The 41,110-nt window shown below is 55.1% G+C and carries 34 protein-coding genes and 1 pseudogene; 13 read left to right on the top strand and 22 right to left on the bottom strand.

The features are described 5' to 3' along the window. The first annotated feature begins 405 nt into the window (after positions 1–405). Together VEB01_RS03910 and VEB01_RS03905 are read left to right on the top strand one after the other, a co-directional pair. A complete protein-coding gene (locus tag VEB01_RS03910; protein ID WP_324873007.1) occupies positions 406–633 on the top strand; it encodes a hypothetical protein in 228 nt (75 codons plus the stop codon). Between the two features lie 178 nt (positions 634–811). Further along, on the top strand, positions 812–1,114 hold the full coding sequence (locus VEB01_RS03905; protein ID WP_324873005.1) for a hypothetical protein: 303 nt from the start codon (positions 812–814) through the stop codon (positions 1,112–1,114). 196 nt (positions 1,115–1,310) lie between these two features. Here VEB01_RS03905 and VEB01_RS03900 read toward each other — a convergent pair whose 3' ends face one another. The 4 genes from VEB01_RS03900 to rluC all read right to left on the bottom strand — a co-directional run bounded on the left by VEB01_RS03900 (position 1,311) and on the right by rluC (position 4,576). Then, positions 1,311–1,916, bottom strand: a complete 606-nt coding sequence (locus VEB01_RS03900; RefSeq protein ID WP_324873003.1) for an NUDIX domain-containing protein — start codon at positions 1,914–1,916, stop codon at positions 1,311–1,313. A 10-nt stretch (positions 1,917–1,926) separates the two neighbouring features. Then, positions 1,927–2,868 (bottom strand): signal peptide peptidase SppA, encoded by a 942-nt coding sequence (sppA, locus tag VEB01_RS03895; protein WP_324873001.1) that lies wholly within the window; start codon positions 2,866–2,868, stop codon positions 1,927–1,929. Positions 2,869–2,960: 92 nt separating this feature from the next. After that, entirely contained in the window at positions 2,961–3,629 is a 669-nt protein-coding gene (locus VEB01_RS03890; RefSeq protein ID WP_324872999.1) for an HAD-IA family hydrolase, read from the bottom strand. After that, positions 3,626–4,576 carry a 23S rRNA pseudouridine(955/2504/2580) synthase RluC gene (gene rluC, locus VEB01_RS03885; RefSeq protein WP_324872998.1) on the bottom strand — a complete coding sequence of 317 codons (951 nt, stop codon included), beginning with the start codon at positions 4,574–4,576 and terminating at the stop codon, positions 3,626–3,628. Before rluC ends, VEB01_RS03890 begins: the two co-directional genes overlap by 4 nt. 636 nt (positions 4,577–5,212) lie before the next feature. Between rluC and VEB01_RS03880 the strand changes: the two genes are divergently transcribed. Next, the gene (locus tag VEB01_RS03880) at positions 5,213–7,807 is read left to right on the top strand and encodes an Rne/Rng family ribonuclease (protein WP_324872997.1); all 2,595 of its coding nucleotides are present in this window, start codon (positions 5,213–5,215) and stop codon (positions 7,805–7,807) included. Positions 7,808–7,970: 163 nt separating this feature from the next. On the opposite strand, the gene recN is transcribed toward VEB01_RS03880, so the two are convergent. The 3 genes from recN to bfr are packed head-to-tail and all read right to left on the bottom strand — an operon-like array spanning position 7,971 to position 11,070. Further along, positions 7,971–9,659 (bottom strand): DNA repair protein RecN, encoded by a 1,689-nt coding sequence (recN, locus tag VEB01_RS03875; RefSeq protein WP_324872995.1) that lies wholly within the window; start codon positions 9,657–9,659, stop codon positions 7,971–7,973. Positions 9,660–9,661: 2 nt separating this feature from the next. Continuing rightward, positions 9,662–10,546, bottom strand: coding sequence for an NAD(+) kinase (locus VEB01_RS03870; protein ID WP_324872993.1), 885 nt, complete (start codon positions 10,544–10,546; stop codon positions 9,662–9,664). Between the two features lie 59 nt (positions 10,547–10,605). Beyond that, entirely contained in the window at positions 10,606–11,070 is a 465-nt protein-coding gene (bfr, locus tag VEB01_RS03865; protein WP_324872991.1) for a bacterioferritin, read from the bottom strand. 173 nt (positions 11,071–11,243) lie between these two features. Between bfr and hrcA the strand changes: the two genes are divergently transcribed. From hrcA to ggt, 6 genes are all read left to right on the top strand, one after another. Beyond that, positions 11,244–12,302 carry a heat-inducible transcriptional repressor HrcA gene (gene hrcA / locus VEB01_RS03860; protein WP_324872989.1) on the top strand — a complete coding sequence of 353 codons (1,059 nt, stop codon included), beginning with the start codon at positions 11,244–11,246 and terminating at the stop codon, positions 12,300–12,302. An 84-nt stretch (positions 12,303–12,386) separates the two neighbouring features. Next, positions 12,387–13,004 carry a nucleotide exchange factor GrpE gene (gene grpE, locus VEB01_RS03855; protein ID WP_324872987.1) on the top strand — a complete coding sequence of 206 codons (618 nt, stop codon included), beginning with the start codon at positions 12,387–12,389 and terminating at the stop codon, positions 13,002–13,004. A gap of 76 nt (positions 13,005–13,080) precedes the next feature. Beyond that, complete coding sequence (gene dnaK / locus VEB01_RS03850; protein WP_324872984.1) at positions 13,081–15,009, top strand: molecular chaperone DnaK; 1,929 nt, start codon at positions 13,081–13,083, stop codon at positions 15,007–15,009. Positions 15,010–15,231: 222 nt separating this feature from the next. Further along, positions 15,232–16,383 carry a molecular chaperone DnaJ gene (gene dnaJ, locus VEB01_RS03845; protein WP_324872983.1) on the top strand — a complete coding sequence of 384 codons (1,152 nt, stop codon included), beginning with the start codon at positions 15,232–15,234 and terminating at the stop codon, positions 16,381–16,383. Between the two features lie 77 nt (positions 16,384–16,460). After that, the gene (dapB, locus tag VEB01_RS03840; protein ID WP_324872981.1) at positions 16,461–17,267 is read left to right on the top strand and encodes a 4-hydroxy-tetrahydrodipicolinate reductase; all 807 of its coding nucleotides are present in this window, start codon (positions 16,461–16,463) and stop codon (positions 17,265–17,267) included. A 312-nt stretch (positions 17,268–17,579) separates the two neighbouring features. Beyond that, positions 17,580–19,202, top strand: coding sequence for a gamma-glutamyltransferase (ggt, locus tag VEB01_RS03835; protein WP_324872979.1), 1,623 nt, complete (start codon positions 17,580–17,582; stop codon positions 19,200–19,202). A gap of 19 nt (positions 19,203–19,221) precedes the next feature. On the opposite strand, the gene galU is transcribed toward ggt, so the two are convergent. From galU to VEB01_RS03760, 15 genes and pseudogenes are all read right to left on the bottom strand, one after another. Further along, positions 19,222–20,112: a UTP--glucose-1-phosphate uridylyltransferase GalU gene (galU, locus tag VEB01_RS03830; RefSeq protein ID WP_324872977.1), complete on the bottom strand. Its 891-nt coding sequence runs from the start codon at positions 20,110–20,112 to the stop codon at positions 19,222–19,224. A gap of 28 nt (positions 20,113–20,140) precedes the next feature. Further along, complete coding sequence (gene cysC, locus VEB01_RS03825; RefSeq protein ID WP_324873009.1) at positions 20,141–20,734, bottom strand: adenylyl-sulfate kinase; 594 nt, start codon at positions 20,732–20,734, stop codon at positions 20,141–20,143. 140 nt (positions 20,735–20,874) lie between these two features. Beyond that, positions 20,875–21,180: a ComEA family DNA-binding protein gene (locus tag VEB01_RS03820; RefSeq protein ID WP_324872975.1), complete on the bottom strand. Its 306-nt coding sequence runs from the start codon at positions 21,178–21,180 to the stop codon at positions 20,875–20,877. 129 nt (positions 21,181–21,309) lie between these two features. Continuing rightward, on the bottom strand, positions 21,310–22,467 hold the full coding sequence (gene lapB, locus VEB01_RS03815) for a lipopolysaccharide assembly protein LapB (RefSeq protein ID WP_324872973.1): 1,158 nt from the start codon (positions 22,465–22,467) through the stop codon (positions 21,310–21,312). Positions 22,468–22,792: 325 nt separating this feature from the next. Beyond that, positions 22,793–23,095: pseudogene (locus tag VEB01_RS03810) on the bottom strand (integration host factor subunit beta); the annotation flags it as partial. 41 nt (positions 23,096–23,136) lie between these two features. Continuing rightward, a complete protein-coding gene (gene rpsA / locus VEB01_RS03805) occupies positions 23,137–24,807 on the bottom strand; it encodes a 30S ribosomal protein S1 (RefSeq protein WP_324872971.1) in 1,671 nt (556 codons plus the stop codon). 109 nt (positions 24,808–24,916) lie between these two features. Next, a complete protein-coding gene (gene cmk, locus VEB01_RS03800; RefSeq protein ID WP_324872969.1) occupies positions 24,917–25,585 on the bottom strand; it encodes a (d)CMP kinase in 669 nt (222 codons plus the stop codon). Continuing rightward, positions 25,582–26,910: a 3-phosphoshikimate 1-carboxyvinyltransferase gene (aroA, locus tag VEB01_RS03795; RefSeq protein ID WP_324872967.1), complete on the bottom strand. Its 1,329-nt coding sequence runs from the start codon at positions 26,908–26,910 to the stop codon at positions 25,582–25,584. The genes cmk and aroA overlap by 4 nt, the downstream gene beginning before the upstream one ends. Before the next feature lie 7 nt (positions 26,911–26,917). After that, positions 26,918–27,787 carry a prephenate dehydrogenase gene (locus VEB01_RS03790; protein ID WP_324872965.1) on the bottom strand — a complete coding sequence of 290 codons (870 nt, stop codon included), beginning with the start codon at positions 27,785–27,787 and terminating at the stop codon, positions 26,918–26,920. Next, positions 27,784–28,899, bottom strand: coding sequence for a histidinol-phosphate transaminase (gene hisC, locus VEB01_RS03785; protein ID WP_324872962.1), 1,116 nt, complete (start codon positions 28,897–28,899; stop codon positions 27,784–27,786). The genes VEB01_RS03790 and hisC overlap by 4 nt, the downstream gene beginning before the upstream one ends. Positions 28,900–28,954: 55 nt before the next feature. Further along, positions 28,955–30,061, bottom strand: a complete 1,107-nt coding sequence (pheA, locus tag VEB01_RS03780; protein WP_324872960.1) for a prephenate dehydratase — start codon at positions 30,059–30,061, stop codon at positions 28,955–28,957. A gap of 9 nt (positions 30,062–30,070) precedes the next feature. Further along, positions 30,071–31,234, bottom strand: coding sequence for a phosphoglycerate dehydrogenase (locus tag VEB01_RS03775; RefSeq protein ID WP_324872958.1), 1,164 nt, complete (start codon positions 31,232–31,234; stop codon positions 30,071–30,073). Positions 31,235–31,238: 4 nt separating this feature from the next. After that, positions 31,239–32,321, bottom strand: coding sequence for a 3-phosphoserine/phosphohydroxythreonine transaminase (serC, locus tag VEB01_RS03770; RefSeq protein ID WP_324872956.1), 1,083 nt, complete (start codon positions 32,319–32,321; stop codon positions 31,239–31,241). After that, complete coding sequence (gene gyrA / locus VEB01_RS03765; protein ID WP_324872954.1) at positions 32,314–34,893, bottom strand: DNA gyrase subunit A; 2,580 nt, start codon at positions 34,891–34,893, stop codon at positions 32,314–32,316. Before gyrA ends, serC begins: the two co-directional genes overlap by 8 nt. Before the next feature lie 235 nt (positions 34,894–35,128). Continuing rightward, positions 35,129–36,784, bottom strand: a complete 1,656-nt coding sequence (locus tag VEB01_RS03760) for an ATP-binding protein (protein ID WP_324872952.1) — start codon at positions 36,782–36,784, stop codon at positions 35,129–35,131. A gap of 387 nt (positions 36,785–37,171) precedes the next feature. Here VEB01_RS03760 and VEB01_RS03755 point away from each other — a divergent pair, with 387 nt between their 5' ends. From VEB01_RS03755 to VEB01_RS03740, 4 genes are all read left to right on the top strand, one after another. Continuing rightward, positions 37,172–37,513 carry a hypothetical protein gene (locus tag VEB01_RS03755; protein ID WP_324872951.1) on the top strand — a complete coding sequence of 114 codons (342 nt, stop codon included), beginning with the start codon at positions 37,172–37,174 and terminating at the stop codon, positions 37,511–37,513. Further along, positions 37,513–39,201, top strand: coding sequence for a GAF domain-containing protein (locus tag VEB01_RS03750; protein WP_324872950.1), 1,689 nt, complete (start codon positions 37,513–37,515; stop codon positions 39,199–39,201). The genes VEB01_RS03755 and VEB01_RS03750 overlap by 1 nt, the downstream gene beginning before the upstream one ends. Beyond that, positions 39,176–39,814: a response regulator transcription factor gene (locus VEB01_RS03745; RefSeq protein ID WP_324872948.1), complete on the top strand. Its 639-nt coding sequence runs from the start codon at positions 39,176–39,178 to the stop codon at positions 39,812–39,814. Before VEB01_RS03750 ends, VEB01_RS03745 begins: the two co-directional genes overlap by 26 nt. Before the next feature lie 296 nt (positions 39,815–40,110). Next, the gene (locus tag VEB01_RS03740; protein WP_324872946.1) at positions 40,111–40,446 is read left to right on the top strand and encodes a DUF1840 domain-containing protein; all 336 of its coding nucleotides are present in this window, start codon (positions 40,111–40,113) and stop codon (positions 40,444–40,446) included. Positions 40,447–41,110 lie beyond the last annotated feature (664 nt).

Genomic DNA, 41,110 nt, shown 5'->3' with positions numbered 1-41,110 from the left:
GCGTTCCACGGCCGAGCGCGCCTCGGCCGTCAGTTTCACTGCGTATTTCTGGGTTCGCATGATCGTCTCCTGGCTTCCAGACAATCATCAGACCCAAGACATGACCAAACATTGCACTGCTACCGTGGCGAAGCACTAGTTCCCATCACAGTAAAGCCGGAAGAAATCTGACCATCGAATACCTGCAGAATAATTGCACTCAGCAGGACCGACTTACAGACAACCCACAACGGAAAAGAAAAGTAACCAAAAAATGATAGTCGCGCTGCCCGTGCTAATCAGCACATTCGCTCACTCCAATATGACGGCAGGGATCTCACTCAAACACCGAACTCGCGCCGCCATAAAGAAAGCTTGTCATCCGTCGACCTTAAAATAAATCTGAGCCACAGGCGCAAAAAACCGGTGACGAGCGAATCGCCCCTTTCGACAGTAATCGCAACCATTCATTTCCCGAATGGAGCCGATAATGAAATCTATGAGTTACCTTTCGATGGCAGCAACATCGCAAGCGGCAAAGTACCCATTGAACAAAGAATACCCTTTAGCGGAAATCTGCGCGATGTTCTCGACAAGGTAAACGCCATCATGTCTGCCAGCCGGAAGTCGATGGCGATTAGAAGGAGAGCGTAGCAAAAAGGTAGCATACCGCCGTTCGGCAGCGCCGGATCTACAACTGGCTCACGCGCCATACACCGGCATTCTGGTTATATACCAGACAATATGCGCGAGGAGTTGTCATTTAAAATAAAAGAAAGCAACTCTGCCCAAGATCAAGCTCACCTCCCGCGTAAAAACCGTGCGCGTATACATGGCGATCATTCAATGTTGCCTGAATGACACCGGCAAACGACTAAAACCCTTCGTGAAGGACAGAAAACTAAAGAAGGAAGACAAGCTGGCCAGCGATTACCGGCTGTGGACGCCGGTTGCCGATGCGAGCATCACCGAAATCCCGGACACGGGTTTCACTCTTTACATTGATATCAAGAGAAGCAGCGCTCTCCCAAATGACTGCGGAGTCGGCCACGCCAATGGAATTTATCCCTCGGAACTGGCAAAGCCTTTCAACCATCTTGCCACGCCCGCCAGAAGCAAATCGCGCTTCAAATAAGGTGCGGTCTCGCATCGTCGTCAGCGCCTGATCCCCCAAACAGTCCTTCAGGGAAACTCATCGCCGCAGCCTGGGGCCTATCCTCTCCTGCTTATCAAGCCCGAACCCGCCGACAACATCGCCTTGCAGATTGCCGAAGCGCTAACGAATCCTTAGTCAAAGAGGTAAAACCTGGGAGACTTTCACCAATGGGCTATTATTCTCGCACCGCTCTTAAGCGGCCCCGATTCAACGCCAGCCACTGAAGACCGATGATTGGAATAGCGGCTTCAATTCGGCCTTGATCAAGCCAATCGATCGCTTGGTCGAAGCTCACAACGCTAGCCAGAATATCCTCGTGTTCCTCACCAAGACCGTGTATGCCGCCTAAGCCGTGGGAATCCACGATTCCGCAATATAGCGTGATTTTTTCCGAGCACCCGCCGGGCGTCGGGAAAAACTCAGCGATGCGAATGAGTTCGTGAATCTCGCAACCGGCCTCCTCGCGGGCCTCGCGGTGAGCGACGTCCTCTGGACTTTCCCCTTCCTCGACGGCGCCGGCCACGATTTCTAGAAGCCACGGATCCCCACTCACCTGCATGGCTCCGACCCTGAACTGCTCGATAAGCACCACCCGGTCTGCTACGGGGTCATAGGGCATAACCGCAACGCTTTTGCCACGATGAAACAACTCCCTGTCCAAAGGCTCACTCCAGCCTCCACGAAACAAGGCATGCCTGAATCGGATGCGTGACAGGCTGAAGAAACCACGATAAATCGGCTCTTCCTCGATAACCTCGAACATCTTCCCGGTTGACTTCATAAAAAGCCACTTAATTCGGATATAGTCCGGCCGACACAGCGCCGCGCAACATATGGCCAAAGGTGGTACCGATGCGGTTCGTGACTCGATCCCATAGATTTTCCTCCGGTGTGTAATTGACCACGTCCTTGGCGCCGATTACCGCTTCCGCCACCGAACGGACATCGCCGAGTTCATCCACTAATCCAAGCTTAATGCCTTCCGCGCCCGTCCAGACCAGACCCGAGTACAGTTCGGGAGTATTCTCGTTCAGGCGCCCTGCCCGCCCCTGACGGACAGCCTCGATAAACTGCTGGTGGATTGTATTGAGCACCGTTTGCACGTGCTCTCTTGCCACTGGGTCGACCGGCGAAAAAGGATCGAGAATCGCCTTATGCTCGCCGGCCGTCATCACCCTGCGCTCTATGCCGAGTTTGTTAATCGCGTCCACGAATCCGAAGCTATCCATGATCACGCCGATCGATCCCACGATACTCGACTGGTTGACAAAGATCTTATCGGCGGCGGACGCGATGTAATAGCCGCCAGAAGTGCACATATCCGCGACCACCGCATAGATCGGAAGATCCGGCTTAAGTTTTTTGATCCGCCGAATCTCCTCATAAACATAAGCCGATTGAACGGGGCTACCGCCCGGCGTATTCATGCGCAAAATGATGCCTTTGGTGCCGGCCGCTTCAACGGCTGCCCTAAGGCCTTCGATTATGGTGTCGGCGTTAGCTTTTTCCCCGGCGGCTATCATGCCCGCCACATCGACGACGGCGGTATGACTCTTCCCCCCCATGTTCCGTTGTTCCGATAACGGCTGGGCGATCAACCAAAGTGCGACGCCCAAGTAGGCCAGCATAAATAGCTTGAAAAATATTCCCCAGCGCCGTGCCCGCCGCTGCTCCGTAACCGACGCCAACAGCACTTTTTCCAGAGTTTCGCGTTCCCATGCGGGTGAAGGCATCTGCTTCTCCGTTTCTTGCCCGGTTTCACTCACGTTTTGTTGGTCCATAGTGTTATCTCAGTCAGTTTCTCGCCGCTTGTCTTGTACTCAAACTAAATCAAATCAGTTTGTCGGTTTAGAACCTTCAGAAGGTCGGCGGTCCGGTCCAGGCACGCCAAAGAGTCAAACCCGGCCAGTTCGACCAAATCATTCGCACCGCATCCGACGCCGACTGCGGCGACTCCGGCATTATGAGCCATACGCAGATCGTGGAGCGAATCACCCACCATCAAGGTCCTTTCTTCGGTGATATCGAGCTCACGCATGAGTTGAAAGAGCATTTCCGGGTTCGGTTTGGATGCCGTCTCATCCGCGCAGCGAGTAGCGTGAAAAAATAAGCCCGTTCCGGTCGCGGCGAGGGCATGATCCAGACCACTGCGGGTTTTCCCCGTAGCGACGGCAAGGCGGTAACCTTGATCCCTCAATTCCGCCAACATATCGAACACCCCTCTGAACAGACCGTCGGCACCAATCGTTTTCCTGCCGTAATAGCGGCGATAGCTTTCAGCCAAGCGGAATGCCATTTCGGAAGGGTATTCGGGAAACAAAGTCTCCATCGCCTCCTTCAGCCCGAGACCTATAACGGATTTGGCCGCGTGATTAGACGGCATGGACAAACCGCAGTCATGCGCTGCTAGCTGCAAGCACTCCACAATCCATCCGACCGAATCGAACAGAGTGCCATCCCAGTCGAATACCAAAAGATCGAATCGGTTGTTCATCGCGACAAAATGTCGAGGAACTCGGAAAGGTCCTGATCAAGCGGAGCTTTAGCTTCTGTTGACTTGCCCGTGCGCGGATGGCGGAAAGCGGTTTCCAGAGCATGAAGAAATAGGCGCTTCAAACCGAGCTGACGAAACTCCCGATTAATCTTCTCGTCGCCGTAGCGCTCGTCGCCGACGATCGGATGCCCCATGGCTTGGGCATGAACTCGAATTTGATGGGTACGGCCGGTGACGGGGCGGGCCTCAACCAGAGTCGAATTGGCATAGCGGTCCTTCCTTCTGAATTCCGTGACTGCCGGCTTGCCCTCACGCGCCACCCTAACCATCCGTTCGCCGCTCTGCAGGACGTTTTTTTTCAGCGGCGCATCCATTATCCATCGGGTTCTGGCCCATGGGCCCGCAAGCAAGGCCAGATAAACCTTCTTTACTTCGTCGTTGCGAAATTGTTCGTGCAGAATTCGTAAGGCGCTACGCTTTTTGGCGATCAGCAAACAACCGGAGGTATCTCGATCCAAACGGTGCACGAGCTCCAAAAACCGCGCTTCCGGACGGATTTCCCGCAAGCCTTCAATGACGCCGAAACTCAAACCGCTACCACCGTGCACCGCCATCCCTGCTGGTTTGTTGAGTACCAAGAGATCGTCGTCTTCGTACAATACCCGAGGCTCCAAACGGGCCCGCACGAAAGCTTCGGGCACCCCATCATGATCACGGGAGGCTAACCTGATCGGTGGAATACGGATCAAATCACCCGTATCCAGGCGCTCCCGAGCTTGAATGCGCCCCCCATTGCGGCGAACCTCGCCGGTACGCAGAATTCGATACACATGACTCTTCGGTACTCCCTTAAGACGCGCGAACAGAAAATTATCGATCCGCTGGCCTGCACTCTCCTCATCGATCTCGATCCATTGAACGGAGACGCCGCTTGATGCTTCTTTCATGCCGACATGATAGCAGCTTTAACCGCCCAAATTGATGGTTCTCCTTAAGATTGTTATAGTTAGTTGTTAGCAATCGAACGCTAAGTAGTTATCCGAACCGTGCTCGGCCTCAATAGCACATGAACCGTTTGGATCGACCTGAAGTCGCGAGTCGATTCAGTGGCTTATAAAGCCGATCTTTCCGGCGGTCACACAGTTGACGGGCGGGAAATCGTAAACTTTACGGCTGGGTGACGAACGCGCCGAAGATGATCGACGAGAAATAATCCGATCGTCGGGAATTGCTGCCCGCGCAACAGCCGGGCCTAGCCGACAACCGTTTTGCCGAACGGATATTAATTACTGCGACAGACAGAACATTGTTTGGGTCAAGAGTACCGCTTAGGGAAATCTGACCGGAAGAACGACAAGAACTGGGTTTTTTCGCTCGACCCATGATGAGCGAGTATCGTGTTACCCGAGGAATGGAAGACCCCCGCTCTCACTGAGGCAGGGTGTACCTCGCAACGTCAAGATTCGGTTTTCAACGCGCTAGGCGCATTAACATCAATTAAGAACACGTTTTGATTGATAAGAAAAATGGCTGCATGAAACCGCTTGCCCACTCCTTCGGGGAAACGCTAAAGGACCAGCCGAATGAGAAGAATGTTAATCAACGCCACTCAACCCGAGGAACTTCGGGTCGCACTGGTGGACGGACAGAAACTTTACGACTTTGATATAGAAATCCCTTCCAAAGAACAGAAAAAAGCCAATATCTACAAGGGCACTATCACCCGCATCGAACCCAGTCTAGAGGCGGCCTTCGTCAATTATGGCGCGGAGCGCCACGGCTTTTTGCCGTTTAAGGAGATTACACCGAGCTATTTCGGGCAGTCGCCGGATGAGGATTTCTCCCGCCGCGACATCAAGGATCTGCTCAAGGAGGGACAGGAAGTAATAGTTCAGGTCGAGAAGGAGGAACGCGGGAGCAAAGGTGCGGCGCTAACGACTTACATCAGCCTGGCTGGCAGTTACCTGGTTCTGATGCCCAATAACCCGCGTGCCGGCGGCATTTCGCGTCGTATCGAGGGCGACATTCGCTCCGACATGCGTGAAGTTATGAGTCAGCTTGAAATTCCCGATGGCATGGGGCTTATCGTACGGACCGCCGGGGGCGGCAAGTCGGCCGAAGAGCTGCAATGGGATCTCAACTACCTCTTGCAACTGTGGGAGGCGATTGACCGCTCGGCTAAAGAGAAGCCCTCTCCCTTCCTGATCTTTCAGGAAAGTAACGTGATTATCCGCGCATTGAGGGATCACCTCCGCGGGGATATCGATGAGATCCTGATCGACAACGCCGGGACCTTTAAGGTGGTACGCAGCTTTCTGCAGCAAGTCATGCCGCAATTCATCCAGAAAGCGAAACTGTATCAGGATACGGTGCCTCTGTTCAGCCGCTATCAGATCGAAAGCCAAATCGAGACAGCTTACAGCCGGGAAGTACCCTTACCGTCCGGCGGAGCCATCGTGATCGATCACAGTGAAGCCCTGACAGCAATCGATATCAACTCCGCCCGCGCAACCAAAGGTGGCGATATCGAGGAAACGGCCCTGAACACTAACTTGGAAGCCGCCGACGAAATCGCACGCCAACTCAGACTCCGGGATTTGGGCGGTTTGTTCGTGATCGACTTCATAGACATGATGGCGGCGCGTAATCAGCGCGCCGTGGAAAACCGTTTGCGCGACGCCATCAAATCGGACCGGGCCCGGATACAAATCGGCCGTATCTCACGCTTCGGCTTGCTGGAGATGTCCCGCCAGCGTCTCCGTCCGTCGCTCGGCGAATCCAGCCTGCTCACCTGCCCACGATGCAACGGCCAAGGCTCTGTGCGTAGCGTACAGTCGCTGGCACTGTCGGTGCTGCGGATCATCGAAGAAGAGGCGATGAAGAAAAATACCGACAAGGTTATCGCTCATCTGCCTATCGATTCGGCCACATACCTTCTCAACGAAAAGCGCTCGACTATCGAGGACGTTGAAAAACGCCACCAGGTTAGCGTTATCGTGATACCTAGCAAACACTTGGAAACGCCGGCCTATGAAATCCAGCGTGTACGGAGCTCCGGCACCGAGGATGAGGGAGAAAGGAAACCAAGCTACCAGATACTCAGATCGACGGAGCCTGAACTCCCGAGGTTTGCGAGGGAAGTCGCATCAATCAGCGCAGAGCCTGCCGTTAAGGAATTCCTACCGAGTCACCCCGCGCCTATGACTGCGGCCGGCAAACAGGCCGCAGGGGGGTTTATAAAACGATTCTGGTCAATTCTGACCGGAGGCAAGCCGGAGGACGAGGAGGAGACGGGTACCGAGAGACCGCAATTGATACCCCCCCGCACTGTGCAGCAACGGCCTCATCGGGTAGCTGACTTTAAACAGCGCCAACGCCCTGCCGGCGGAGAAATGCCCGAGGTTCGAGAAACCGAAGCCCGCACTCCACTTCCGGAGAAGCAGGAATTCAGCAACGGCGATCGGCGAGCCCGAGATCAGTCAAGACGGGGAGGATCACGAAGGCGGCGCTCAAGGAGAGGAGAGCCCGGCTTTGGGCGCGGCGGCCAACAAGGCCAGCCGAGAGAGATTTCACCGGAGAAAACCGAGAACTCCAACCTGCCGATACCGGAAAGTCCAGCGGCAGATTACAGATCTGCCGGTGAGGAACCAACCCAAGCCATCATGTCCGCACTTGTTTCCGACAATCAGATCCCGGTCCTAACCGAACCGGCTCGCACATCGTTGGAGCAAGAGGAAAAACCCGAGATTCCAGCAGTCTATTTGCCGAAACCTGCTGTATTGGAAGAATCCCGTGTCGAGCACGAAAATCGAAGCTCAGTCAGTGTGCCGGCCATCGAATCTTCTGAGTTTGAGTTTTCTTCGGGCGATAGAGAAGAAACGGAGACCGAAGCGGAAGATTTGAGCGCCGAAGACCCTTCACTTCGCAACCCGCCCCGCCGTTCCTTAGCCAAACGCCGGGGGCGCGGAAGACGGGATAAGAGATTTGTCGCCAAGCGAGGCGAGTCCAGCGAGGGACAAAACGATACCACCCATGAAGATACCCGAGAAACGGATGAAATGCCTTCGACGGCTCCTGCCAGCCGTTCCGCTGATGAGCATCGGCCAAGCGAAGAAAGCCGGAACATCACCAGCGCCACCGTGCCGGATAAACCGGGCACCGAAGACGGCACAGAGTAATATTGAACCGTGAGGAACGAAACGACTTGATCGTAAATTGTCGGGCGGCTAGACAACCGCCCGACAATACCCTTACTCTACTTTCATCCACTGCGGCCCGCGAACCGTTGTCGCACTACAAATGGCTTCGACGGTCCTCTCCTAACCAATCTTCAGCGAGATTTTAAACCTCCAACTCGCTTTGCAAATGGCTGTTCAACATCTCCTCAGCATGAGCCAAGGTTTGCTGAGTGACTCGAATTCCACCAAGCATACGGGCGATCTCTTGTTTCCTTTCCTCAAGGGAAAGCTTTCGGACCGTCGATTGCGTGATCCCGCCCGCGCTGTTTTTTTCCACTAACAAGTGACGATGGCCCTGAGCCGCAACTTGAGGCAAATGGGTTACGCAAAATACCTGTCGTCCATGTCCCAGCGTACGCAGCTTCTGCCCGACGATTTCGGCCACCCGCCCGCCGATTCCTGTATCCACCTCATCAAAGATCAAGCTCGGAATGGTTTTGGAATCGGTAGCCGCCACCTGAACGGCCAGACTGATGCGTGACAGTTCGCCGCCCGACGCGACCTTGGCTAAAGGGCGCGGCGGCAAACCGGGATTGGCGCTTACCAAGAACTCAACTTGATCCACGCCGAAGGGGGCCGGTTCTTTCGTGCTTTCAGTACGCACCTCCACCAGAAACTGCCCCTGCGGCATACCCAATTCCTGAATCATCTCCGAAATACGTGACTGCAACTTGCTAGCGACTAATTGCCGGCGTTGAGATAAGACATCCGCAACTTTCCCGTAATCCGCAAAAATCTGCCGAAGGTCCGATTGCAAGGCCTCAATTCTTTCCGACCCGCGAGTGATACCGCTCACTTCCGACTGTAGCGACTCGAGTAGCTCGGGCAACTCTTCCGGCCGGACCTGATGTTTTCGGGCTAGGCGATGGATGTCTCCGAGGCGCTGTTCAAGCCAATCCAGACGACCAGGGTCGGCCTCAATACGCTCAAGTTGACGGCGGAGTTGCAACGCCCCTTCTTTAACCTGTACTTGCGCCTCGTTTAAGAGAGCGGCCGTTTCTTCCAATTCGGGAGCCAGTTGACTCAAGTCCGATAAAGCATGGATAGCTTGGGCTAGACGCGCGCTGACCGAGTGACTTTCGTTTTCGTAGAGGAGTTCTAGTTGCACTTGGCCCGTGGTAAGTATCTTGCCGACGTTGGCCAGGAGTGTCTGCTCTTCGACCAGAGCCGGATAGTCGAGCTCTGGAATCTCATGCTGCTCCAGTTCGTCGATTTGGTACCGCAACAACTCTTCGCGAGCGGCTTGATCTTTAGCTGCACTCGTAAGCTCTTCCAACTCGTCCCGAGTGCTTCGCCAACGCTCATAGAGGGTGCCTATCTGGGTCAGCAACGCCTCGTTCCCCGCCGCCTCGTCCAGTAACCGGCGCTGTTCCGCCGACTTTAGAAGATGCACATGGGCATGCTGGCCGTGTATCTCGACCAAACTAGAGCCCAGTTCCTGCAAGGCTTGCAAGGTGACCGGGCGGCCGTTGACGAAAGCCTTCGAACGGCCGTCCTGGCTAATCACGCGCCGGACCAGGCATTCGTCGTCCTCCGTTAATTCATTTTCTTCCAGCCAGCGACGCGCATCTGGCGCATCATTAAGACCGAACGAAAGACTGATCTCGGCACGGGCCGCCCCGGGGCGAATAAAGCCGGAATCGGCGCGTTCGCCCAAAGCCAATCCCAAAGCGGTGAGCAGTATGGATTTCCCGGCGCCGGTCTCACCGGTAAGCACGGTCAATCCGCGCTCAAACTCCAAATCGAGCGATTGGACGACAGCCAAGTCTCTGATGCTGAGGTGAGCAAGCATAGTTAGCTACGATAACCGGAGCTCCAATTGAGCTTCGCCCTGAGAATTTCGAAGAAATCGTAATTCAGCGGATGAAGAATGCGGAAGGTTTTAGGTTCTCTTCTGATTTCGATACGGTCGTCCATCTCGACGTCGGGAATCGACACGTTGTCGCACACGACCTGCGCCTTGAACTGTTTGCTGGGCCTGAAGGCGATCTCGATCACGCTGTCGTCATCCACTACTATCGGGCGATTGGTCAAGGTATGCGGATTGATGGGCGCCAATACGATGGCCCTGAGCGTGGGATAAAGAATCGGACCTCCGGCCGAAAGAGCATAAGCCGTGGAGCCGGTGGGAGTCGATACGATAAGCCCGTCGGAACGCTGCGAATTCAGGAAAACGCCGTTGATTGAGGTCTCGATTTCAATCATGCTGGCGGCGTTCCAGCTACGTACAACCACTTCGTTGATTGCAGTCTGCTCATACAACGCGCGGCCATTACGGAAAATTTTCGCACGCAGCAAGAAGCGTTCATCGGCACTGTATCGCCCGTCGAGAATTTCATCGAGGATCGCGCCGGCATCCGAGGGAGATATATCGACAAGAAACCCCAATCGCCCCAGATTCACCCCGATCAATGGGATCTCGAACTGCGCCAGAACACGCGCGGCGGACAACAGCGTGCCATCGCCGCCTACCACAATAGCGAGATCGCAGCACCGGCCTATTTCGGCAATAGTGCACGTTTCCGGCGAGGAATCGGCCACAAAATGGGCGCAGTCCCTTTCCACCAAGACGCGCAGTCCTCTCTTGGTGAGATGCCGGTAAAGTGCGGAAAGAGTTTCGGCAATGCGCGGTGCATCGGGCTTCCCGATCAGGGCTACGTTCCGGAAGGTAGATGACATGCGTTCCTGGAGCCGTGAAATTCCAGCGACCTGTAAAATCGACCGGCCTATGCCGCAGCTTACATTTGAGACTGCAAATAGTTCTGCAGACCAATCTTTTGAATCAACCCCAACTGGGTTTCGATCCAGTCGATATGTTCTTCTTCGCTTTCGAGTATCTCTTCGAGAAGATCGCGAGACACGTAATCGCCGGCCTTCTCGCAAAAGTCGACTGCCTCGCGCAACAAAGACGTGCTTTGGAGTTCCAATTGAAGGTCGCAGCCGAGCATCTCTTCCGGATTTTCCCCGATCTTCAAATGACCGAGATCTTGCAAATTAGGCAATCCTTCGAGAAACAGAATACGCTCGATCAACTTATCGGCGTGCTTCATTTCATCGATAGACTCATCGTATTCGTGCTCGTTGAGCTTGCTCAACCCCCAGTTCTTATACATCCTGGCATGAAGAAAATACTGGTTGACGCCGATCAGTTCGTTGCCGAGCACGCGGTTCAGATAATCGATAACGGTTGAGTCGCCTTGCATGATTCTCTCCTTGGATGTGGGAACGTTCGCCCTGCGGTTGTTAAGATTACACCCTGTCAAGACGCCGCTTTGCTCGATATGGTATGAGCTTCTTGACACATTATCCAGGGGTTGCTACTTTTTTAGCACTCGATGGTTTCGAGTGCTAAAAATCCCACCATCCGAGGATGCCGGTGTCCAAATATCCCCAGTTGAGCGACCGAGCCCAACACTTACTTAAAGTGTTGGTAGAGCGCTATATCGGCGAAGGCCAACCGGTTGGCTCGCGGGCTTTGGCTCGCGATACCGGGCTGAATCTGAGCCCGGCGACGATCCGCAACATCATGGCGGATCTTGAAGACATAGGGCTGATCACGTCGCCACACACATCGGCGGGACGCATGCCCACGGTGACCGGCTACCGTTTTTTCATCGATACCTTGTTAACGGTCAAGCCTTTACAGCAACACGTCGTCAGACAGCTTCGCCAGGATTTGGATACTCAGGACAGCCCCGACGACCTGCTCGAAACAGCCTCCCGGGTCCTTTCGGAAGTAACGCATATGGCGGGCCTCGTGATGTTGCCGCGCCGGGAAACCATAGCCTTCAGGCACATTGAATTTCTTCCGCTGTCCGATCAGCGCCTGCTGGTCATACTGGTGACTAACGAGCAGGAAGTTCATAACAAGATCATTCATACGTCGCGCCCGTTTTCCCCTTCCGATTTGCAAGCGGCAGCGAATTTTCTCAATTCGATGTACGCCGGCAAGGATCTAACTACGATTCGCGAAACTCTATTCAATGATTTGCAGGAAATGCGCGATCGCTTGAGCCAAGAAATCATAGACGCCGCTGAAATTGCGGATTTGGCCCTTAAAGATAGAGGAAGACGTCGAAAACCGTTTGTTTTGACGGGCGAAATCAATCTGATGGATTTTGCCGACTTGGCCAATATGGAGCAACTGCGTTCCTTATTCGAAGCATTTCATCAGAAAGAAGACTTAGTGCATCTCTTGGATCGTTGCTTAGAGACTCCAGGCATCAAAATCTTTATCGGCGAGGAATCCGGCTACCGCGCGCTGGACCAGTGTAGTTTGGTGACCGCCTCCTATTCCTTAAACGGCGAAGTGGTAGGCACCCTCGGCGTTATCGGTCCCACCCGCATGGAGTATGAACGGGTCATCCCCTTGGTCGATATCACGGCGAAATTACTGGGGGCTGCCTTGAATCAGAAATCGCTGACCCCATCTTAACCCATATTTGCTAGAAATCGACGGCCCGCCATGCGTGCTTAGACGCATCGGGCTTACCTATTTTTTGTTTAAGGAGCACGTTATATGAGCAAAGACCAGGCTTCGCCCGAATCGACGCCAATGACGCCGGATCAAGCGGAACAACCCGCTTCTATCGATACCGCACTCGCGACCGAGGAAGGCGCCAATGAACCAACCCCGATTGAACAGCTCGCGCAGCAACTGACCGAAACAGCCCGGAAAGCGGAGGAAAACTGGGACAAATTCGTACGCACCCAGGCCGAGCTCGAGAATTTGCGCCGACGTTCCGAAAAAGAACTCCAGAATGCCAACAAGTACGCTCTGGAGAAGTTTTCGAAAGAATTGCTGACCGTGATTGATAGCCTCGAACTCGGCTTGCAAGCGGCCGTGGGAGAGACCCCGGACGTGGTGAAATTGCGCGAAGGCATGGAACTCACGCTAAAGCAGTTGAATTCGGTGCTGGAGAGATTCAGTGTCCGGGTAGTGGACCCTATGGGTGAAAAGTTCAACCCGGACTTACACCAGGCCATGGCAATGCAGCCGACCACAGACGTTGAACCCAATACGGTGGTAAAGGTTTTCCAAAAAGGATATCTCCTCCATGATCGCCTATTGCGCCCGGCGATGGTGGTTATCGCCCAAGCCGCCGCAGAATCCACGCGCATCGACGAGCAAGCTTGAAATCAGCATTGGCGCCCCCATATTAACGCTATACGCACATCTCAACCACAAGCTATTGATTATTTTGGAGAATTAAATGGCGAAGATTATTGGCATCGATTTGGGCACCACCAATTCCTGCGTGGCCATTCTCGAAGGGGGCAAACCGCGCGTCATCGAAAATGCCGAAGGCGCTCGCACCACCCCTTCCATCGTAGCCTTCACACCCGATAACGAGGTATTGGCGGGTCAATCGGCTAAGCGCCAGGCGATCACCAACCCGAAGAACACCTTATACGCCGTCAAGCGCCTTATCGGACGCCGCTTCAAGGATTCCGTAGTCCAAAAAGACATTCATCTCGTGCCGTACAAGATCGTCGAAGCCGATAACGGCGATGCCTGGATTGAAGTCAACGGCAAAAAGATGGCCCCGCCGGAAATCTCCGCCCGCGTCTTGATGAAGCTGAAAAAGGACGCCGAAGCGTACCTCGGCGAAGAGATCAAGGAAGCCGTGATCACCGTGCCGGCTTATTTCAACGACTCTCAACGCCAGGCGACGAAAGACGCAGGCCGCATCGCGGGACTCGACGTCAAGCGCATCATCAACGAGCCGACCGCCGCAGCCATGGCCTTTGGCTTGGACAAAAAGCACGGCGACATCAAAATCGCGGTCTACGACCTCGGCGGCGGCACCTTCGACATTTCCATCATCGAAATCGCCGAAGTCGACGGCGAGCACCAATTCGAGGTGCTGTCCACCAATGGCGACACCCATTTAGGCGGCGAAGACTTCGACCTGCGCATCATCGATTACATCTGCGACGAGTTCAAAAAAGAGAACGGCATCGACCTGCACAATGATCCGTTGGCCTTGCAGCGTCTGAAAGAAGCGGCGGAAAAGGCAAAAATCGAGCTGTCGTCGAGTCAGCAAACGGATATCAACCTGCCTTATGTCACAGCCGATGCCAGCGGTCCCAAGCATCTCAACCTGAAATTGACCCGCGCCAAGCTCGAATCTTTGGTCGAGGATTTGATCCTGAAGACCAAAGTGCCGTGCGAGACCGCGCTGAAAGATTCCGGCCTCAAACCCAGCGAGATCGATGAGGTTATCCTAGTCGGCGGCCAGACGCGCATGCCGAAAGTTCAGGACTTCGTAAAGGACATCTTCGGCAAAGAGCCGCGTAAGGACGTCAACCCGGATGAAGCGGTAGCACTCGGTGCGGCGATTCAGGGTGGCGTCTTGGGCGGACAGGTCAAAGACGTACTGCTTCTGGACGTAACTCCGTTGTCCTTGGGTATTGAAACCCTGGGCGGCGTTATGACCAAGCTGATCGAGAAGAACACCACTATTCCGACCAAGACCGGACAGGTATTTTCAACGGCCGAGGATAACCAAACCGCGGTTACGATTCACGTCCTTCAGGGCGAACGCGAGATGGCAAAGGACAATAAGTCCCTTGGCAAGTTCGACCTGAGCGACATTCCTCCGGCACCGCGCGGCATACCGCAGGTCGAGGTGACTTTCGATATCGACGCCAACGGTATCCTGCATGTATCGGCCAAGGACAAGGCCACCGGCAAACAGCAGTCGATCCGCATCACCGCCTCCAGCGGTCTGACCGAGGACGAGATCAAGCGGATGGTCAAGGATGCGGAGCTGCACGCCGAAGAAGACAAGAAACTGCACGAGCTAGTAAGCGCCCGCAATAACGCCGACGCCATGATCCATGCGACGAACAAAACGCTGCACGAACTTGGCGATAAAGTGCAAGACGACGAGCGCAGCAAGATCGAGCGCGCGATCAGCGAACTGAAGACCGCTATGAACGGCGACGACAAATCGGAAATCGAGCGGAAGACTGAACATCTAACCGAGCTTTCGGGTAAACTGGCGGAACGCTTGTACGCACAGAAAAGCGAAACAGCGGGCTCTCCCGGTGCCGAATCCGAAGGAACGGCGGAAGCCAAGTCCGGCGACGATGTCGTCGATGCCGAATTCGAAGAAGTCAAAGAGGACCGGAAATAAAGCGATCCTTTGTTTGATATGGCACTGAGCCATGAATGCAGATGAGCGGAGACAGGGCGCTCATTCGCCTTCACCCTTAACCATGAGTCTAAAGCGGACGAGGTTTTGGGTGAGGCAACATTGATGGCTAGAAATCAACGCTTGAAAATATCAGGCAATTTGGTGCGTCCTGTGCACCGCTCCTAACTTAGCCGCAGGCAGGGTCCTGCGGCTCTTTACGTTATGGCGAAAGAAGATTATTACGAACTTTTAAGCGTGCCGCGCAACGCGAGCGATAGCGACATCAAGAAGAGCTTTCGCCGCTTAGCGATGAAATACCACCCGGATCGCAACCGCGACAATCCAGAGGCGGAAGAGCAGTTCAAGAAGATCAAGGAAGCCTACGATGTGCTTTCGGATCCGAAGAAACGTTCCGCTTACGACCAATTCGGCCATGCGGGAGTTGATCCATCCATGGGCGCGGCTGGGGGATTCGGCTTCACCGGCGAAAGTTTCAGCGACATTTTCAGCGATGTTTTCGGTGACATCTTCGGTGGCAGTGGCGGTGGCGGCGCAGGCCGAAGACGGGGCAGCCGTGTACAGCGCGGCGCCGATCTTCGCTATAACCTGGAAATCACCCTGGAAGAAGCGGTGGCCGGCACCGAAGTCAAGATTCGCGTGCCGACTTACGTCACCTGCGGAGAGTGCAACGGCACGGGTGCCAAAAAGGGCACCGGTCCAACCACCTGCTCTACCTGTCAGGGGCACGGTGCCATCCGAATGCAGCAAGGCTTCTTCGCCGTGCAGCAAACCTGCCCAACGTGTCGCGGCACAGGCCAACAGATAAAAGATCCTTGCCGCGTCTGCCACGGGCAGGGACGTGTTCAGGAAACCAAGACACTGTCGGTCAAGATTCCACCGGGCGTGGATACCGGGGACCGCATCCGTTTGGCGGGCGAAGGCGAAGCCGGGGAAAGCGGCGGGCCGCCGGGGGACTTGTATGTGCAAATATCGGTCAAGGAACACCCGATTTTTACCCGGGACGGCGCCAATCTCTATTGTGAAGTCCCGATCAGCTTCCCGACGGCTTGCTTGGGCGGCGAATTGGATGTGCCGACGCTCGACGGCAGAGTGATGCTTAAGATCCCTCCGGAAACCCAGACCGGGCGACTGTTCCGGCTGCGAGGCAAAGGGGTAAAACCGGTGCGTGGCGGTCCGCAGGGCGATTTATTGTGTCGAGTCCGCATCGAGACGCCGGTACACCTCAATAAAGATCAGATCGAGCTCATCAAGAAGCTGGACGACTCCCTGAGCGGGGGCGGAAGCCATCACAGTCCGCAAGCCCATGGCTGGCTGGACGGTGTAAAACAGTTCTTTGACAAACTCGGACTCTAGCTTTCGGGTATGTCGGAACGCTGCAAAGATAGCGGATCAACGCGTAAGAACCAAAGCCGCTCATCAGGAAAGCCATAATGATCAAAGTCGGAATTATCGGTGGCGCAGGTCGCATGGGACACGCCTTAATACACGCCTGCCTCAGTACCCACGGAATGCTCTTGACCGCTGTAGTGGAGAGAAAAGGCAGCCCTGCGGTCGGGAAAGATGCCGGGGAACTCGCAGGGCTGCCCAAGCTCGACATCCCTGTGATCGATGACCTGGCCAGCGTCATCGCAGATCTCGATGTCGTCATCGACTTCACCCGCCCCGAATCAACCATGGAACATCTAGCGGTGTGCCGGGAACACGGCAAGCGGCTCGTTATCGGGACAACCGGCTTCACGCCGGAACAAAAAGCGAACATCGAACATACGGCACTCACGATCCCGATTATGCTGGCCCCGAACATGAGCGTGGGCGTAAATCTCTGCCTTAAGCTGTTGGAAATCGCAGCGAAGGTCATCGGTGAGCAAACCGACATCGAGATTATCGAAGCCCATCACCGGCACAAGGTCGACGCGCCTTCCGGAACCGCATTGCGCATGGGCGAGGTCGTGGCCGCTGCACTCGGCCGAGATCTACGCGAATGCGCCGTTTACGGACGGGAAGGCCACACCGGAGAGCGTGACCGCAAAAGCATCGGTTTTTCCGTGATCAGGGCCGGCGACATCGTTGGCGAGCATACCGTCATGTTCGCCGACGAAGGCGAACGCGTCGAAATTACCCATAACGCCTCCAGCCGCATGACTTTCGCGAAAGGTGCCATGCGGGCTGCCACATGGCTCATGGACAAAGGCCCCGGATTTTACGATATGCAGGATGTGCTGGGGCTCCGAGCTTGACGGCACTATTCTAATAGCAGCCCTGCCGAAAGCGCCTCCCGATTCTCCGTATCAAAGAGTAGCTGGGCGGCGTAGCCGTCCGAATAGCGGCTTCGGTCGGTAAGGCTCTCAAAGAGAAGTCTGAAACCGGGACTCGCTGCAACAAAAGAACATATCCTCTTTCTCGCGTCTTGCAGCGACACAATGGTGATGGATAATCGATATCGTTTACGCTCGTTAGGCTTCAACTGCCCAATCAACGCGTTTAGCCTCCTCAGCGGTTCGTTTCTCAAGTTGAGGCTGTTCCGGCTCTTCCTCTGCTTCATTTCTTTCTTGCCCGTAGCAACCGCCGCCCCGCCTCAAGCGGCGATCGCCAGCGCGCACCCACTCGCCACGCAAGCCGGTTTCGAAGTCTTGAAAAGAGGCGGTAATGCCTTCGATGCCGCGGTGGCAATCAGCGCGGCACTCGCGGTCGTCGAACCCGCAGGATCGGGTCTAGGCGGCGGCGGATTTTGGCTCCTTCATCGAGCCTCCGACGGCAAGACGGTCATGCTGGACGGGCGAGAGCGGGCTCCGTTGGCGGCATGGCGCGGCTTGTATCTCGACGAGAACGGCAAACTTGTGCCCGAGAAATCAATCAATGGAACTCTTTCCGCCGCTATTCCAGGCATGCCGGCAACACTCGCGCACCTTGCGGAATATTACGGGCGACTTCCGCTTTCTGAAGACCTCGCTCCGGCTATCCGTTATGCCGAAGAGGGATTTCAATTTGGCCCGCGGCATCACCGATCGCTGTCATTTCGCGCCGATGTACTGCGTCGATCGCCAGCGGCCGCCGAAATTTTTTTAGCCGAAGGAAAAGTGCCGAACATCGGTGCACTCCTGGTTCAAAAGGATCTTGCGAAAACTCTCAAGAAGATCGGCGAGTTCGGTAAAGCCGGTTTTTATAGTGGCGGTATTGCTAAAAAGCTGGTCGAAGGAATTCGGGCTGCTGGCGGCATCTGGACCTTGCGCGATCTAGCCGATTATCGGGTAATCGAGCGGGAGCCCATTCGCGGCTTCTACCGCGGGATACGCGTTACCGCGCCCCCGCCCCCTTCCGCCGGCGGTGTCGGGCTGATCGAGATGCTGAACATTCTGTCGGGCTACGATCTGGACGCCGTCGACGATATCACTCGCAAGCACCTTATCGTCGAGGCCATGCGGCGAGCCTATCGTGATCGCGAGCAATTCCTGGGAGATCCCGATTTCGTGGTGATGCCGCTCCGGCGGCTGCTGAGCCCCAATTATGCCGCAGGCTTACGCATTTCGATTCGTGAGGATCGGGCGCTACCCAGCGCTTATTTGAGTCGAGCCAACAGAATCGAACCGGACGGCGAAAATACCACCCATTTTTCAGTCCTGGATCGAGAAGGCAACCGCATCGTCGCCACCTTGAGCATCAATTATCCCTTCGGATCGGGATTCATGCCCTCTGGTACTGGCGTATTGCTGAACGACGAGATGGACGATTTCGCCACTCAACCGGGCTTGCCGAACGTTTACGGACTAGTGGGCGGTGAGGCCAACGCGATAGCTCCGGGCAAACGCATGCTGTCCAGCATGACGCCGACGTTCCTCGAAGACGAGTGGCGCGTCGGTCTCATCGGCACGCCCGGCGGAAGCCGCATAGTATCTATGGTGTTGTTGGCCGTTTTGGACTTCGCCAAAGGCAGCAAGCCCGATTCGTGGGTTTCCGTCCCCCGGTTTCACCATCAATACCTGCCGGATATCATCCAATATGAGCCGGGCGGCCTCACCGAAACGGAGTATACAGGCCTCAAAAAGCTGGGGCATGAATTGAAACAAGTCGACCGCCGCTACGGGGACATGCAGGCCATCCTGTGGGACAAAAACACGAACCGTCTCTATGCAGCCAGCGATCCCCGTGGCGAAGGATTAGCCCGAGTAAAATAAAGTTACTTCACCAAATGTCTTACGTACGCACCTGCGCCAAGTCAAGATTTGCCAAATAATCCTTAAAGCTTTCACTCAATTCGGGGTGTTTCAGGCCCTGTTCTACGGTCGCAATCAAATACCCGAGCTTCGAGCCGCAGTCATACCGTTTACCATGGAATTCATAGGCTAAGACCGGCTCCTCGTGCAGGAGCATCGCAATAGCATCGGTAAGTTGAATTTCGCCGCCGGCGCCCTTAGCTACATTGTCCAGCTTGTCAAAAATGGCGGGAGTCAAGATGTATCGGCCAACTACGGCTAAATTCGAAGGTGCGTTTTCCGGCTTTGGCTTCTCAATGATTTGTTCAAGCTTCCCGATATTACCTTGAATCGGGTTAGCCTTTACGATGCCGTAGCTTTGTGTCTCCGAAGGAGCAATCCGTTCCACTCCCAGTATGGAACACTGCCATTCGTCGAAGACGTTGACCATTTGCGACAAACAGCCGGTGTGCCCATCATCGATCATGTCGTCGGCCAGCAACACGGCGAACGGCTCATCTCCGATCACTGCCCGCGCGCAATTGACAGCGTGCCCCAAGCCCAGTGCCTCTGCCTGACGGATATAAACGCAAGTAACGTGCGGAGGGACGATGTTTTGAACGATTCGGAGAATCTCCGACTTGCCGCGATTAGCCAACTCGGTTTCAAGCTCATAGGCCTTGTCGAAATGGTCTGAAATCGCTCTTTTCGTCCGGCTGGTTATAAACACCATGACGTCGACCCCAGCCGCAACTGCCTCTTCCACGGCATACTGGATCAATGGCTTATCCACAATGGGTAACATTTCTTTCGGGCTGGCCTTCGTCGCCGGGAGAAAGCGAGTTCCTAAGCCTGCAACCGGAAAAACAGCTTTTCTTACGATCCTTTTCATTGTTTGTCTTGCTCTTTACTGACTAAGGTTAAATCTTGTGTTTGTTCTCAAGATATCGAAGTACTAGTTGGGCACATGTATCTAAAGTATCGCGGCCTGAATGCACGGTAATTTCGGGATTCTCAGGCTCCTCATAAGGAGAGGAGATGCCCGTAAAATCAGGAATCTCGCCTAGGCGAGCCTTTTTATATAGTCCCTTTACGTCACGATTTTCGCAAACGTCTATCGATGCGTTACAGTAAACTTCGATAAAATCTCCCTCTCCCACCAATGACCTCACCATTTGGCGATCCCTTCGAAACGGAGAGATGAATGCCGTCAATGCTATAACGCCCGCATCTATAAATAGCTTGCTCATCTCACCGATGCGCCGGATATTTTCCCTCCGGTCTTCTATGCTGAATGCTAAGTCTGAGCAAAGTCCGTGCCTTACATTGTCTCCGTCAAACACGTAGGTACGACACCCTCGCTCGAACAGCAGTTCTTCTACACAATGGGCCAAGGTTGACTTGCCTGCCCCGGAAAGCCCAGTAAACCATAAAATAAAACTTTCGTGGCTGTTAAGCTGTTGTCGCTTTTCGCGTGTTACAGACGCGTGATGCCAAACGATATTTGAACTCATAGAAATAATTTCACTCAATTTGACTCGCCTAGCATATTTTAGCGTTGAGATCGCTTGCACTCACCAAAGTATGAGAATTTATTTTTCCCTCAAAAAAAAGGGCTCCACTCTGGAGCCCTTGAATTAATGGTAGATCTTGATTATTTGGCCTTTGGAGGCGCCGCTGGCGAACTTGGCACGTCTATACCCACCGTGATCTTATCGCGGTTTTTTTCGATTGTAGCAGAGCCAATTCCTTTGACACGGGCCAAATCCTCTACGGACTTAAACTTACCATTTTTGTCGCGATCCTGAATAATCGCATCCGCTTTCGCTTTCCCTATTCCGTTCAAGCTTTCGGCAAGCTGATCCGCCGTCGCGGAATTTATATCCACAGGTTCGGCTGATACGCACCAAGCGCAGCTGAAAAGGATCAAGGCGAAAATAACTTTCGTGAGCCTGAACATCGTTCCTCCTTATAGTTGTGTTGTTCGGCAAATTTAAAGTTAGCAGCCAATGTCTTATATTCAATTGAAATAGATGTAAGCATTTTCGGAACTTTGCGTAAGCTTTCGCTGACTAGCCAACAACGATAATTAGACGGGCTTTATAGAGCCCCAATAACGGCAAGAGGGACATCTCCAATGCAGATCCAAACCACTAAATCCGCACTGCGTGCAAACGTATTGAGGTTTCCACGACAGTAAGCAACCCGTAATCTGATATGTCCGGTCTAAAGCCAGACGAAGATCCGCTGCTTCCGCAGCATGGGCCAACAAACCGATCACATGATTCAATCCTGTCAAATTTGGCTTCTCTTCGAGGATTTTCAACATGTACTCGATCGCATCAGCTAGGCCGTTGCGCTCATGAATCTGTTGGGTCACTCGCACTGTAGCGGCTACCAATGCATATCGCCCATACAAATCCTGTAAATAGGCCATGAGCTCCTGCTTATTCCCCAGGCTTTCATAGCAGATTTGAAGTGGCTCCAATATCTCCGAAAGATATGCCGATTGTTGCAACTCAACCTTTTTCAGGGTGTTCAAAGCTTCGTGAAAGTCTTTTTCGCTTATCTCAAGCTTCGCCCTCAGCAGGCTTGCCCTTGCACAGGAAGGATCCTCGCGCAGGGCTTGTTTTAAGCAGTCTTTTGCTCGTGACCGCTGGCCGGCTAAAACAGCCTCTTCGGCTATCTCACACAGAAAGTGCGCAACACTTTCTCCGCGGGGTGGTCGACAGCAGAGCACCGTGAGCAATCTTGTGCATTCGATGGCCTTATCCCAATCTTTCTCGTGCTGATAAATCTCTAAAAGCTGTTTTAACGAGGGTTGTCGGTGGGAATCTATGTAAACCAAGGTACTAAATACCGTTTCTGCGCGGTCGAACAAGCCGGCGCGCATGTAATCCAAGCCCAATTCGAAATAGGCTTGATTTCTTAGCTCCTCCGTCAAATCGCGATCTTGCACCAATTTTTCATGGACATCGATCGCCTTGTCCACGTCACCTCGCCGCCGGAACAGATTGCCCAGAGCTATGTGGGTTTCAATGGTTTCACAATCCCGCTCGAGAATGTCGGCGAAAACATCAATTGCTTTATCCGTTTTCTCGTTAAGCAGGTAATTGAGTCCTCGGCAGTAGGCTCGCCTTAATGGCTGAGCCTGATTAAGCAGGTATTTCTTCGTGAAGTGCTGTCTCGCCGCATACCAACCGGACGCAGCGGCAATTGGCAACAGTAATGCCAATAGTTCCAGCATCAATAGCCTTTTTTACCTGATGGAATTGTGACGTCTGAGGGATCAGCACAGCGGCATAAAGTCTTTCCGCAGCTTTTAGTGACGAACCATCACAGGACAAAGAAGATGTCCACTATCCTAAGACGGATATCGACGGTCTTATTCTAATACCTAAGACCGCATCACGGCTAGCTAGCCGCTTTAATGAAAGAGAATTTGCACCGGCCGGTGCGCTATAAATAGGACGAATCAAAATCACAGCCCTGGAACGAATGGAGACAGGATACGAAGCAACGAATCTCCGGATCGATACCAACGCAGGTATCGTGAAATCTAAGGCGTGATCTCAATCCCGTGATTGGTTGACTCTGTCTCGTAGCTCCTTACCAGGCTTAAAATGAGGAACAAATTTGGAGGACAATTCTACTGAGTCACCGGTTTTGGGGTTGCGCCCCATCCTCGGTGGACGGTAATGCAATGAGAAACTGCCAAATCCCCTAATTTCGATGCGTTCGCCTGATGAAAGAGCATGAGTCATATGTTCGATCATTCCTTTTACCGCCGCCTCGACATCCTTAAAAGCAAGATGGCCGTATTTCTCTGCCAAGAGATTGATCAGTTCTGACTTTGTCACCGTCATTTCCATGAGTAGTGGGGGGACAAGTACTGTCCCCCTCTTGCTTGATCTGACTACTTATTTTCCATCTGTTCCTTAAAGATGTCCCCTAAAGTAGGCATGCCGGATGAAGATTGCTGTGAATACCCTTTAATTACAGCAGCCTCTTCTTCTTGATCCTTAGCCTTGACTGAGAGAGTGATGGCTTTGTTTTTCTTGTCAACGCCGATGAACTTCGCTTCGACTTCGTCGCCCACCTTCAGCTGGGTACGAGCATCCTCGACTCGATCGCGAGAAATCTCGGACGCACGAAGATATCCCTCCACACTGTCGGCCAGCGTGATGATCGCTCCCTTCGCGTCGACTTCCTTGACAACGCCAGTGACGACGCTTCCTTTCTCGTAGGTCGCCAAGTAATTCTGGAAGGGATCCTGCTCCAGCTGCTTAATACCGAGCGAGATCCGCTCCCGCTCAGGATCAATGGCCAGGATGATAGTCTCCACTTCATCGCCTTTCTTGTACTGTCGAATGGCTTCTTCGCCCGGAACGGACCAAGAAATGTCCGACAGGTGCACCAAGCCATCGATGGCGCCTTCCAGTCCGATGAAGATACCGAAATCGGTGATCGACTTAATGCTGCCCTTAATCTTGTCGCCTTTCTTATGGCTCCCGGCGAATTCTTCCCACGGATTAGGCTTGCATTGCTTCATGCCGAGAGAAATGCGGCGGCGCTCCTCGTCGATATCGAGCACCATGACCTCGACTTCCTCACCCAACTGGATGACCTTAGCCGGATTGACGTTCTTGTTAGTCCAGTCCATCTCGGATACGTGAACGAGGCCTTCCACGCCCTCCTCCAGCTCGACAAAGCAGCCGTAATCGGTGAGATTACTGACCTTTCCGAAGAGGCGCGTGCCTGGGGGGTAACGACGTGCAATATTGAGCCACGGGTCTTCTCCGAGCTGTTTCAAGCCGAGCGACACGCGATTTTTTTCCTGGTCGAACTTGAGTACCTTGACCTGAATTTCTTGGCCGATCTGAACGGCCTCCGAAGGATGCCGCACTCGCTTCCAAGCCATATCGGTAATATGGAGAAGGCCGTCGATACCGCCGAGATCAATGAACGCACCGTAATCGGTAAGGTTCTTTACCACGCCCATGACGATCGCGCCTTCCTTGAGGTTTTCAAGCAACGCTTCCTTCTCGGCACTGAATTCAGATTCCACCACCGCGCGGCGAGAAAGCACAACGTTGTTGCGTTTCTGGTCAATTTTAATGACCTTAAACTCAAGATCGCGGCCCTCCAGATAGGAAGTATCGCGTACCGGACGCACGTCAACCAAGGACCCAGGCAAAAAGGCACGAAGCGCGCCGACGGCGACGGTGAACCCTCCGCGTACTTTACCCGTGATACGGCCCGCCACGGTTTCGTTCTTCTCGTGTGCCTGCTCGAGATCTTGCCATGCCTTCAACCGCTTTGCCTTGTCGCGGGACAGCAGGGTAGCCCCCAGACCGTCTTCCAGCATATCGAGCGCCACTTCGACGGTGTCGCCGATCTGCACTTCTATCTGTCCGTCGGCATTCAGGAACTGCCATTTCGGTATGACGCCTTCCGACTTCAATCCCGCATTGACCACGACCACATCGGGTCCGATATCGATTACGGTGCCGGTAATGATGCTGCCCGGGCGCATTTCCGCCTTGGCCAGACTCTCTTCAAACAATTGTGCAAAGCTATCGCTCATAAGACGATCTTGGTTCTAACAGCCAAGTTTCCTCGGCCGTTTTTGGTTGATTGGTTAAAAATATTGCCGGATAGCACCGACAACCCCGTAAAAAGTACCGATTGAGATCTCACCTACCGCCTATAACATCGAGACACCTGGCGATAACCTGATCAATCGTGAGATTGGATGAATCGACCACAATAGCACTATTAGGCACCATCAGCGGTGCCTCAGCACGTTCTTTGTCGCGTCGGTCCCGTTCTTCAATCTCTTTCGTTAAGCGGTCAAGGGTAACATCAGCCCCCTTCTCTTTCAACTGCTTGTAGCGCCTATTTGCGCGCACTTCGGCGCCGGCGGTAAGGAAGATCTTGTACGGGGCATCCGGGAAAACCACTGTACCCATGTCGCGCCCATCGGCAACCAAACCCGGTTCTCGGCGAAAGTCCCGCTGCTTCTGCAAGAGCGCCGCCCTCACCGGGCCGTGACCGGCAATCTGTGATGCGGTGTTGCCGCAGTCTTCCGTTTGGATCCGATGGGTAATATCCTGACCGTTCAGAAGGATACGCGGGGAATCGTTCGCATCGAACTGAAGATCCATCGACCGGGCGACATGGACGACCGCTTCGATATCGTGAAGATCGACCCCCGCCTGTACGACCGCGACAGCCAGCGAACGGTAGATTGCACCGCTGTCCAAAAAATGCCAGCCTAACTTTTTCGCCAGCGCGCGACTAACCGTTCCCTTGCCGGCGCCGCTCGGTCCATCTATGGTGAGCACCGGCACATTCCCGCTCATAGGATTTCGCCGCAAATGGCAGTGATATTCAGACCCATCTTTCGCGCCAACTCCACGAAGCCCGGGAAGGACGTATTGACGTTCGCGCAATCCTCGATTTCTATAGAGCCTCCGGCGCGTAGCGCGGCCATGGAGAACGCCATGGCTATGCGATGGTCCCCGTGCGAATTGATCCGGCCACCCGACAGTTTTCCGCCTCGGACAATCATACCGTCGGGTGTCGGCTGAGCGTCAATGCCCAAGATTCGCAAACCATCAGCCATCACTTGGATACGATCGCTTTCCTTGACTCGCAGTTCCTCTGCACCGGTCAATCGAGTTTCTCCCTCCGCGCAAGCTGCGGCGACAAATAGAACCGGAAATTCATCGATCGCCAAAGGCACCAACTCTTCCGGAATCTCCACTCCGCGCAGGCGACTCGAACGGATACGGATATCCGCAACCGGTTCGCCGCCCATCTCTCGGGTGTTAAGGACCTGAATATCCGCATCCATGAGACGCAGAATGTCCAGAACACCGGTGCGGGTCGGATTGATACCCACGTGCTGAAGGGTGACATCAGCTCCTTCGGCTATCGCTGCGCCGACCATAAAAAAAGCCGCCGATGATATGTCACTGGGTACATCGATGTCGCAGGCTACAAGTTTACCGTCCGGCTGTATACACACGGTATCGCCTTTTCGGTCTACCGGATAGGAGAATCCGGCCAGCATCCGCTCGGTATGATCCCGGGTCGGAGCCGGCTCACGCACACAGGTTTGGCCGACGCCGTAGAGCCCAGCCAAAAGCAGACAGGATTTAACCTGGGCGCTGGCTACCGGCATGTCGTAACGAATCCCTCTAAGTCCTCCGCCAGCCTTGATCTTGAGTGGAGCGGTCCCGGTTTCGGTGGTTTCCACCACTGCCCCCATGGAACGCAGCGGCTCGGTAACCCGTTTCATAGGACGGCGGGAGAGAGAGACGTCTCCGGTCAATACCGAGTCAAAATGCTGCCCCGCCAATAAACCACAGAGTAGGCGCATCGATGTGCCCGAATTGCCCAAGTACAACGGATCTTTGGGCGCTCGCAAGCCATGCAGCCCCACGCCCTGAATGCACACCCGCCCGTTTTCCGGACCCTCGATCTCGACACCCATAGCACGGAACGCATTCATGGTGGCCAGGCAATCCTCCGCTTCCAAGAAGCCGGTGACGCGGGTCGTGCCTTCGGCCAGTGCGCCCAACATGATGGATCGATGGGAGATGGACTTATCGCCGGGCACGCGGGCTTCTCCGCGAAGCGTGCCGCCCGGCTGCACCCGAAAGCTGATCGTGTTGTTCTGCATGGACCTGTTATTTTTCAAGTTGATCTAAGAATCGTTGTCGTGCACTGCGGGCATCGGAGAATAGAGAGTAAAGGTCGTCCGCGGCTCCTCTCGAAATCAGGCCGGCGACCACGCTTAACTCTTCGCGGAACTGATCAATCAAGAGCACGATTTCCCGCCGATTCGCGAGGCAAATATCCAGCCACATTTTCGGATCGCTCGACGCGATACGGGTAAAATCCCGGAACCCTCCAGCCGCATACTGAAAGATTTCCTGCTGCTCGTCTTTTTTGCCCAGCATGTAAGTCAGCGTAAAAGCCAAGACGTGAGGTAGATGACTGGTCGCGGCCAACACTTCGTCGTGATGGGCGGGCTCCATTTCGGAGATCTTGGCGCCCATGGATTGCCAGAAACTCTCAACCTGCTTCAGAGCCTGTGGACAAGTGTTTGTTAGAGGCGTCAGAATAACGCGTTTGCCCTGGTACAAATTGGCGGTCGATGCATCCACACCGCTACGTTCGGCTCCCGCAATCGGGTGTCCGGGCACAAAGTTCTCGGGGACTCCACCGAAAACTCTCTCAGCGGATTCGATGACGTTACACTTCGTACTGCTAGCGTCGGTAACTACGGTTTGGTCGGACCACACCGGCTTCAACGCACCAAAGACTGTTTCAACGGCCCCGACCGGGGTCGCGATCATCACCAAATCGGCATTTGCAGCGCCTTGCTTTGCATCGGAAAACCCGACGTCGATGACACCGCATTCCAATGCTTTTCGCAAGTTATCGGTATCGGCATCGACGCCTACGATTTCATGGCAGAGTTCCTTGGCGCGCGCAGCACGAGCCACGGACCCGCCGATAAGACCTACGCCGATAACGCACAAACGTTTGATCATGGCTCCAAGACGCGGTCCAGTGCATCGAGGAAAGTCCGGTTTTCTTCTTCCGTACCGACGGTTACGCGCAAATGATTGGGCAGACCGTAGTTGGCGATCGGCCGAACAATGACGCCTTGGCGAAGCAGCGCATCGTAAACCGCGGCAGCCGACCTTCCGACGTCAACCGTAAGGAAGTTGCCGACGGAAGGAATGAAATTCAACTCGCGTTTAGTAAAGGCTTCGCTTAGTTGACGCAACCCGTCTCGATTCAAGTTCGCTGTGCGGGTTAGATGATTGTCGTCGTCGAGCGCGGCCTTGGCAGCCTCCAAGGCCACCGAATTAACATTGAACGGTTGCCGCACGCGGTTCAGAAGATCGGCAATCGCCGGGCTCGAAACGGCATATCCGACCCGCAATCCGGCGAGTCCGTAAGCTTTTGAGAAAGTCCGCGTTACGATCACATTGGAGAAATCGGACAACCATTCCATGCTATTCGGATAATCGGGAGCTTCGACATACTCGAAATAAGCCTCGTCAACAACAGCGATGACATGCCTGGGAAGATCGCCGAGAAAGCCGCTCAATTCCGATTTCGTCAGATAGGTCCCGGTCGGGTTGTTCGGATTGGCTATAAATACGACCCGCGTCGATTCGTCCACCCGCTGCGCCATGGCTTGCAAATCATGGCCGTAACGGGGTCCGCGCGAGCCGTCATGGGCCGGCGCGACCGCGGCTTGCGCACCGATGGCTTGCGTCACGATGGGATAAACGGCAAAGGCATGCTCGGAATAAATCGCCTTCAACTGCGGGGACAGAAAAGCACGGGCAACCAGTTCCAGTACGTCGTTGGAACCGTTGCCCAGCGTGATCTGCTCGGGACGGATATTGAGCTTGCCCGATAACGCGGCCTTGAGTTCGAAACCGCTGCCGTCCGGGTAAAGGTGGATTTCGGATGACACGCGACGCACTGCTTCGAGCGCTTTCGGACTCGGTCCGAGAGGGTTCTCGTTCGATGCCAGCTTAACGATGTTGCGTATGCCTAGCTCCCGCTCCAATTCACTGATGGGTTTTCCGGGCAGGTAAGGCGTGAGCGCCCGGACTCCGGGAACGGCTAATTGTTCTGCTTTCATGGAGATGAGTCGACCACTAGAAAAACTACGCTTGCGAATCGGCCTGATTGAAGGGTCAAGATGATGCCCGAGGATAAGAGCCCAGGATTTTCAGCATGGTGACACTTTCCTCAAGTTCCTTTAAGGCTTCCGCCAATCGGGAATCGCTCCGGTGTCCTTCCACATCGACGAAGAAAACATAGTCCCAGGCGCCCCGGCGGGAGGGCCGGGACTCGATTTTGGTCATGCTGATGCCGTGTCTTGCGAAAGGTTCGAGGACACTATGAAGAGCGCCCGGGTTATTCCGGGTCGACAGGAGCAGCGACGTCTTGTCGTTGCCGGTCGCGCCTACCGGATTGCGCCCGACAACCAGAAACCGCGTGGTATTGTCCGGCTCGTCTTCGATGTTGCGTTCCAGGATATTCAGCTCATACAGTTCGGCGGCTACTTCTCCCGCTATAGCCGCACTATAAGGCATGACGGCGGCCAAACGTGCCGCCTCGGCGTTGCTGCTAACCGCGGTTTTCTGAACGTTCGGAAGATAACGTTCCAGCCATTCCCGGCATTGGGCGAGGGATTGCTGATGAGAAAAAATCTCTCGGACCGCGGTGGAACTGCTCAGTTTGCTCATTAGGTTATGGTGAATGCGCAACCCCACCTCGCCGGCTATGAGCAAAACGGATCGCAGAAAGCTGTCCAAGGTGTGGGTGATCACCCCTTCGGTGGAGTTTTCAACCGGCACTACCCCGTATTGGCAAGCTCCGCTTTCGACGGCCCGGAAAATCTCGTCGATAGCCGGCAAGGGCACCGACTGAATGGCGTGGCCAAAGTGTTTGTAGGCGGCCTGCTGAGTGAATGTGCCTTCGGGCCCGAGGAACGCCACGCTCAATGGCTTTTCGAGGGCCAGGCATTCCGACATGAGTTCGCGGAAGAAACGAGTGACCGCCTCCCGACTTAAGGGACCGCGGTTGTTTTCGGCAATACGACGCAGCACCTCCGCCTCCCGCTCGGGACGGTGAAAGCAATCGACCTCGCCCGCCGCCGTCTTGATATTGGCTACCTGCTGAGCGCAATGGGCACGCTGGTTCAGTAGTTCCAAGATCCGATCGTCGATCGCGTCGATCTCCTTGCGGAGATGAAGCAAGGATGTATCGGCAGCCAATGTATTCTTCGAATTCTCCATGTCAGCTCGTCATATGACCCGGGCGGAAAGCACTCCCTTGATGGTGCGGATGTGCCCCAACGTTTCGGAGGGCACATCGGCATTGAGGTCGACGAGTGTATAAGCAAGCTCGCCTCTCGACTTGTTCAATAAGTCGAGAATATTAAGGTTGGCGTCGGCCAGGGCGCCGGAAATCTGTCCTACCATATTGGGCACGTTCTCGTTGGCTATCCCCAGTCGGACGCCCTCCGTACGCGGCATGATTACATCCGGAAAATTCACTGAATGCCGGATATTGCCGTTTTCCAGAAAATCCCGCACCCGATCGGCCACCATCACCGCGCAATTCTCCTCGGCTTCGGCCGTGGAGGCACCAAGGTGCGGGAGTACGATGGCGCGAGAATGATTCAACATGCCATGGCCGGGGAAATCGCACACATAGGCATGGATCCGACCGGCATCCAGGGCTCCGCACACGCTAGCCTCATCCACGATCCCGGCGCGGGAGAAATTGAGCAAGGTCGCTCCCTTTTTCATGATATTAATCCGGGCTGCATTAATGAGGTGGCGCGTCTGATCGTTAAGGGGCACGTGCAAGGTAACGAGGTCGGCCTTAGCGACCAAATCGTCGATACTCGCGGCCCTCGCGACTGACGAAGACAGCTGCCAGGCGCTTTCGACCGTGAGCAGCGGATCGTAACCGATCACATGCATGCCCAAACTCGCCGCCGCATTGGCTACTTTTACACCAATCGCGCCTAGCCCCAGAACACCCAAGGTCTTGCCCGCCAGTTCGAAACCGGCAAACCGCTTCTTATTTTTTTCCACCCGGTGATGAATGGTCTCGTCATCACCTTCCAGCTGGCGGGCAAAGTCCCAAGCCGCGCAAATATTGCGGGATGCCAGCAACATACCCGCTATAACCAACTCCTTCACGGCATTGGCATTGGCACCCGGCGCGTTGAACACGGGGATGCCGCATTTCGAGTAGTCCGCAACGGGGATATTGTTCACTCCGGCGCCCGCACGTCCCACCGCTTTCACCGATTTCGGAATCGGCACGCCGTGCAGGCTGTGGGAGCGCAGCAGTATGGCGTCAGGATGCTGAATTTCCGAAGCAACCTCGTAACGGTCGCGGGGCAGTCGCTCCAAACCGGCTATCGAGATGTTGTCGTAGGTGAGAATCTTGAACATGGGGCTATCCGTGTTTCCGCTCGAATTCGCCCATGAATTCGATTAAGGCGTCGACTCCCTCTTCGGGCATGGCGTTATAGATGCTCGCCCGGAACCCGCCTACCGACCGGTGCCCCTCCAAGTTCACCAATCCCGCTGTTCTTGCCTCGGCCAAAAACACTTTCTCCAAATCCGCATTAGCTAAACGGAACGGAACGTTCATGCGAGACCGGCAGTCCGGTTCTATCGGATTTGAGTAATACCGCGAAGCATCGATAGTGGCGTACAGCTTTTCCGCCTTACGGATATTGCGCGCTTCGATGGCGGCTAATCCGCCTTGTTCCTTCAGCCACTCCAGCACCAAGCCCAGCAGATACCAGACATAGGTCGGCGGCGTATTGAGCATGGAACCGTTGTCCGCCTGTTTCTTATAGTCGAAGATCGACGGCGTGCCCGGCAGGGCCTGCCCGACCAGATCCTCCCGCACGATCACCACGGTGATGCCGGCAGGCCCCATATTTTTTTGCGCGCCAGCGTAAATAAGACCGAATCGGCCGACGTCCAGCGGACGCGACAAAATATTGGACGACATGTCGCAAACCAGCGGCAAGCCGGCCGAGTCGGGGATATCCTGGAATTCGACTCCGCCGATGGTCTCGTTAGCGGTGTAATGGAGATAAGCCGCATCCGGATCGATACGCCAGTCCGAGCGAGACGGAATAATCGTAAAACCGCTTTCCTTGGAACTCGCCGCGATGTCAGGCGAGCAGAAGAGTTTGGCTTCGCCGATGGCTTTTTCCGACCAGAGCCCGGTATTGACGTAGCAGGCCTTGGTCTTTCCCCGCAAGAGATTCATCGGAACCGCCGCGAATTGCCCGGTAGCGCCACCTTGCAAGAACAGAACCTTATAGTTCGCGGGAATTGCCAGGAGCTCCCGAAGATCCGCTTCGGACTTCTCGGCGACGGCGACGAAATCTTTGCCGCGGTGGCTCATTTCCATGATCGACATACCGGTGGAACGCCAATCCAGCAACTCGTCCCGCGCACGCTGCAATACCGCCTCGGGAAGCGCGGACGGTCCCGCGCTGAAATTGTAAACCCTAGCCATCCTCACCCTCCTGGTCTTCATCGGTTTCCACCGATTCATCGATTTCGCCCTCGAGGACGGGAATCCTATCTACTCCGACCACTTTTTCGCCCGGACTGAGACGGATTACCGTTACACCCTGGGTGTTGCGTCCAAGCTCCCGAATCTCTTCGACGCGCGTTCGCACCAGAGTGCCGGCATCGGTAATCAGCATGAGCTCGTCCGAATCCTGCACCAGCACGGCGCCGACCACCGAACCGTTACGATCGCTGGTTTGAATGGCGATCACGCCCTGGCCGCCACGACGGTGTATCGGAAAATCGCTCAGCGCCGTGCGCTTGCCGAAGCCGTTCTCGGTGATATTGAGTACCGAACCTTCGGTGCCGATGATGAGGGCGATGACTTTTTGACCGTCGTGCAGCGTGATGCCACGCACGCCGGTCGCGCCGCGGCCCATGGGGCGAACGTCTTCTTCCTCGAAGCACACGGCCTTGCCCGCATTGCTGAACAACATGACGTGCTGTTTGCCGTCGGTGATGGCCACATTCACCAAGTGGTCGTCCTGCCGGAGATCGATGGCGATCTTCCCGGACGGACGCGGACGCTCGAATTCTCGCAGCGTGACCTTTTTCACGATACCGGAAGCGGTGACCATGAACACGTAATGGCTTTCGTCGAATTCCCGCACCGGCAGAATCGCATTGATGCGCTCGCCCTGTTCCAGCGGTAGCAGATTAACGAAAGGTTTGCCTCGCGCAGTTCGGCTGGCCGAGGGTAGTTCGTAAACTTTGAGCCAGTACACCTTGCCCACGCTGGAGAAACACAGGATGGTGTCATGGGTGTTGGCCACGATGAGTTTTTCGATGAAATCCTCTTCCTTGGTGGTCGCCGCCGCCTTGCCGCGCCCGCCCCGCCGCTGTGCCCGATAGGCTGTGAGCGGCTGCGATTTAACGTAGCCCTCGTGCGAGACCGTGACCACCACGTCTTCCTCGGTGATCAGATCTTCGGCGGACAGATCGAGACGATCCTCGATAATCACGGTCCGGCGCTTGTCGCCGAACTGGTCGCGAATGGCGATGAGTTCGTCACGGATCACCTCCATAAGCCGTTTGTCGCTTGCCAGGATTTCCAGGAGCTCATCGATTTGCGCCAAAAGCTGCTTATATTCGTCGATGATCTTGTCCTGCTCCAGACCGGTCAGGCGGTGCAGACGGAGATCCAGAATCGCCTGCGCCTGTTCCGGCGACAGGTTGTAACCTTGTTCGGTCAGACCGTAACCGGCCGCGAGACTTTCCGGGCGGGAACGTATCGCGTCTTCCGCCCTGGCCAAAAGCTCCGAAACCACGCCGGAACGCCAGGTGCGCGACAACAGCCGCTGCTTCGCCTCGGCCGGGCTGGGCGAAGTCTTGATCAATTCGATCACTTCATCGATATTCGCCAGCGCGACGGCCAAGCCTTCCAAGATGTGCGCCCGTTCGCGCGCCTTCCGTAGATCGTACAGCGTGCGCCGGGTTACGACTTCGCGGCGATGGTCGATGAAGGCCGCGAGCAGTTCCTTGAGATTCAGGCAGCGCGGCCGGCCGTCCAGCAAGGCCACGGTATTGATGCCGAAAACGCTTTGCATCGCGGTTTGCTGATACAAATTATTCAGCACCACTTCCGGCACTTCGCCGCGCTTGAGTTCGATCACCATGCGCATGCCGTCCTTGTCCGATTCGTCGCGCAGCCCGGAAATGCCCTCCAGTCTTCCCTCCTTGGCCAGTTCCGCGATTTTCTCCATGAGCCGGGCCTTGTTCACCTGGTACGGCAGCTCGCTGACGATGATACTAGTGCGTCCACCGTCTTCTTCGAAATCGCAGCGGGCACGGATATAAATGCGGCCCCGTCCCGTCAGATAAGCTTCACGGATGCCGCTCGCCCCATTGATGATTCCCGCCGTGGGGAAATCCGGGCCGGGGATGTGCTCCATCAGTTCCGGAATGCCGGCTTCGGGGTTCTCGATCAGCAACAAGCAGGCGCTGATGACTTCGGTGAGGTTGTGGGGCGGGATATTGGTCGCCATGCCCACCGCGATGCCCGCCGAACCATTAATGAGCAAGTTCGGGATGCGGGTCGGCAGAACCGAAGGCTCTTTTTCGGATTCGTCGTAGTTCGGCGTGAAATCGACCGTCTCTTTCTCGAGGTCTGCGAGCAGCTCGTGCGCGATGCGGGCCATCCGGACTTCGGTGTAACGCATGGCCGCCGGTGGATCGCCGTCGACAGAGCCAAAATTGCCTTGACCGTCGACCAACATGTAACGCAGCGAGAACGGCTGGGCCATGCGCACGATGGTGTCATACACCGCCGCGTCGCCATGGGGATGGTATTTACCGATGACGTCACCCACTACGCGGGCGGACTTCTTGTAAGGCTTATTCCAATCGTTGCTCAGTTCGTGCATGGCGTAAAGCACGCGCCGGTGCACCGGTTTCAAACCGTCACGAACATCCGGCAAGGCGCGTCCCACGATCACGCTCATGGCGTAATCGAGATAGGACTGTTTCATCTCGTCTTCGAGACTGACCGGAATAATTTCTTTGGCGAAGGAAGTCATGAGGGATTGCTGTACCGTAAGGGAGCGGCGCCGCTTGGGATGCGCGGCGCAAATAACCAGCCGGCATTATAACCGCTGAGGCGTGGTCACTCCACTAAAGCCGAAACCTCGGTTATCCACCGTTCCTGTGCATAACTTTGTGGGTGCACTTTAGATAGTCGGCCTAAGCATCGAATAAATAAGACCTTGTGTGAAGCGGCGGAAATCTAATCAGCCATTCGGCCATTTATTTAGCTTATCGTCCTTGCCGCCTCCAGCGATCGACGATGCCGTCCATGTCCAGATCTTCCGGACCCGATATCCATGCCGTGTAGAAATCCGCATCATTACTGTTCGGCGTAGGATCGGGCTTAAAAACCTGGGTTCGAGTGGGGAGCAGTATGGCCTCGCCGAGAATCATGGCCTCACCGCGACTGAGAGAAGTCAAGACATCTACCAAATTGGATTCACCCTCCGGCACCAGCTTGCGCACATAGTCCTGGTCATCCGGATTGGTAATGCGCAAGCAGATATACGTGCCGCATTGCGACAATACCGTTTCCGACAGCTCGTGGGGCCGCTGACTGACCACCCCCAGCCCAACCCCGTACTTGCGCCCCTCCTTGGCAATTCGTTCCATCGTCTTGCGGGTGCCTTCGAACTGCGTGCTGGCCTCCCGGGGGATGTAGGCGTGGGCCTCCTCGCAGATCAGCAGAATGGGGAACTCGCGGTTGAACGGGTTCCAGTAATTGAACTCGAAGGCCAACCGGCCGATCTGAGCGGAAACCGTCGGACGCACATCGAAGGGCACCGGGCTCAGATCGATGATCGTAATCTGGCACTTGGGATCGCCCAAGCCGACAAAATCGCGGAGCAGGCCCGGCAGGCTTTCCGAGCGATTCCGCCGCACCGGATTGAGCAGAAAATCGTAGCGCACATCGTGAAGCCGGCTCTGCAGCTTGACCAGGAACTCATCGAATTGTCCGAAAAGCGGACCTTTGCTCTTGCCGAAATCGGTTCGGAACTCATTGGCTTCCTTGAAGCTGTCGTAAACCTCCTGCAACGAAAAGTAAATCGGCGAGTCGAGCGAAATCATTTCCAAATCCAAGGATTTCGCCGATTTTTTCTTGAGGCCATAGATCGTCTCGCGCAGGAACGCGGTCTGTACGGCAGCTCCCTGGTCGTTGCGATCGATCAGCAAATCGATCAGCTCCGCGAAAGTCATCAGCCAATAGGGAATTTCCAAGGCCCGGGCATCGAGATAGCGAGTCTGTTCCGGCTTGAAGGCCGAATGCAAAACCCTGTTTCGATCCTTCCAGCAATATTCGCCGTGCAGATCGAGCAGGATGATATGAGCGTTCGGCATGGCATCGACCATGCGCTGGATCAGGCTCGCCACCGACCATGACTTACCGGAACCGGACTGCCCCAGAATGGCGAAATGGCGGCTGCACAAAGCCGATGGATCCAGGCAAACACCGGTCGCCGGATAACTGCGAAGATAGCCGAGATTGAGCCGGTACCGCTGGTCTTTGGCAAAAACCGAATTGATTTCGTCCTGGGCTACTACGTGCAATTCGGCGCCGGGCGTGGGAAATTGCCGTACGCCGCGCTGGAAAGAACCTTTTTCGGCAATCTGTCCAAGAGGCGTAAGCGTCACAAGACAGCCGGCGGCGGAACGGCTTGTTCGGGCATCGGACCGATCCGCCTCGACATGATTGATCAGCGCCAATGATCGACAACCGTGCTGGCGGATCGACACATAAGATCCCACCTGCCCGACTACTTCGAGCTCGCCGCCCACCGACACCATCGGGCGGAAGCCTTCCTCCTCGGCCAGCAGCTTGGCCACGAATTGGCCGCTTCGAACCTCCAATAAATGACCAATCAGCGTATCGGTTTCTTCAGACATGATGGACCTCTAAAAAATCTTTCTGCGATGCTCCGGCCCTTGAATCGAAGGCATCCTGTAAAAACCCCGGGATCTCTAATAGACCGCTCCGGCCAGCTCCAAACCCGCACCCGTCTTAATCCTGTCATTCAGATAAAAAATCCGGGAGCACCGACCTAAAAATTAGACCAGGTCGAGGAATATGCGAATCGGGCGGCCGGTGATCCACCGACTCTAAGTCTGCGCTTGATTCGATCACAGATTGGATCGCCGCTGTTACAATGCGGAATTTATCTCCGGTAGCGTGCAACGCGGAGCAAGCCAAAACAGGAATTACCGAATAGCTTATCGAAACCGGTTTCCGGCTATCGATACCGATTCGCTTTAAAATGATTTCCGGAGTCTTATATGGAGAAAAATGAATCCGTTACCAAATATAGGCTGCGCGTCCGCATCCGCGAGTTCAAAATTCCCCCGATACGGGAAGGGCTGGTGGTGGGGCGCCGGGCTGCCATAGGCTGTCATGCGATTCGAAAATCGCTCGATTTACTGATGGTTACGCCATTCGCTCACATAGAATTGGATGATCCAGTCATCAGCGACATCATCGTGCGCGAATCGGTGCTGCGGCGCGTGCCGCAGCAGCAGTTGATCGAATTCGTGCTGCAGCGGATAAAGCCCTTCATGGACGAAACCGAGATTCTTCACCTGGACCTGGAAACCGAACTTATCATCGAGGAACAGTTTTAATGCTGTTAACCGCCCGCGATGCATTGAGCGATCGCTTGGTCAGGGTCACCGACGAGCAGCGCCCCGGCACGGTGGCCGCCCATCCTGATGCCATATTCGCGGTTTTCTCGTCCGAACAAGACCTGTTTCTGGGGTTCGTGACCAGCGAGCAGATTGCCCAAACACCCGGCCGTATTTTCGCCGACCTGCTCGTAGACACGACCCTTTCGGCCGTTGATGACTCAACCCCGCTCAATGAAGTTTTCGCATTGATGGAGCAGCGTGACTGCCGGATTCTTCCGGTCACCGGCGCCAGCGGCACACTTCTCGGCGCCGTTACGCGAGCAAGGATCCTGGAGCTTCTGCTCGAACGGCACAAGCAGCTATCGAATGCCCTGCGACAGGAACAGCAGCGCCTGCGGCTCTGGTCGAGTCGGCTGAGCGAATTGAATCAGGCATCCGGAGCCCTGATGAAGCTCATGGCCCACTCGGAGAATGAAGACGACATGGCGCAAAACGGCCTAAACGTACTCACGACGCTGATCCGCGCACAGTACGGAGCGGTCGGCATCATCGATGATGGAGGCAATCTCAGCCGGTTTCTTTATACCGGGCTCAGTAAGGAACAAGCCGACCGCATCGGACAGTTGCCTGAAGGTAAGGGACTTCTCGGCGTTGTGGTGAGAGAGAACCAGGCTGTGCGCTTGGACAATATGAGCGAAGATCCTCGATCGGCCGGTTTTCCGCCCAGCCATCCGCCGATGAAAAGCCTGCTGGCGGTACCGGTTTCCGACAACGGCAAGGTGTACGGTCGGGTTTATCTGTGCGACAAACTCGACGACGCCCCGTTCAGCGCCGAAGATGAAACCTTGGCTAGCACCTTCGCCCACAGCCTGGCGCTGGCGCTCATTCATTCGAGAGAGCATGTTCAGCGGCGGGAAGCCGAGGAAAGAGCCTTGCGCCTTTTAAAGGAAAATCGTCGGCTGACCAAGCAGTTGTTCAAGGCTCAGGAGGAGGAACGGAAGAGAGTCGCTCGCGAACTCCACGACGAGCTAGGCCAACATCTGACCGGGATGTACGCGGACATCGAGTTGATCCAGACGCTCAGCCGGGATTTCCAACCCCAGATCTACGATAGAGCGCAGGGACTGGAGGTCTTGCTTCACCACTTTTACGGTGTGGTACACGGTTTGATCGAAGATCTGCGCCCGGCTTTGCTCGATCAACTGGGTCTCGTCGAGGCTTTGCAGGAATTGCTCGAGAAGTACCGGGAGCAACACGCCGACATCGCTTGGAAATTGACGATAATCGGCAATCTCCAAGATATCGGCGAGGCTTTAAGAATAACGGTTTACCGCATCGTCCAGGAAGCGTTGACCAATATTGTCCGCCATGCCCGTGCATCGGAAGCCCAGGTCGTCGTATGCCGTTCCGCCGCCTGCACGGGTCATCTGTGCCGCACCTATTTCAGCCCGCCCGATCGGGAGAAAGACACGGTCCGCATGCTGATCAAAGATAACGGCAAGGGCCTCGCGGGCAAAAAAAAGAACGGCGGTTTAGGACTCCTAGGAATACGGGAACGCGTCGAATCTCTGGACGGCTCGTTTTCTTTGGAAAGTCGGAAGGGAAACGGCACGGTTATGGCGATCGAAATACCAATCAAACCCGATGGATACGCAACGGATGATCCGGCTGCTGCTGATCGATGATCATCCCGTGGTGCGGAGCGGCTACAGGCGCCTGCTGGACCAAAGCCCGGGCATGACCGTCGTCGCCGAGGCATCCGACGGACTGGAAGGCTACCACGCTTTCGTCGAGCACCAGCCGGACGTCGTTATTATGGACCTGTTCCTGCCCGGCATCGGCGGTCTCGACGTTACGCGCAGAATTCTGAAGCGAGATCAGAGTGCGAAGATCCTCGTGTTTTCCATGCATGAAAGCGGCGTATTGATAGAACGTAGCCGCCAAGCCGGTGCGAAAGGATATGTCACCAAACGGAGCGGAGCGAAGGTCATACTGCGGGCGATACAGGCCGTCGCCGAGGGCGATGAGTTCTTCAGCCAACCGCTCGCGCCCAAGAAAGCGATAAAGGCAGTTTTTCCTACTTTGGATTCCGCCGATTTTTCCGTACTGACCCACCGCGAATTTGAAGTCATGCGTCATCTCGCGATCGGACGTTCCGTGGCGGAAATCGCGCAAATTCTCCATACGAGCCCTAAAACCATCGGCGTTCACCAAACCCGAATTCTGAAAAAGCTGGGTGTCCCCAATACGGTGCAGCTCGCCCACCTGGCTTTGCAGCACGCATTGATCGAGCTATGAGCCAGTATCCGGCTTAAAGAGCATCCTCAAGTATCATCCTTCGACGCGGCACTTAAAGATGGCTTAAGAGCCTAATTCAGTAAGCATCAACGTAGGGAAGTTTGCCGAAATCTGCGGCAGCGCGGGTAAAGATTGACTGATAACGAGTCACCAAACCTTCTCTTTCCATACCGAGAGGATAGCGTCCAGTACTATGGCCGCAGACACTCCCTCCGGAGTGCTATAGCGGATGATCCCCAAATGGTGCCCGAACATCACTTTAATTCAAGGCACATTGGTAATGTAGGAGATACAGTATGCTTGTGACCTTTGATAGCCCAGTGGGGCGTGTCACCATGTTCGGTGATGTCGCCGCTCAACTTATCCGGATGATGGGACACAGCGGCACGGTACCAAGTGCGGTGCTCGCTGAGGATGTCCCCGAGGCGCTGGCGAATCTCAAACGCGCCTTGGCGGCCGTAGACTCAACGAAGGTTATAGAGGAGTCGGTGGAGAATGAAACCGATGACAAGGAGGTGCTGGTATCACTACGGAACCGAGCCTTTCCGCTCATCAAATTGCTTGAGGATGCGGTAAGGCTGCACTGTGGAGTCATGTGGGAGCAGGAAGGCTCGGTTCCGCTAAAGTTCTAAGAAGCTGTCTTCAAACTACTGCGCGCCGCCATGCCGGCGTTGCTCAAGGGCTCAAAATGCTGATGAAAAGCATCCCTGCTTTTCACCCTGACGGGCGCGCTGCCGCGGTCCCATTTCTCTCCTGGAGAAATGGTCATGTACGCCTCTGTACACTCCGGTTTTTCGCCCTTTCGCGCCTTGTCCTGACGTCGCTCGTGACGTTTGAAGACAGCTTCTAAGACGTTCCGGATCTGAAGATGCAGAGCCCCGCCATCCGCCCTGTCCCTGAGTAATCCCCGCGCGGAGGCCGTCGATAGAATTCCAAGACCAGGTGAAACCCTCCGTGGCACCGGCTTTGAGCGACACCTTGGAGGAGATGCAGAACAATCTACTGATCCACGCAAAGTTCCCGCAAGGGTCCTGCACTTCTAACCCGTCCGGGTAGATGCTTTGTGAAATGCATTCCCGTACGAATCAGAATGCACGCATTTCTAAGCGCCACCAGACCACCACCACATCCGCATGGATTATCGATGCATCAAGCCTAGAGCATTTTCACGTCGGCTATACGGCATAACCGGCGTTCCGGAAGTAGTTCGTGCATTCGGCCGGAGTCAGCTGATTCAACAGTTCGCCGATGGCGTCCCCAATCGCCTCGACGGTGCGTTGCCCAGCCTTGCGGAGC

It is taken from the genome of Methylocaldum sp., from assembly GCF_035627495.1.
Classification (GTDB): domain Bacteria; phylum Pseudomonadota; class Gammaproteobacteria; order Methylococcales; family Methylococcaceae; genus Methylocaldum.
The sequence above is the reverse complement of the archived record's forward strand: the minus strand, read 5'-3'. Positions and strand labels throughout refer to the sequence as shown.

What these genes read in the sequence shown, in the direction of transcription:
- VEB01_RS03905 (WP_324873005.1), top strand. Translation starts at nt 812, where the DNA reads ATGGCGATCATTCAATGTTGCCTGAATGACACCGGCAAACGACTAAAA.
- VEB01_RS03900 (WP_324873003.1), bottom strand. Translation starts at nt 1,916, where the DNA reads ATGAAGTCAACCGGGAAGATGTTCGAGGTTATCGAGGAAGAGCCGATT.
- sppA (WP_324873001.1), bottom strand. Translation starts at nt 2,868, where the DNA reads ATGCCTTCACCCGCATGGGAACGCGAAACTCTGGAAAAAGTGCTGTTG.
- VEB01_RS03890 (WP_324872999.1), bottom strand. Translation starts at nt 3,629, where the DNA reads ATGAACAACCGATTCGATCTTTTGGTATTCGACTGGGATGGCACTCTG.
- rluC (WP_324872998.1), bottom strand. Translation starts at nt 4,576, where the DNA reads ATGAAAGAAGCATCAAGCGGCGTCTCCGTTCAATGGATCGAGATCGAT.
- VEB01_RS03880 (WP_324872997.1), top strand. Translation starts at nt 5,213, where the DNA reads ATGAGAAGAATGTTAATCAACGCCACTCAACCCGAGGAACTTCGGGTC.
- recN (WP_324872995.1), bottom strand. Translation starts at nt 9,659, where the DNA reads ATGCTTGCTCACCTCAGCATCAGAGACTTGGCTGTCGTCCAATCGCTC.
- VEB01_RS03870 (WP_324872993.1), bottom strand. Translation starts at nt 10,546, where the DNA reads ATGTCATCTACCTTCCGGAACGTAGCCCTGATCGGGAAGCCCGATGCA.
- bfr (WP_324872991.1), bottom strand. Translation starts at nt 11,070, where the DNA reads ATGCAAGGCGACTCAACCGTTATCGATTATCTGAACCGCGTGCTCGGC.
- grpE (WP_324872987.1), top strand. Translation starts at nt 12,387, where the DNA reads ATGAGCAAAGACCAGGCTTCGCCCGAATCGACGCCAATGACGCCGGAT.
- dnaK (WP_324872984.1), top strand. Translation starts at nt 13,081, where the DNA reads ATGGCGAAGATTATTGGCATCGATTTGGGCACCACCAATTCCTGCGTG.
- dnaJ (WP_324872983.1), top strand. Translation starts at nt 15,232, where the DNA reads ATGGCGAAAGAAGATTATTACGAACTTTTAAGCGTGCCGCGCAACGCG.
- dapB (WP_324872981.1), top strand. Translation starts at nt 16,461, where the DNA reads ATGATCAAAGTCGGAATTATCGGTGGCGCAGGTCGCATGGGACACGCC.
- galU (WP_324872977.1), bottom strand. Translation starts at nt 20,112, where the DNA reads ATGAAAAGGATCGTAAGAAAAGCTGTTTTTCCGGTTGCAGGCTTAGGA.
- cysC (WP_324873009.1), bottom strand. Translation starts at nt 20,734, where the DNA reads ATGAGTTCAAATATCGTTTGGCATCACGCGTCTGTAACACGCGAAAAG.
- VEB01_RS03820 (WP_324872975.1), bottom strand. Translation starts at nt 21,180, where the DNA reads ATGTTCAGGCTCACGAAAGTTATTTTCGCCTTGATCCTTTTCAGCTGC.
- lapB (WP_324872973.1), bottom strand. Translation starts at nt 22,467, where the DNA reads ATGCTGGAACTATTGGCATTACTGTTGCCAATTGCCGCTGCGTCCGGT.
- rpsA (WP_324872971.1), bottom strand. Translation starts at nt 24,807, where the DNA reads ATGAGCGATAGCTTTGCACAATTGTTTGAAGAGAGTCTGGCCAAGGCG.
- cmk (WP_324872969.1), bottom strand. Translation starts at nt 25,585, where the DNA reads ATGAGCGGGAATGTGCCGGTGCTCACCATAGATGGACCGAGCGGCGCC.
- aroA (WP_324872967.1), bottom strand. Translation starts at nt 26,910, where the DNA reads ATGCAGAACAACACGATCAGCTTTCGGGTGCAGCCGGGCGGCACGCTT.
- VEB01_RS03790 (WP_324872965.1), bottom strand. Translation starts at nt 27,787, where the DNA reads ATGATCAAACGTTTGTGCGTTATCGGCGTAGGTCTTATCGGCGGGTCC.
- hisC (WP_324872962.1), bottom strand. Translation starts at nt 28,899, where the DNA reads ATGAAAGCAGAACAATTAGCCGTTCCCGGAGTCCGGGCGCTCACGCCT.
- pheA (WP_324872960.1), bottom strand. Translation starts at nt 30,061, where the DNA reads ATGGAGAATTCGAAGAATACATTGGCTGCCGATACATCCTTGCTTCAT.
- VEB01_RS03775 (WP_324872958.1), bottom strand. Translation starts at nt 31,234, where the DNA reads ATGTTCAAGATTCTCACCTACGACAACATCTCGATAGCCGGTTTGGAG.
- serC (WP_324872956.1), bottom strand. Translation starts at nt 32,321, where the DNA reads ATGGCTAGGGTTTACAATTTCAGCGCGGGACCGTCCGCGCTTCCCGAG.
- gyrA (WP_324872954.1), bottom strand. Translation starts at nt 34,893, where the DNA reads ATGACTTCCTTCGCCAAAGAAATTATTCCGGTCAGTCTCGAAGACGAG.
- VEB01_RS03760 (WP_324872952.1), bottom strand. Translation starts at nt 36,784, where the DNA reads ATGTCTGAAGAAACCGATACGCTGATTGGTCATTTATTGGAGGTTCGA.
- VEB01_RS03755 (WP_324872951.1), top strand. Translation starts at nt 37,172, where the DNA reads ATGGAGAAAAATGAATCCGTTACCAAATATAGGCTGCGCGTCCGCATC.
- VEB01_RS03750 (WP_324872950.1), top strand. Translation starts at nt 37,513, where the DNA reads ATGCTGTTAACCGCCCGCGATGCATTGAGCGATCGCTTGGTCAGGGTC.
- VEB01_RS03745 (WP_324872948.1), top strand. Translation starts at nt 39,176, where the DNA reads ATGATCCGGCTGCTGCTGATCGATGATCATCCCGTGGTGCGGAGCGGC.
- VEB01_RS03740 (WP_324872946.1), top strand. Translation starts at nt 40,111, where the DNA reads ATGCTTGTGACCTTTGATAGCCCAGTGGGGCGTGTCACCATGTTCGGT.